The sequence below is a fragment of the Enterobacter cloacae complex sp. 302F9 genome, assembly GCF_050030335.1.
Taxonomy (GTDB): domain Bacteria; phylum Pseudomonadota; class Gammaproteobacteria; order Enterobacterales; family Enterobacteriaceae; genus Enterobacter; species Enterobacter hormaechei_C.
On sequence record NZ_JBLGUC010000001.1, the window covers coordinates 2221842 to 2278875 of the forward strand.

The following is a 57034-nucleotide window of genomic DNA, read 5'->3' on the forward strand; positions in this document are numbered from 1 at the left end:
ACGGCCAGCGTCTGGACGCAGAACATCAGTAAAGCGCTGGCGTATACCGACAGGTTACAGGCCGGAACCGTGTGGGTGAACAGCCACACGCTGATAGACGCCAACCTGCCGTTCGGCGGCATGAAGCAGTCCGGCACCGGGCGCGATTTCGGCCCCGACTGGCTGGACGGCTGGTGTGAAACCAAGTCGGTGTGTGTGCGGTATTAAAAAAACGCCGGGTGGCGGCTACGCCTTACCCGGCCTACGGGATCGAGGAAAAGGTTGGTTTTGTAGGCCGGGTAAGCGCAGTGTATGACCGGATACATAGGTGACAGATCAGACCGGGAACATAGGTAACACTTTTCAGTCTATCCGGAGCACACTCTGGGTTTTTCGGTCGTAGTACGCAAGCGTTATTCCGTTAAAGATGATGGCCTCAAGGCCATCATCCTGTTCTTCCAGCATGATGTACTCATCAGTCAGCGCTTCACTCAGGAACACCGTCCCCTTTTTCCCCATATAGAGTGTCCCCCTTGATTTCACCCTGTAGACCGTACCTCCTTCCGGATAAGCATATTCAGGAACCCTGCCATCCCAGTGTCGGCCTGAGGGCTGCCATACCGTTCCGGGCGTTGCACCCGCCAGGGCTTCATGCGGCCTTTCGTAGTTAAACTCTTCCCGGTAGTCACTGAACCACCGCTGTTGTTCTTCCATCGTCATAAAGGTGTTGCCCTGTTTTACTGCACTTTTCAGCGAACGGTGCATTCTCTCATGACGGCCGTTTTCTTCCGGATGCCCCTTTCTGATACGTTCCGGTCTGATGCCCAGCTTTATCAGCCAGACTGCAAGGCGACTTAACCCGGCGATACCTGTTCCTGCGAAAGGCTGTCCATTATCCGTTCTCAGGACTTCCGGCAGACCGTACTCCAGGAACGCATCCGTCAGGCACTGCCTGACGAAGGGCTCGCTCTCCCGGTCCGTTCCCCGGCAGCTCAGAAGATACCGGCTGTGATTGTCGGTCAGGGTGAAGGGATGACAGTATTTCCGGCTCAGCAGCCTGAACTTGCCTTTAAAATCAGCGCTCCAGACCTGATTGTTCTCACTGATGATGGTCAGGGGCTGGCGATTGCCCGGGGTTCTGCGTTTTCGCTTTTTATCCGGAACCAGGCCTTCACGCTTGAGGATATCGCCGATAGTGCTGGCAGCGGGGACGGTAAAATCGACGTGATGATTGAGCAGCCACATCCGCAGTTTTTTGGGGCCCCAGTCAGGGTGTTTCTGCCTCAGGGCCGTAAGCTGCCCGGCGATATCATCAGGAACTGTACGGGAGTGGGAGTGCGGAGCACGCGACCGGTCAGAGAGAGATGACAGGTCAGAGGGGTCAAAACGATGAAGCCATTTGTAACCGGTTTTTCGGCTGATGCCGAAGAGACGGCAGAGGGCTGAAAAAGAATCCGTACCTGCATGGCAGGCACGGATAAAATCAAGGCGTTGCATAGGTCGGGTCTCAGTCCAGGGCATAGCGAGTCTCCTCTTCTATGCCAGTTATAACTGTTACCCATGTATCCGGTCTAAAGTGTTACCCATGTTTCCGGTTCATACCGCAGCGCCACCCGGCGTAACTTACAGCGACCACCGATCCCGCCCGGCCTCCTTAGCCCTGTACAGCGCCGCATCGGCGCGGGCAATGATTTCGGCCCCGACTGGCTGGACGGCTGGTGTGAAACCAAGTCGGTGTGTGTGCGGTATTAAAAAAACGCCGGGTGGCGGCTACGCCTTACCCGGCCTACGGGATCGAGAAAAAGGTTGGTTTTGTAGGCCGGGTAAGCGCAGCGCCACCCGGCGTAACTTACAGCGACCACCGATTCCGCCAGGCCTCCTTCGCCCTGTACAGCGCCGCATCGGCGCGGGCAATGATTTCCGCCCCGACTGGCTGGACGGCTGGTGTGAAACCAAGTCGGTGTGTGTGCGGTATTAAAAAAACGCCGGGTGGCGGCTACGCCTTACCCGGCCTACGGGATCGAGGAAAAGGTTGGTTTTGTAGGCCGGGTAAGCGCAGCGCCACCCGGCGTAACTTACAGCGACCACCGATTCCGCCCGGCCTCCTTCGCCCTGTACAGCGCCGCATCGGCGCGGGCAATGATTTCGGCCCCGACTGGCTGGACGGCTGGTGTGAAACTAAGTCGGTGTGTGTGCGGTATTAAAAAAACGCCGGGTGGCGGCTACGCCTTACCCGGCCTACGGGATCGAGAAAAAGGTTGGTTTTGTAGGCCGGGTAAGCGCAGCGCCACCCGGCGTAACTTACAGCGACCACCGATTCCGCCCGGCCTCCTTCGCCCTGTACAGCGCCGCATCGGCGCGGGCAATGATTTCGGCCCCGACTGGCTGGACGGCTGGTGTGAAACCAAGTCGGTGTGTGTGCGGTATTAAAAAAACGCCGGGTGGCGGCTACGCCTTACCCGGCCTACGGGATCGAGGAAAAGGTTGGTTTTGTAGGCCGGGTAAGCGCAGCGCCACCCGGCGTAACTTACAGCGACCACCGATTCCGCCCGGCCTCCTTCGCCCTGTACAGCGCCGCATCGGCGCGGGCAATGATTTCGGCCCCGACTGGCTGGACGGCTGGTGTGAAACCAAGTCGGTGTGTGTGCGGTATTAAAAAAACGCCGGGTGGCGGCTACGCCTTACCCGGCCTACGGGATCGAGGAAAAGGTTGGTTTTGTAGGCCGGGTAAGCGCAGCGCCACCCGGCGTAACTTACAGCGACCATCGATCCCGCCCGGCCTCCTTCGCCCTGTACAGCGCCGCATCGGCGCGGGCGATGATTTCGGCCCCGACTGGCTGGACGGCTGGTGTGAAACCAAGTCGGTGTGTGTGCGGTATTAAAAAAACGCCGGGTGGCGCTGCGCCTTACCAGGCCTACGGGATCGAGGAAAAGGTTGGTTTTGTAGGCCGGGTAAGCGCAGCGCCACCCGGCGTAACTTACAGCGACCACCGATCCCGCCCGGCCTCCTTAGCCCTTTACAGCGCCGCATCTGCGCGGGCAATGATTTCCGCCCCGACTGGCTGGACGGCTGGTGTGAAACTAAGTCGGTGTGTGTGCGGTATTAAAAAAAACGCCGGGTGGCGGCTACGCCTTACCCGGCCTACGGGATCGAGGAAAAGGTTGGTTTTGTAGGCCGGGTAAGCGCAGCGCCACCCGGCGTAACTTACAGCGACCACCGATTCCGCCCGGCCTCCTTCGCCCTGTACAGCGCCGCATCGGCGCGGGCGATGATTTCCGGGCCGGCCAGCCCTGCGGTATAGCCTGCAATGCCCATACTCGCCGTCACACATTCACTCACCTTCGACGCGCCGTGCGGAATGGCTGCGTTGCGCAGGCCAGCCTGGATCCGCGCGGCGACTTTCTCAGCAATGCTTTCTTCGCAGTCAAAGAGGATCACCACAAACTCCTCGCCACCGTAGCGCGAAACCACATCCTCTGGCGTGCGCACCGAGGTGTTCAGCACCTCTGCCACCCGCGCGAGACACGCATCTCCCGCCTGGTGACCGTAGGTGTCGTTATACAGTTTGAAGTAATCGACATCCAGCATCAGCACCGCGAAGCGTTTGCCTTGCTCTACGGCATTTTCCAGCACCAGCTCCATCGCCCGGCGGTTGGCCGTTTTCGTCAGTGGATCCTGATGGGCCAGCGCATCCAGCCGCGAAATTAAACGCTGATTCTGCTGGTTGCGACGCCACGCCTCTTCAAACCAGCTCAACAGGATATAGCGCCCGCACACGAGAATGAACGTGAACACCACCCACAGCCCGGCAAAGCGATAATTAATTTCCTGATTCAGCAGCATGCTGGCAACGGGCAGGCTTACCCATAGCGGAACGGTGAAGCAGAGCAGTGCCACCGGGTGAAAATAGAGCGCGGTCATACCGGCCATCAGCAGGGTCACGAATATAGGCCAGGGATGAGGAAGCTGTAACACGTTGATAAACCAGTAACAACTTATCGACCACAGCAGGCTGCACATAAACAAAACGGCGCTGACGCCGCGGATGTGGCGCCAGGCCATGATCACCAGCGCCACGGAAAGGATCACCACGCCCAGCATGGAGGCGTCAATCATCTGCCGCAGAGGGGGGCTGATGTGCAGGAGGGCATCGATATGGCCGAACAGCGAATTGCGCAGCAGGACCATAAGGGCAAAGCTGGCATTCACAAAGGCGAGCCACGGCAGGTTCACGGCCAGCCCGTGAACAACCATTGATTTACGGGTAGGCCATATCGCGGGTTCGGGTGTGGCTGGATGTCTTTTTTCCATTGAAGAGAATTTTCCTTGAGCGGGCGGAACGTCCGCCCGCGAGTGCTGCCTTTACGGGGTCACAATGTTAAACCAGAATTCAAATTTATCCATGTAACCGAGCATGGCATCGAGTTTTGCGGCATCGCCGGTCACTTTGATATCGCCGTTATCCTGCGCCTGTTTAAGCGTCACTTCTTTCAGGATGATTTTATTCAGCGTATCGCGGTTGAGGGTCACGGTCGCGTCAGCGTCTTTCGCTTCGGCGTTCGCCGTGTGGTTCAGCACGCCATTTTCCAGTTCCAGCTTGTATTTACCGCCGTCGCTGCCGAGGTCGATGTTAAACACCGATTTTGCATCCGCCGCTTTTTCACCGTTAATGTGCACCGCCAGATAGTCAAAGAACATTTCTGGCGTCATCGCGCGCACGGTATCCGGGCTGGCGGTGTTCGGGGTCGGTCCTTTCACCACGCCGTTACGCAGCTCCTGGGCGCCGGTCAGGTAGAAGTTACGCCACGGGCCTGATTCAGCCTGATAACCCAGCTGCTCCAGCGCATCCGCTTCCAGGTTTCGCGCGGCCTGATTATTTGGATCGGCAAAGACCACTTTGCTGACCACCTGAGCCACCCAGCGGTAGTTCCCCTGGTCAAAGTCGGTTTTCGCTTTGCTCAGGATGGCATCCGCACCGCCCATATAGTCCACAAATTTCTTCGCGGCTTCTTCAGGCGGCAGTTCGTCCAGGGTCGCCGGGTTGCCGTCAAACCAGCCTAAATAGAGCACGTAGGTCGCTTTAACGTCATGGCTGACAGAACCGTAATAGCCACGGTTTGCCCAGGTATTGGCCAGGGAGTTTGGCAGTTTGAAGTTGGCGGCAATCTCGTCACGGGTCAGCCCTTCGTTCGCCATGCGCAGGGTCTGGTCGTTGATGTAGCGATACAGGTCGCGCTGGCTTTTCAGCAGGTTAACCACGTTGTCGTTGCCCCATGTCGGCCAGTGGTGCTGCGCCATAATGATTTCGGCTTTATCACCCCAGCGTACAATCGCCTGGTTGATGTATTTCGACCATGGCAACGGCTCACGAATTTTCGCGCCGCGCAGGGAGTAGGTGTTGTGCAGGGTATGGGTGACATCTTCCGCTGACTCGATCAGCTTTTTCTCTTCGATATACCAGAGCATCTCAGAAGGCGCTTCCGATCCCGGCGCGAGCATAAAATCATAGGTCAGGCCGTCGATCACCTCTTTCTGACCATCTTTCTCGATGATATTGGTCGGGGCGATCAGGGTCACCGTCCCGGCGGAGGTGGTGGTGCCGAGACCCGCGCCGACCTGGCCCTTCGCATCCGGCTTCAGCAGGTTGCCGTACATATAGCTGGCGCGGCGGCTCATGACGTTACCCGCCATGATATTCTCCGCGACGGCGGCCTCCATAAATCCGGCGGGCGCGTAGATTTTCACCTTACCGGACTTCACATCTGCTTCATCCACCACGCCGCGCACGCCGCCATAGTGGTCAACGTGGCTGTGGGTGTAAATTACGGCGACAACAGGCTTGTTACCGCGATTTTTATAGTAAAGATCCATCCCGACTTTGGCCGTTTCCGCCGACACCAGCGGGTCGACCACGGTAATGCCTTCTTTACCTTCAATAATGGTCATGTTTGACAGGTCGAGGTTACGTATCTGGTAGACGCCTTCGGTCACTTCAAACAGACCGCTGATGTTAATCAGCTGGGACTGACGCCATAAGCTCGGGTTAACCGAGTCGGGCGCCTTATCGCCTTCTTTGATAAAAGCGTACTGCTGCGGATCCCAGACGGTGTTGCCTTGCTCACCTTTGATAATGTCCTGAGGCAGCGGGGCAATAAACCCTTTGTGGGCGTTGGTAAAATCGGTGTTATCGGAGAAAGGAAGCTGGTTGAAGAGTGCGTTGTTGGCCTGTTGCGTTGCTGCGGTGGCATCCTTAGGTGCTTCTGCGGCCCAGGCGGAACTGGCAGAAATAAAACATCCCGCCAGCGCGAGACTCCTGACGATCTCATTGATTCTCATCCTAAAACCTCTCAGTAAACTGTGACGTTGTTTGTGGGGACTTCGAATCCTGGTGAAAGTGTGTCAAGAAATGCAAAAGGATTAAGCGAGGTAACAATAACTATAATCGGGGAGAGTAATTCAGCAAGTAAGCGGATGAAAAACCGGGCATTACGCCCGGTCGGTAGGTTATTTCTGCTCTTTTTTCTTGCCGAGCGTTGGCGTCTCGTCAAAGAAATTCCACGGCTTGAGTAACGTGTGCACCCATTCCGTCGGCATTATCGGCCACTCCTCGGCACGGGCGACATGGGTGGTGCCGGTGGTCATCCAGATGACGTTATCCTGGTCGTTCAGCGACTCGTTATCTTTGCTGTACTGGCCGAGGCCGGTATCGTGCGTGGAACGGTTCGGGTATTTTCCCTCCGGGTACATCTCGTCGGGATGGTAACGCGTCACCCACAGCTGTTTATCCATAAAGCTCAGGCGGTGATAAATCCACTCGTCCGGGGCAAACTTCGCGCCGGACGCTACCGGGTGTGTACCGCCCGCGTAAGGGATGATCTGATACGAGACCGGGTTGCCCATGCGGTTCTCTTTGCTGGTATTGCTCAGCAGGCGGATGGTGCCCGGGTCAAACTTCTGTGCCGCCTGCTTTTCGGTATCAATATCATACTGATTAACCTGCATGGTGCTGGTGCGCGGTCCGCCAGCGGTGTTCGGTTTGACGTCCGGATCCATGGCCACCAGCTTATTGTTGATGCCGTCCACGTCCATATCCAGACGGAAGTTGTAGATGTGCTGGTGGGTGGTACCGACAATATTATGGTCGATCAGCGTTCCGTATCGGGTGTCATCCTTCGCGGTGGCATCATGCATGGTTTTCGTTTGCACGCCTTTCACCGCTTCAATGCCCGTAGCCCCTGCATCAATGCCGATGGTGCCGTTTTCGTGGAATACCCAGTCGAAGATGTAATCGTAGTTACCCACGGTGCTGACCCAGCGCACCACCAGCTCGCGGCGTTCGGTGCTGACGTTGGGTTTACCTAACTCCTGATGCTTATATTCCGGCCCGGCGTAACGCTCGAAAATGGCGATCGCCCTGGGGATCTCCATTGGCGCGCCGGTGTAATCCGGGATGGTTTCGTTGAGCATCACGGCGTTAGACGGAACATCCTTGCCGCGCACCAGCGGGGAGGTCAGGGTACCCATGCCGTAATCGCCGGAGTCCAGGTAGGCTTTAAAGTACCAGCCGATATCCGGGTCGCCGTACGGCACAATCATGCCGCCGAGCGATCCCTGATACATCACCTGTCGCTTTTTGCCGTTGTCGTTATAGGTCACGGTGGAGATTATCGGGCCGACGCGTGAGTCCAGGCTCAGATGAAAATCCCAGTTCTGCCAGTGCACCCTATCCCCGGTGATGGTGTAGTTCTTGCCTTCCGGCTCGATAATTTCCAGCGGTTTTTTCACCGTTTCAACGCGGTCGCGGCCATCATAAGGACGCGGCGTGAGCGGAACCGGCACGACCGCGCCTTCCTCAATCTTCTGGATTTTCTTCTGCTCGAGATCCACCACCGCAACCAGGTTTTCGATCGGGTGCGCCCAGTAGTTACCGTCGCCCACGTCGAGATAGCTGATCACTTTCAGCAGGCGGTCTTCCTGTTTCAGCCCATCCTTGCCGTCAAAAAAGCCGACGGTAAGCGGAGTGGTGATCACTTTCTTCGGGTCGGTAATGCCGCGCTTTTTCAGCACGGCGGCAAACTCCGGGCTTTCATTGATGATCTGCTGCACGGTATTGAAGTCATCCAGCAGCACCATGCCGTGCGCGTCTTTGATCGGCTCCCAGCGGAGGATCTTTTTGTCCTTCAGATCCACCCGGCTTTCGATGATGTGTTTACCATCAAGCATGATGATATTGGCCTGGCGGGGCGCATCCACCGCCGTGCCGTTAAGCACAAAGTCCCAGACTTTGGCCTTTTCTGGCTCCGCCAGCGCAATCTGGGTAAAGCGGGTATTGGGTTTAAAATCCGCAGAGGCTTTCACAATGGCTACGGCCTGGTTGATTTCATCAGCCGTCAGCGCGTTTAACGGGTGGGGGCTTTTTTCAACCTGGAATGTCTGATCAAGACCGGACTGAAAAACATCGTTGATAAAGGTCTCCGGGATAAACGCCTTATTGTTCTTCATCACCACGGGCACCTGGAGCGTCAGCGGTTTGCCGTTAACGATGGCGGTGTTTGCGCCGGGTTTGACCTTCACAAAGGCACCGTCTTTGACGATGGTGAACATCTGAGCGTAATCATCCCACTGCACGTCCGCGCCAAACGCCTGAAGCGTTTTGTCCATCGGGACCATATGCGCCTCGCTGCCGTGAGCGTAAACAGGGGATTGCCAGGCGCAACAGAGCGCAACGGCCATGGCCAGTGCCGTTCTACGGGCAGAAAAAGAAGAATTGCTTCCCATCGCAGACCTCATCTTGTTGTGTTTATTGAGTTGTGTCAGCCTTATCCTGACAGGCGCGCACGAAAAGCGTTTGCCTGCATCTGCCAGGTTGTTTGTCAGTCTTGCCAGGTTAAAAAAAGACCGGGGGTAAATCACACCCCCGTGACAGATAAAGTGTGCTTCAGTAAGGCGAGCTATCGAGATGCATGCGGACATCGAAACCTGCCGTCGTGAACGAATAAACCGTACCGCGAACGCGAAGATAAATGTCTCCATTTTTAATTGCCACAGAAGCTTTATCGTCATCGGTGATCATGACGGGATTGATATCTTTAATGTTAGACATGAAGTCTTCCGGGCTTTTTTTCGCATCAACGAGATAAATATGATACCTGTTTTTAGATAGTGAGCCCGTCTCAACCTGGGTGATGTAAAGAGTTAAACGATCGTTAACCTTGATTTTTTCCTGCAAGTTTTCATACACGGTAAACAGATCGCGGAAAGGGTATGCAATGAATATAAGAAAAATAAAGATAATGACTCCAGCTCGCCAGTTAAAAACCCGAACGTCGCGCATAATCTATTCCTGCCCTTATCCATAACTGATCGACTGGGTCATCACCGTAATTATTATTGTTCTGGAATTTTGCAAATTCGGCAGGATCGCTTGTCCCGGCGAGAATCTGTGCAGTACCTGCCCCCCGGAGCAAAATTCCCTCAGGAATGCCTGCTGCCGCACCAACGGCACCGTAATGAAAATTGCCAAAATTAGCATACTCTGCACGGCCTTGTTTGTAATCCCAGGGACCATGGTTTCTGACCATTTGATAAAACCATATGTAGGTCATTAATGAGGGTCCACCATGAAATCGCGCTATTACCATGTGGCTAACCACGTCCACGCCAGGTGGTGCAAAGGATGCAATATTATAGGGTGTTGAATAGGAAGGAGTGCGCATATTTAACGCTCAGCCCAACAGTCTGCAAACTGTATATTACCATCGCAATATGTCCATGTTATTTTATCATAGCGTAGCTCCACGACTTCAAGATGATTATGTTTTTCTTTCATCGGGTCTTTAATGTCATGCATCAATGGCGTGACGGAAACGACGCGAATATTATCGAGACGCATATTGTAATATTCTACTTCCTGCCCGGCGTCATTAATGCGATACCACCTGAACTCAGCCGTTTTAAGGGTTTGGCCAGTCGCAACGGCTTTCATCAGGTAAGGGGAGGAGGAATCGATTTCTTTTTGAAATACGACTGGGGCATGGTTACGTTTGCTGGTAATTTTCCCGGTCAATGGATCGGTTGGGAGGCGAAGATTGTGTGTAAAGCCGGTGACTTCAATGCTTCCCTCACGGTAACGAACATCCACCGAGCCTGTAATTTTTGCGCCACCATCGTCAGTTAAGAAAAGGTAAACAGGAATTGCCATAGTCTGTTAATCATCCATGTAATTTAATGCGGGAATATTCCCGGTGCTAAATAATAACCATGCTAACTACATGGTCAATTTGCATAGTGTTTCCGGTTGTTACTTATCCAAACCAGGCAGACTGGATGGTTTGATTAATCAAAGCCAACCAGTCCCTGTTTTACCTTCCGCTGATTTTGATGCGCTCAAACACTTGAGGCAGCAAGGTTAATGCTATTGCTTTGATTCAAAGTCACCCTGCTGGCGCGCCACCAGCGTCAGGATGGAGTAGAGCGCCACGGCCTGCTGGTGCTGGTTGAAGATCTCCACCGCCCATTCCACCACGCCGGTGGGTTTTTCCTCGGCAGTGCGCTGTTTCTTCAGCGTTTTACGTTTACAGGTCAGGCGCACCTGAATGGTATCACCCGGCTTGACCGGCTCGATAAAGCGCAGGTTTTCCATGCCGTAGTTGGCAATAACCGGCCCAACCCCGGCATCGACAAACAGCCCCGCCGCGGCGGAAATCAGGAAATAACCGTGTACCACGCGCTCGCCAAAAATCGACTCCGCCGCGCCAATTTTGTCCATATGAGCGTAGAAATGATCCCCGCTCAGGCAGGCAAAATTCACGATATCCGCTTCCGTCAGGGTACGACGCGGGGTCAGCAGGCTGTCGCCCGGCTGTAACTCCTCGAAGTATTTACGGAACGGATGAACGCGATCTTCCTGCACCTCCGCGCCACGGACCCACTGTTTACCGATCGCGGCGAGCATGGACGGGCTGCCCTGAATGGCCGTGCGCTGAAGATAGTGCTTCACCGCGCGCAGGCCGCCCAGCTCTTCGCCGCCGCCCGCACGTCCCGGACCACCGTGCACCAGCTGCGGCAGCGGTGAACCGTGGCCGGTAGATTCTTTCGAGGATTCCTGGTTGAGGATCTGAATACGTCCGTGGGCGCGCGCGGCCCCGGCAATAAACTGCCGCGCCACGCGGGTATCTGCCGTAACCAGCGTTCCCGCCAGGCTGCCGCCGCCCGCCCGCGCCAGCTGCATGGCGTGTTCGGTGTTACGGCAGGGCATCAGGGTTGCGACGGGGCCAAAGGCTTCGGTGGCGTGGACGGCCGGGGTTTCGTCCGGCTGCGGGCAGAACAGCAGGGTGGGCGGGAAGAATGCGCCAGCCGCCTGCAAATCGGCTTTACCACCCAGACGGATCTGGCAGCCCGCGGCAAGGAGATGATCGACTTTTTCCTGCACGTCAGCACGTTGCTCACCGTTGACGAGGGCCCCCATCTTCACCCCTTCCTGGGCCGGATCGCCGACGACCACTTTCTCCAGCCGCGCAATCAGCGCCTGGCTGACGGCGTCAATCTGCGCTTCCGGCACGATGATGCGGCGGATGGCGGTACATTTTTGCCCGGCTTTGGCAGTCATCTCGCGCACCACTTCTCGGATAAACAGCGCAAACTCCGGGTGTTCCGGCGTCACGTCCTCACCCAGCACGCAGCAGTTGAGAGAATCTGCTTCCATGGTAAACGGAATGGAATGCGCGACGATATTCGGGTGGACGCGCAGACTCTGCCCGGTGCTGGCCGATCCGGTAAACGTCACCACGTCCTGGCTGTCGAGCTGGTTCAGCAGATCGCCCGCGCCACCGCAGATCAGGCTGATGGCGCCGTCGGGCACCAGTCCGCTCTCGACGATCGCTTTCACCATCGCCTGAGTCACCTGCGCGGTGGCGGTGGCGGGCTTGATGATGGCGGGCATCCCGGCAAGCCAGGTGGGCGCGAGCTTTTCCAGCATCCCCCAGCACGGGAAGTTGAACGCGTTGATATGCACCGCCACGCCGGATTTCGACGTTAACACGTGACGTGCCGCAAAGCCGCCTTCCTTCGACAGCGGGATCAGTTCATCCTCCGGCCACAGGGTATCGTCCGGCAGCTCACGGCTGCCGAGGCTTGCGTAGGTGAAGAGGGTGCCGATACCGCCTTCAATATCCACCCAGCTGTCGGCCTTCGTCGCGCCGGTCTGAGCTGACAGGGCATAAAAGCGATCCTTCTGGCTCAGCAGATGTTTGGCCACCGCCTTCAGCATGGCGGCGCGCTCGATAAAGCTCATTGCGTGGAGCGCTTCTCCGCCGTGTTCAATGGCGTAACGGCGCGCGGCCGCCATATCCAGCCCTTCGCTGGTGACTTCAAATAGCGTTTCCCCGCTGATGGCGTGGGTGATGGTGCGCTCGCGGCCCCGGCCTGATTGCCAGGTGCCGGACAAGAAGCTGGCTAACTGCTGCATTTCTTCTCTCCAGATGTTTCGTAATTTCACTATAAATAGTTTGATCGTGAATCATAAAAATCAAGCTGAGTTTTAATGAATTGTTAACGCTGTGATCTGTATTGCTTAACCTGACCACCCAGAAGCCTTGCGTTATCGGCCTTTCATGAAAAGGCTTGCGAGCGTCGTCACAAAATAAACAAACGCTTCTTGGGGTTATATTTAACCTTTGTGTAACTTTTAAGAAACCAAATGATTCACCATTTTGCTATTTATGGTGATTTAACGAATCACAAAGGTGGTTATGTGACGCAAGAACAACGCTTTGAGCAACGCATCGCACAGGAGACGGCCATCGAGCCGCAGGACTGGATGCCGGATGCCTACCGCAAGACGCTGATCCGCCAGATTGGACAGCACGCCCACTCTGAGATTGTCGGCATGCTGCCGGAAGGAAACTGGATCACCCGCGCGCCGACCCTGCGCCGGAAAGCCATTCTGCTGGCGAAGGTGCAGGATGAAGCCGGACACGGCCTGTACCTCTACAGCGCGGCGGAAACGCTGGGCTGCGCCCGGGAGGACATCTATCAAAAGATGCTCGACGGCAAGATGAAATACTCCTCCATCTTCAACTATCCGACCCTGAGCTGGGCCGATATCGGCGTCATTGGCTGGCTGGTGGACGGGGCGGCCATTGTGAACCAGGTGGCGCTGTGTCGTACGTCTTACGGTCCGTATGCCCGGGCGATGGTGAAAATCTGTAAAGAAGAGAGCTTCCACCAGCGTCAGGGTTTTGAGGCCTGCATGGCGCTGGCGCAGGGCAGCGAAGCCCAGCGGCAGATGTTGCAGGACGCCATCAACCGTTTCTGGTGGCCCGCGCTGATGATGTTTGGACCCAACGACGACAACTCCCCAAACAGCGCCCGCAGTCTGGCCTGGAAGATCAAACGCTTTGGCAACGATGAGCTTCGCCAGCGCTTCGTGGACAACACGGTGCCTCAGGTGGAGATGCTCGGTATGACCGTGCCGGACCCCGACCTGCGTTTCGATGAAGCGAGCGGCCACTACCGCTTCGGCGAAATCGACTGGCAGGAATTTGACGAGGTGATCACCGGGCGCGGGATCTGCAACCACGAACGTCTGGCCGCAAAACGTAAAGCCTGGGACGACGGCGCATGGGTGCGTGAAGCCGCTCTGGCCCACGCGGAAAAACAACGCGCCCACCAGGCCGCATAAGAGGAATCAACCATGAGCAATGTTTACTGGCCGTTATACGAAGTTTTTGTCCGTTCGAAGCAGGGGCTGTCGCACCGGCATGTGGGCAGCCTTCACGCTGCCGACGACCGCATGGCGCTGGAAAACGCGCGCGATGCCTATACCCGCCGCAGCGAAGGCTGTTCCATCTGGGTGGTGAAGGCGAGTGAAATCGTCGCTTCCCAGCCGGAAGAGAGCGGGGAGTTTTTCGATCCGGCGGAAAGTAAGGTCTACCGTCATCCGACGTTTTACACCATCCCTGATGGCATCGAGCATATGTGAGGTTGGGGATGAACAACGTATCTGCTTATGCCCTGCGTCTGGGCGACAACGGTCTGGTGCTCTCACAGCGTCTGGGCGCCTGGTGCGGCCACGCGCCGGAGCTGGAAATTGACCTGGCGCTCGCCAATATCGGCCTTGATCTGCTCGGGCAGGCGCGCAATTTCCTGACCTACGCCGCTGAACGGGAGGGTAAGGGCGATGAAGACATCCTGGCCTATGGCCGCGATGAGCGTCAGTTCCGCAATCTGCTGCTGGTGGAACAACCAAACGGCAGCTTCGCTGACACCATTGCCCGTCAGTATCTGATGGATGCGTGGAACGTGGCGCTCTACGAGCGGCTGATCCATAGCAGCGACAGTCAGCTTGCCGCCATCGCGGCAAAAGCCATTAAGGAGGCACGCTATCACCTGCGCTTTAGCCGCGGCTGGCTGGTGCGGCTGGGGGACGGAACAGAAACCTCCGCACAAAAAATGCAGCAGGCGGTGGATAGCCTGTGGCGCTTTACGGCTGAACTGTTCGACGCAGACGACGTCGAGCTGGCGCTGATGGATGACGGCGTGGCGGTTGATCCGCGCGACCTGCGGGACCCGTGGGAGCGCGAAGTGTTTGCTGGCCTGACGGAAGCCACCCTCCGCGTGCCCGAAGAGGTGGCGTATCGCACGGGCGGCAAGAAGGGGCTACATACCGAACACCTCGGACCGATGCTGGCAGAGATGCAGTATCTCCAGCGCGTTTACCCCGGCCAGCAGTGGTAAAGGAGGACGCCATGCAACGCCTCGTCGACATCGCGCCTGCACAAATCCCGCAGATTTGGGCGCTGTTAAGCCAGATCCCCGACCCGGAAGTGCCGGTGCTGACCATCACCGACTTAGGCATGGTGCGCAGCGTGAAGGCGCAGGGGGAAGGCTGGGTCATCGGCTTCACGCCAACCTATTCGGGCTGTCCGGCAACGGAGCATCTGCTGGGGGCGATCCGCGAAACCCTGACCGGAAACGGCTTTAGCCCGGTACATATTGTGCTGCAACTGGAGCCCGCCTGGACCACCGACTGGATGACCGACGATGCCCGCAGGCGCCTGCGTGAATATGGCATCAGCCCGCCTGTCGGCCATAGCTGCCATGCCCACGTTCCCGCTGAGGTGAGCTGCCCGCGCTGTGCGAGCACCGATACCTCGCTTATCAGTGAATTTGGTTCTACGGCCTGCAAAGCGCTCTATCGCTGCAATACCTGCCGTGAGCCCTTCGACTATTTCAAATGTATTTGAGGCTGCCATGACAACGTTTCATTCATTAACAGTGGCAAAAGTAGAACCCGAAACCCGCGACGCGGTGACCATTACCTTCGCGGTGCCGCAGGCGTTACAGGAGGCGTACCGCTTCCGTCCCGGTCAGCATCTGACCCTGAAAGCCAGTCCTGGCGGGGATGAATTGCGCCGCTGCTACTCCATCTGCCGGAGCACCGCGTGCGGTGAGATCAGCGTGGCGGTCAAAGCCATCGAGGGCGGACGTTTTTCCCGCTATGCCCGGGACGAGATCAAACCGGGCATGGCGCTGGAGGTGATGGTGCCCCAGGGGCAGTTTGGCTATCAGCCGCAGGCCGAACGCGAAGGCCACTATCTGGCGATTGCCGCCGGGTCCGGGATCACCCCAATGCTGGCGATTATGTCCGCTACGCTGGCCACTGAAGCCCACAGCCACTTCACCCTGATTTACGGCAACCGCAGCAGCCAGAGCATGATGTTCCGCCGGGCGCTGGCGGACCTGAAAGATAAATACCCGCAGCGTTTGCAGCTGATCGCCATCTTCAGCCAGGAGACGCTCGACAGCGATCTGCTCCATGGCCGCATTGACGGGGAAAAGCTCCAGGCGCTGGCAAAAACGCTGGTGAATTTCCGTCAGTACGATGAAGCCTTCATCTGCGGCCCGTCGGCGATGATGGACGAGGCTGAGGCGGCACTAAAAGCGCTGGGTATGCCGGAAAAAGCGATCCATCTTGAGCGCTTTAACACGCCGGGTACCGCCGTTAAACGGACAGCCAGCGTGCAGGCCGACGGGCAGAAGGTCACCGTCCGTCAGGACGGGCGCGACAGGGAGATCACCCTGACGGCGGACGACGAAAGCATTCTTGACGCGGCCCTGCGTCAGGGGGCGGATCTGCCTTACGCCTGCAAGGGCGGGGTATGCGCCACCTGCAAATGCAAAGTGCTGCGCGGAAAAGTCGATATGGCGACCAACTACAGCCTGGAGCCGGACGAGCTGGCCGCAGGTTATGTGCTGAGCTGTCAGGCGCTGCCCTTAACCGCCGACGTTATCGTCGATTTTGATGCGAAGGGGATGGCATGAGTGAACTGATTGTCACCCGTCATGGCCGCGTGTTGCAGCTGACGCTAAACCGTCCGGCGGCGCGCAACGCGCTCAACAATGCACTGCTCACGCAAATCGCGGAGCAGCTTGAGGCCGCCGCCGCGAATGCTGAGATCGCCGTCTGCGTGGTGTACGGCAACGAACGCTGCTTTGCCGCCGGGGCCGATCTCAACGAAATGGCGGAGAAAGACCTGCCCGCCACCCTGAACGATATCCGCCCGCAGCTGTGGGCGCGGATCAACGCCTTCACCAAACCGCTGATTGCCGCCGTGAACGGCTTCGCGCTGGGGGCAGGTTGTGAGCTGGCGCTGCTCTGCGATGTGGTGATTGCCGGTGATAACGCCCGTTTTGGCCTGCCGGAAATCACCCTCGGGATCATGCCGGGCGCAGGCGGCACCCAGCGGCTGATCCGCAGCGTGGGTAAATCGCTGGCCAGCAAAATGGTGCTGACGGGCGAAAGCATCACGGCGGTTCAGGCGCACAGCGCCGGGCTGGTCAGCGACGTCTACCCGGCCTCGCTGACGCTGGAGTACGCCCTGAAGCAGGCGGCGCTGATGGCGCGCCACTCGCCGCTGGCGCTACAGGCGGCGAAGCAGGCGCTTCGCCAGTCGCAGGAAGTCCCGCTTCAGGCCGGGCTGGCGCAGGAGCGTCAGCTGTTTGCGCTGCTCGCGGCCACCGACGATCGCCGGGAAGGCATCAACGCCTTTTTACAAAAACGCACCCCAGACTTTAAAGGACGCTAATTGTGGAATTTATTCTGAGCCATGTTGAGCAGGGCGTAATGACCATTACGCTGAACCGCCCGGAGCGCCTGAACAGCTTTAACGACGTCATGCACCAGCAGCTTTCCGAATGCCTGAAGCAGGCCGAGCGCGATGACGCTATCCGCTGCCTGCTGATCACCGGGGCAGGACGCGGTTTCTGCGCCGGGCAGGATCTTAACGACCGTAACGTGGATCCGAACGGCCCCGCGCCGGATCTGGGCATGTCCGTTGAGACTTTTTACAACCCGCTGGTGCGCCGCCTGGCAAAACTGCCGAAGCCGGTGATTTGCGCGGTTAACGGCGTGGCGGCGGGGGCGGGGGCCACGCTGGCCCTCGGCTGCGACATGGTGATTGCGGCGCGCTCCGCCAGTTTTGTGATGGCCTTCAGCAAGCTCGGCCTCGTCCCGGACTGCGGCGGCACCTGGCTGCTGCCGCGCGTGGCCGGACGCGCCCGCGCCATGGGGCTGGCATTGCTGGGCGATAAGCTCAGCGCCGGGCAGGCACAGGCCTGGGGAATGATCTGGCAGGTGGTGGACGACGAGCAGCTCTCCGCCACCGCACAGCAGATGGCGCTGCATTTTGCCTCGCAGCCGACATTTGGCCTGGGCTTGATCAAGCAGGCGATCAACGCCGCCGAAACCAACACCCTCGACGCCCAGCTTGATCTGGAGCGCGACTATCAACGTCTTGCCGGACGCAGCGACGACTATCGGGAAGGCGTCAGCGCGTTCCTGGCAAAACGCGCGCCGAACTTTACGGGGAAATAAGATGGTGAATATCCATACGGTCGCCGTCATTGGCAGCGGCACCATGGGCGCCGGGATTGCCGAAGTGGCAGCCAGCCACGGTCATCCGGTTCTGGTGTACGACATTGACGCAGCGGCAATTTCCCGCGCCATCGACGGCATTCGCCAGCGGCTCTCCTCACGGGTTGCGCGCGGAAAACTCTCTGCCGACGCCGGGGAACAGATCCTCGCCCGCCTGACGCCGGTGACGACTATCAGTGCTCTGGCGAAAGCCGATCTGGTGATCGAGGCGGCCTCCGAGCGGCTTGAGGTAAAAAAAGCGCTGTTTACCCAGCTGGCAGAGATCTGCCCGCCGCAGACGCTGCTTGCCAGCAATACCTCGTCCATTTCCGTTACCGCGATTGCGGCGGAGATAAATCACCCTGAACGCGTCGCCGGGCTGCACTTCTTCAATCCTGCCCCGGTGATGAAGCTGGTGGAAGTGGTCAGCGGGCTGGCGACCTCTCCGGAAGTGGCCGATGCGTTGTGCGAGCTGGCGCTGAGCTGGGGAAAGCAGCCGGTACGCTGCCAGTCCACGCCGGGGTTTATCGTCAACCGCGTGGCGCGCCCGTTCTACTCGGAAGCCTGGCGCGCGCTGGAAGAGCAGGTGGCAACGCCCGAGGTGATCGACGCCGCTCTGCGAGACGGCGGAGGCTTCCCGATGGGGCCGCTTGAGCTGACGGACATGATTGGTCAGGACGTCAACTTTGCCGTGACCTGCTCCGTGTTTAACGCCTTCTGGCAGGAGCGTCGTTTTCTGCCGTCGCTGGTGCAGCAGGAGCTGGTGCTGGCCGGGCGTCTGGGCAAGAAAAGCGGGCAGGGGGTTTACCGCTGGCAGGAGGAGAAACCCGCCGTCAGCTGGCTCGCCCCGGTCAGCGACAGCTTCAGCCCGATGCGCGTACAGCGAAGAAGTGACGGTGTCACGGAAATTGACGATCTGTTGCTAATCGAAACGCAGGGTGAAACCGCGCAATCGCTGGCGCTGCGCCACGGCTGCCCGGTGGTGGTGGTCGACCGCATCGAGCGGGATGTGGCCGTGATAGCCGCCGCACCCGGCAACCCGCACGCCGCCACGCAGAAAGCCATTTACTGGTTGCAGCACCAGGAGAAACGGGTGGTACAGATTGCCGATTACCCCGGCCTGCTGGTCTGGCGCACGGTAGCGATGATTGCCAACGAAGCGCTGGACACTTTGCAAAAAGGGGTCGCCAGCGAGCAAGACATCGATACCGCCATGCGCTTAGGGGTCAACTATCCCTGCGGGCCCATCGCCTGGGGCGAGCGCCTTGGCTGGCAGCGTCTGTTAACGCTGCTGGAGAACCTGCAACGTCACTACGGCGAGGAACGCTATCGCCCCTGTTCACTGCTGCGCCAGCGTGCGCTTCTGGAGAGTAGCTATGAGTCATAACGCCTGGCATAACGCCCGCGCGATGTACGAACGGGACGCCTGCGCGCAGGCGATGGGGATGGACATTATCGACATGGGCGAGGGCTACGCGGTGGTGACCATGACCATCACCCCGCAGATGCTCAACGGGCATAAAACCTGTCACGGCGGACAGCTGTTCTCGCTGGCCGATACCGCCTTTGCCTACGCCTGCAACAGTCAGGGGCTGGCGGCGGTGGCCTCAGGCTGCGCCATCGATTTTCTGCGTCCGGGCTTTGCCGGAGATAAGCTCACCGCCACCGCGCGGGTGAAGCATCAGGGCAAACTGACCGGCGTCTACGACATTGAAATTCAGAACCAACACCAGAAAACCGTCGCGCTTTTTCGCGGGAAATCGCACCGCACCGGCGGCAGTGTGACAGGAGAAGCCTGATGCGTGACGCATTTATTTGTGAGGGGGTGCGTACCCCGGTTGGTCGCTACGGCGGAGGATTATCCAGTGTGCGCGCCGATGACTTAGGTGCCGTGCCGCTGCGTGCGCTGCTGGCGCGTTACCCGCAGCTCGATCTGGAGCGCATAGATGACGTGATCTTCGGCTGCGCGAATCAGGCCGGGGAGGATAACCGCAACGTGGCGCGCATGTCGGCGCTGCTGGCCGGGCTGCCGCAGATGGTATCCGGCACCACCATTAACCGCCTGTGCGGCTCCGGTCTGGATGCCATTGGCTTTGCGGCGCGCGCCATCAGGGCCGGGGATGGCGATCTGCTGATCGCCGGTGGCGTCGAATCCATGTCCCGTGCGCCGTTCGTGATGGGCAAAGCCACGGCGGCGTTTCAGCGTCAGGCGGAGATCTTCGACACCACCATCGGCTGGCGATTTGTGAATCCGCTCATGCATCAGCAATACGGAACTGACAGCATGCCGGAAACGGCAGAGAATGTAGCGGAATTGTTAAATATAAGCCGTGCCGATCAGGACGCATTTGCCCTGCGCAGCCAGCAGCGCACCGCGCGGGCGCAGCAGAATGGCGTTCTGGCGCAGGAGATTATCCCGGTACAGGTGGCCGGGAAAAAAGGTGCGGTAACGGAAGTGAGCGTGGACGAGCATCCGCGCGCCGAAACCACCCTGGAACAGCTTGCCGCGCTGAAAGCCCCGTTTCGTAAGAACGGTGTGGTGACGGCGGGGAACGCCTCTGGCGTCAACGACGGGGCGGCGGCGCTGATTATCGCCAGCGAGCCGATGGCGCTTTCCCAGGGGCTAACCCCGCGCACCCGCATTGTGGCCATGGCGACAGCGGGCGTCGAGCCGCGCCTGATGGGATTAGGCCCGGTGCCCGCCACCCGCAAGGTGCTGGAGCGTGCCGGACTCAGTATCACCGATATGGACGTCATTGAGCTTAATGAAGCCTTCGCCGCACAGGCGCTGGGCGTGCTGCGTCAGCTGGGCTTGCCGGATGACGCGGAGCATGTCAACCCGAACGGCGGGGCGATCGCGCTAGGTCATCCGCTGGGAATGAGCGGTGCCAGACTGGCGCTGGCCGCAAGCAATGAATTGCACCGACGCGGCGGGCGCTACGCGCTGTGTACGATGTGCATCGGTGTGGGTCAGGGCATTGGCATGATCCTTGAGCGTGTTTGAGCGAACAATAATGTGAGTACCCTGCGATGATAAATACAACAAAGCTTGATCCGATCGAAACCGCGTCCATTGATGAATTGCAGGCGTTGCAGACCGCGCGCCTGAAGTGGACGCTGCACCACGCCTACAACAATGTTCCGATGTACAAACGCAAGTTTGATGCCGCGGGCGTTCACCCTGACGACTTCACCGAGCTGGCGGACCTGCAAAAATTCCCGTGCACCACCAAGCAGGATCTGCGCGACAACTACCCGTTTGATACCTTTGCGGTGCCAATGGAACAGGTGGTACGCATCCACGCTTCGTCGGGCACCACCGGAAAGCCGACCGTGGTGGGGTATACCCAGAATGATATCGACAACTGGGCCAATATCGTCGCCCGTTCCCTGCGCGCCGCCGGGGGCAGCGCGAAGGATAAAATTCACGTCGCTTACGGTTACGGGCTCTTCACCGGCGGGCTGGGGGCGCACTACGGTGCCGAGCGTCTGGGAGCGACGGTGATCCCGATGTCCGGCGGCCAGACGGAGAAGCAGGCGCAGCTGATCCGCGATTTCCAGCCGGATATGATCATGGTGACGCCGTCTTACTGCCTGAACCTGATTGAAGAGCTGGAGCGTCAGATGGGCGGCGATGCCAGCGCCTGTTCCCTGCGCGTCGGCGTGTTTGGCGCCGAGCCGTGGACGCAGGCGATGCGCCGCGAAATTGAAAAACGGCTGGGCATTACCGCGCTGGATATCTATGGTCTCTCCGAGGTGATGGGGCCGGGCGTGGCGATGGAGTGTCTTGAAACCGCCGACGGCCCGACCATCTGGGAAGATCACTTCTTCCCGGAGATCGTCAACCCGAATGACGGCACGCCGCTGGCCGACGGCGAGCAGGGCGAACTGCTGTTCACCACGCTGACCAAAGAGGCGCTGCCGGTGATCCGCTACCGCACCCGCGACCTGACGCGCCTGCTGCCGGGCACCGCACGCACCATGCGTCGGATGGATCGCATCAGCGGGCGCAGCGACGACATGCTCATCATTCGCGGGGTTAACGTCTTCCCGTCACAGCTGGAAGAGGAGATCGTTAAGTTCGAACACCTTTCGCCGCACTATCAGCTGGAGGTGAACCGCCGCGGGCATCTTGATTCACTTTCGGTGAAGGTCGAGCTGAAACAGAGCAGCTTAACGCTGACCCATGAACAGCGCTGTCAGGTCTGCCATCAGCTGCGTCATAGGATTAAATCGATGGTGGGGATCTCGACCGACGTGATGATCGTGAACTGCGGCAGTATACCGCGCTCCGAGGGTAAAGCCTGCCGGGTGTTTGATTTGCGTAAAGTGGCAGCCAACGGTTAAAACACCTAACCCCTCATCCTAACCTTCTCCCCAGAGGGGAGAAGGGACAGCTCGGTGCGGTCTTTTTCCCTCTCCCCATTGGGGAGAGGGTCAGGGTGAGGGGGAAAACCCACATCCCTGTGCTATGATTCATCCAGGAAAAAAATAACAACAGAATGAATCACATGAATAAACTTGATGCCTTTATCCAGCACGCAGTCAGCTCTGTTCCCGTCAGCGGAACGTCGCTTATCTCCTCGCTGTATGGCGATGCGCTTTCCCATCGCGGCGGAGAGATCTGGCTCGGCAGCCTGGCGGCCCTGCTGGAAGGGATGGGTTTCGGGGAGCGCTTTGTGCGCACCGCGCTGTTTCGCCTAAATAAGGAGGGCTGGCTGGACGTGTCCCGCATTGGCCGCCGCAGCTTTTACCGTCTCAGCGACAAGGGGCTGCGTTTGACCCGCCGCGCGGAAAATAAAATCTACCGTGCGGAACTGCCGGCGTGGGATGGTAAATGGCTGCTGCTGCTTTCCGAGGGGCTGGATAAAACCACGCTCGCGGACGTGAAAAAACAGCTCATCTGGCAAGGGTTCGGCACGCTGGCGCCGAGCCTGATGGCCTCGCCGTCGCAGAACCTGGCGGACGTGCAGTCTCTGCTGCATGACGCGGGCGTGGCGGAAAACGTCATTTTCTTTGAAGCCCATTCGCCGCTGGCCTTGTCACGCGCGGCGCTACGATCCCGCGTGGAAGAGTGCTGGCAGCTGACCGAACAAAACGCGATGTACGAAACGTTTATCAACTCGTTCCGTCCGCTGCTGCCACTGCTGAAAGAGGCGCCGCCTGAGGATTTGACCCCGGAACGCTGCTTCCAGATCCAGCTGTTACTCATTCATTTTTATCGTCGCGTGGTGCTGAAAGATCCGCTGTTGCCGGAGGAGTTACTTCCTGCGCACTGGGCGGGACAGAGCGCGCGACAGCTGTGTATTAACATCTACCAGCGCGTGGCGGCGGGAGCCCTGGCGTTTGTCAGTGAGAAGGGGGAAACATCCGTGGGCGAGCTGCCCGCTCCCGGCACGCTTTATCACCAGCGTTTTGGTGGTCTGAATATCACATAAGGAGAGGGTATGCCTGTTTATCAAATTGATGGTCTGACGCCGGTCGTGCCTGAAGAGAGCTATGTTCACCCGACCGCGGTGCTGATTGGCGACGTGATCCTCGGAAAAGGTGTTTACGTGGGCCCTAACGCCAGCCTGCGTGGTGATTTTGGCCGGATCGTGGTGAAAGACGGCGCGAACATCCAGGATAACTGCGTGATGCACGGTTTTCCGGAGCAGGACACGGTGGTGGAAGAGGACGGGCATATCGGCCACAGCGCGATCCTGCACGGCTGCATTATCCGCCGTAATGCGCTGGTGGGGATGAATGCGGTCGTGATGGACGGGGCGACGATCGGCGAAAACAGCATCGTCGGGGCGGCGGCGTTTGTGAAGGCCAAAGCGGAGATGCCTGCGAATCACTTAATTCTTGGCAGTCCGGCGAAAGCGATTCGTGAGTTAAGCGCGCAGGAAATAGAGTGGAAAAAGCAGGGCACGCGGGAGTATCAGGTACTGGTGGATCGCTGTAAGCAGACGCTGCATCAGGTGGAGCCGCTGCGGGAAGAAGAGCCCGGACGCAAACGGCTGGTCTTCGATGAGAATTTACGGCCCAAGTCGGCTGGCCGGGATAAATAAGGCCGTTCGTTCCCGCATGTTGCTCAAGGCGTTAAGATGAGCTTAATACGCTTCCGGCAGGGGCCGGTCAATCGACACCAGCTTTCCGCGCTTCATGGTGATATAGCCCCCGGCTTTGAGATCTGCCAGCACGCGAAAGACATGCGTGCGTGACAGGTTAGTGCGCTTAATGATAAACAGCGCCAGGCCCTCATTCTCTCCCGTGTGGGTCTCCTGCCGATAGAGATAGCGGTACAGCATCGGTTTGATGGTCTGGTAGCTGGTGACCTGCCTGCGTTCATTGTGCAGGTCGATGGTGAAAATGGACATGTAGGTCAGTATGGTGGCCAGCGCCTGCATGCGCTCAGACCCGCCCTCGAAAAATAGCTGGTCGAAGTCGGCCCAGGCTATTCTCACCAGCTTCACCTTCGCACTGCTGCGATATTCATACTTCGCCAGTGGACAATACCTTTCCATTAACCCTATCGGCATATACTCGATAGTATTGCCAATATTTAGGCCATCATCAGGCATTAATATTGTCAGCGACCCTTCAGTGCAAAAATAGATATAGCCAGGCTCGACGGTGAATTTTTTATTTGCGGCAACGGTTAAGGCCTCGCCTTTACAAAGCATGTGCGGAAAGAATTGCCCAATATTGAGTTGCTGATAATAGGTATGGATATCCTGGAAATTCACGCTAAGCCTCTCCCCGCAACGTCTGCCGTGGTAACGAGTATAGCAGCAATAGCACCCGGATTACGAACCGATAAATAACCAGTCCCATATGGGACTATGATGAGAAAGTATTCTGATTAGAATGGTCGTCAATGAGTTCGCATTAAAATTATCCGCCAACAGTAAATATCCAGGCGGCGCAATTAATCTATGAGGCCATTCAATGAAATTAACCCTAATTGCTAAACATCTGGCGCTTGCCGGTGTGTTGACGTCGCTGTCGCTTTCCGCGTTTGCGGAAGTGCAGCCGCAGGATGCCACTGCCACAACCCGGCAGGCAAATAACGCCCTGTATAACAAATTACCGTTTGCCGATAAAACCGACTTTGAGAACGCCCATAAAGGCTTTATCGCCCCGCTGCCGCAAAACATGATTAAAGGCGAGCAGGGAAACGTTATCTGGAACCCGGCGAAATATGATTTCGTGAAAGAGGGTGAAAAAGCCCCGGATACGGTAAACCCGAGCCTGTGGCGTCAGTCACAGCTGATCAACATTGGCGGGCTATTTAAGGTCACCGACGGCGTGTATCAGATCCGTAATCTTGATCTCTCCAATATGACCATCATTGAAGGTGATAAAGGCATCACCGTTATCGACCCGCTGTTAAGCGCTGAACCGGCGAAAGAAGCGCTGGATCTCTACTATGCAAACCGCGGCAAGAAACCGGTCGTCGCTGTGGTGATCACCCACAGTCACGTCGACCACTACGGCGGCCTGCGCGGTGTGGTTGACGAAGCCGACGTGAAGTCCGGCAAAGTGAAGATCTACGCCCCGGAAGGCTTTATGAAAGAAGCGGTTTCCGAAAACATTATGGCCGGGAATGCGATGAGCCGCCGTGCGAGCTATATGTACGGCAACCTGCTGAAGCCGGATGCAAAAGGCCAGGTGGGGGCGGGTCTTGGCACCACCACCTCTGCGGGTACGGTGACCCTGATCCCGCCGACCAACTACATTACCCATACCGGCCAGCAGGAAGTGATTGACGGGCTGACCTACGACTTTATGATGGCGCCGGGCTCAGAAGCCCCGTCCGAAATGCTGTGGTATGTCAAAGAGAAGAAAATGATCGAAGCCGCAGAGGACGTGACTCATACCCTGCACAACACCTACTCCCTGCGCGGCGCGAAAATCCGCGATCCGCTGGCCTGGTCTAAGTACATCAACGCCGCCATTGAGCGCTGGGGCGCGGACGCGGAAGTGATTATTGCGCAGCACCACTGGCCGACCTGGGGCAACGAGAATATCGTCAAGCTAATGAAAGGCCAGCGCGATATGTACCGCTACATCAACGACCAGACCCTGCGTATGGCAAACAAGGGGCTGACCCGCGACGAGATCGCCGCTGAATTTACACTGCCGGAATCGCTGGAAAAACAGTGGGCGAGCCGCGGCTATTACGGTTCCGTCAGCCACGACGTAAAAGCCACCTACGTGTTTTATCTCGGATGGTTCGACGGCAACCCGGCTACCCTCGACGAACTGCCGCCTGAACAGGCTGCTAAGAAGTTTGTGGAATACATGGGAGGGGCCGATGCCATCATGCAGAAAGCCAAAGCTGACTATCAGCAGGGCAACTACCGCTGGGTGGCGCAGGTGACCAGCAAAATTGTCTTCGCCGATCCGCAGAACGCTACGGCACGTAATCTGGAAGCCGACGCGCTGGAGCAGTTAGGTTACCAGGCGGAAGCGGGCACCTGGCGTAACTTCTACCTGACCGGCGCGCAGGAACTGCGTAATGGCGTGAAGAAGCTGCCGACGCCGAACACCGCCAGCCCGGATACCGTGCGGGCGATGACTCCGGAAATGTTCTTCGACTACCTGGGCGTGCACATCAACGGGGTGCGGGCCGGTAACGCGAAAGCGGTCTTTAACATCGATCTCGGTAAGGATGGCGGCAAATACAAGCTGGAGCTGGAAAACGGCGTGCTGAACCATACCGCCAACGCGCAGGCGAAGGATGCCGACGCAACCATCACCCTGGACCGCACCACGCTGAATGACATCATCCTTAAGAAAGAGACGCTCAAGCAGGCGATGGACAAGGGTGACGTCAAGATGAGCGGAGACAGAGCGAAGCTGGAAGAGATGCTGAGCTACATGGACACATTTGACTTCTGGTTCAATATTGTCACGCCATAAGTTTAGCGTTCATCCTGGTTAATCCTGGCGCCTTATTACGATAAGGCGCCATTTTTTTCATTCACGCATCGCCAGCGCGCTGGCGCTTGCCGGATCGAACAGCGAAATACTCTCGATCTGATCCAGCATGATCACTTTGCGAAAATCCATGGCGCTTTTGGGCTCCGAATCGAGCGTAATGTCATGCTCGGCATACCATTTGCTGTAGTTATGTTCGATACAGAGCTGCATGTTCTTCCCGTCACGGTAGCCGCTCAGCATCGGAATAAGCACGATATTGGCCGTTTTTTCATACTCCAGCGTGGCGGTATGGATCATGCCAATATAGATCCGCCGCGATTTCAGCGTGACGTGCGCCAGTTCACCTTCCTCCATGCACTGATAGAGCAGCTGTTCAATCCCGCTCGACTGCGCCAGCCGCTTGTACAATTTTTTCCGGCCCTCACCGTCCAGCCGCGCGCTTCCGGCCCAGTTCGAGCGGTAGAGACAAAACAGGATCGCGAAGGTCAGCATCACCACCACCGGGGCCTGAATCCCCAGGAAGCTCCAGTTCATAAAATCAATTTGCCAGTCGGCATATTTTGCTGACGTGAAATGGAACGTGTTATCGGCGGCGGAGAGGGCGAACAACAGCAGCCACAGCAGGCCGGTGGCGATCACCCCCTGAAGAACAAAAATACAGCCATACAGTGCAACAAGAAAATAGACGTCCCAGCCAAAGGATCGCTTGATTTTAAACCGTGTTGAGAGGTCGCGGCTGGTGTACCAGTACCCGCATACCATCAATACCATGAATATTGCCGTTCCCATTTCAGGCCCTCTTCAGCGCGTTGACATGGCGCAGAAAGTCCTGCCGTACTTCGTGGCTTTTGTAGTTAACCGAGGCGTTTCCATCCTGATCGATGATGATGCGGTCGCCATCCTCTACGGCTTCGATAATTTCCTGGTGACTCATGACCTGCAACAAGGATTCCGGGCTGGAAAAGAGCGTCATCAGTAAATGTTTCATCGCGTGACATCCTTATGAATTAAAAGGATAAGTCTGGAAGATAAATGGCACCTTTGCCTTAAGGTTATCCCTAAAAAAACGGCAGCCTGGCGGCGAAATTCATATTTTTCACAAAATGGTTGTGCGTGGTGATATTCCATGTAACTGAAAAATAATAAGAATAAAAAATATACCTGCGCAAACTTGGACAAATAAAGTTAATTGTGTAAGTTTAAATTATGCGATTCCGCTACGTTGTTTACACCCAGGATGTGACCCATGAGCACGTTGCCGTCCGTCATCAGTCGGTTCGTTGATTACTACGCCACGCTGGATACCCAGCCACCTTCGGCGCTGGCGGGGATTTATCGCGCCGATGCCACGCTTATCGATCCCTTTGGCGAACACAGCGGGGTGTTCGCGATTCAGCGCTATTTCACCCATCTGCTGGCTAACGTTCAACACTGTCGCTTTACCGTCGATGCACCGTTGCAGCAGAGCGATCGCTTTGTTGTCACCTGGATGATGCACTGGTCGCACCCGCGTATCGCCGGGGGGGCAATGCGCCAACTGCCGGGCTGCTCCGTGGTAGACATGCGCGACGATCGCATTGTTCGCCAGCGGGATTACTACGATGCCGGAGAGATGATTTACGAACATCTCCCGATACTCGGTTGGGCCGTGCGCGGCGTGAAGCGAAGAGTGAAATCATGAAAACGGTTCTGATCACCGGCGCAAGCTCGGGCATCGGGGCGGGGCTGGCGAAATCTTTTGCCGACGATGGTTACCGGGTGATTGCCTGCGGGCGCGATGCGCAACGTCTGGCAGCCGTGCATCAGTACAGCCCCAACATTACGGTGCGCCTGTTCGATATGACAGACAGGGACGCCTGTCGCCAGGCGCTGGCGGACTGTACTGCCGACACGGTGATTCTCTGCGCCGGAACCTGCGAGTATCTCGACCGCGGCGAGGTGGATGCCGAGCTGGTGGCGCGGGTCATGACCACCAATTTCATCGGGCCGGTAAACTGCCTTGCGGCGTTGCAGCCGCAGCTGGTATCCGGCAACCGCGTGGTGCTGGTCAGTTCGATGGCGCACTGGCTTCACTTCCCGCGAGCCGAAGCGTATGGTGCCTCCAAGGCGGCGTTAACCTGGTTCGCCGATACGCTGCGCCTCGACTGGGAACCGAAAGGGATTGCCGTCACGGTCGTTTCACCCGGTTTTGTCGACACGCCGCTGACCCGCAAAAACGATTTCCCGATGCCGGGCCGGGTCAGCGTGGGGGACGCCGTCCACGCCATTCGTCGCGGTCTGGCAAAAGGGAAGGATCACATCGCGTTTCCCGCCGGGTTCAGCCTGGCGCTGCGCCTGCTTTCCGGCCTGCCCGATGTACTTCAGCGCGCACTGCTGCGCAGGATGGTGCGACCATGAAAATCGCAATTATCGGCAGCGGCATCGCCGGGTTAACCTGTGCCTGGCGGCTCGCCGGACATCATCAGGTCACGCTGTTTGAGGCGCAGGCCACGCCGGGCGGCCATACCGCAACGGTGGATGTCGATACGCCGCAGGGCAGCTTTGCCATCGATACCGGTTTTATCGTCTACAACGACCGCACCTATCCGCGCTTCATGGGGTTGCTCAGCGAACTGGGCATCTGCGGGCAAAAAACGCAGATGAGCTTTTCGGTGCACAACCCGCAGAGCGGGCTGGAGTACAACGGGCACACGCTGACGTCGCTGTTCGCCCAGCGACGTAATCTGCTCAACCCGGCTTTCTGGACGCTGCTGAAGGAGATCGTGCGCTTTAACCGGCTGGCGAAACAGACGCTCCGGGGCGAAGTCGATGGTTCCGCCACGCTGGAAACGTTCCTGCGCCAGCACCGTTTTACGCCCTTTTTTGCGCGCCACTACATCCTGCCCATGGGGGCGGCTATCTGGTCGTCGTCGCTACAGGAGATGAAACGCTTTCCGCTGCCGCTCTTTTTACGCTTTTTTGAAAACCACGGTCTGCTGGACATTACCCATCGTCCGCAGTGGTACGTGGTGCCAGGCGGCTCCAGGGAGTATATCCGCGCGATGCTGGATACGCTCGGCGATCGCCTGACGCTGCACCTTAACGCGCCGGTGCAGCAGGTTATTCGCCACGATCGTGGGGTTGATATTGCGCGTGAGGGCGTAACAGACACTTTTGATCAGGTGATCTTCGCCTGCCACTCCGCTCAGGCGCTGGCGATGCTCGCCAGCCCAACGCAGGCTGAACGCGAGGTGCTGGGGGATATCGGCTGGCAGCGTAACGAGGTGGTGCTTCACCGCGATCCGCGCTGGCTGCCGGTGCGCGAACGCGCGTGGGCGAGCTGGAACTACCGCCTCAGCGAGCAGGATCAGGCCAGCGCCTGCGTCACCTACAACATGAATATCTTGCAGGGACTGCCGCCGGGTAGCCCGCTGTTTTGCGTCACCCTCAACCCGGAAACGCCGGTGGAGGAACGGTTTGTGCTGCGCCGCTTTGTCTATGAGCATCCGCTTTTTAACCCGCAAAGCTGGCAAGCTCAGGCCCGGCGCGGCGAAATAAACGGTCGCCAGCGGAGCTGGTTCTGCGGTGCGTACTGGTACAACGGCTTCCACGAAGATGGCGTACGCAGTGCGTTGGACGTGGTCAACGCTATCGCGACCGGGGAGGGCAACTAAGATGAACAGCTGCCTTTACCACGGTACATTGCGCCATCGTCGGCTTGCGCCGAAAGCGCACCACTTTACCTACAGCGTATTTATGGCCTGGCTCGATCTGGATGAGCTGGACGCGCTGCCCTCTGTCGGCGTGCGTCGTAACCGCGTTGCGCCCGCGGCATTTTATGATGCGGATTACCCGCTGGGCACGCCGCTCAAAGCGCGTGTCCTTGAGCGTCTGGAAAATCTGACCGGCGAACGTCCGGCGGGGCGGGTCATGCTACTGACTCAGCTGCGCTATTTCGGTTTTCATTTCAACCCGGTCAATTTTTACTACTGCTATGACGGGGAAGACACCCTGCGCTGGGTTCTCGCCGAAGTCCGTAACACGCCGTGGAATGAACGACATTACTACGCGGTAGCGGGGCGGGACGCCCCGCCGACGGAGAAAGCGTTTCACGTCTCGCCCTTTAATCCGATGGATATGATCTACCACTGGCGCTTCAACAGCCCGGACAGCACGCTGCGCATGCATATCGAAAACCATCAGGAGACGAAGGTGTTTGATGCCACCCTGACGCTGCGCCGGGTCCCGCTGACGCGCACGGCGCTGCGTTCGCTGCTGGCGCGGATCCCGTTGATGACCCTCAAAACCGTTTTCGCCATTTACTGGCAGGCGCTCAGGCTGTGGCTGAAGCGCGTACCGCTGCATAACCATCCCCTCAGCAGGAGTGAACGCTCATGACCAATCCCGTCTTTGCGCTTGAACCCGATATCCCGCGCAACGTCCGCGTCGCGCGATGGTTGCTCTTCCGCCTGCTGAATGGCCTGCACGGTGGCTCGCTGACGCTGCGTGAAGGCGCGCAGACGTTCCAGTTCGGCGACGCTTCCGCCGCGCTTCACGCTGAGGTGCAAGTACTTGCTCCGGGCGTCTACTGGCGCATTTTAACCGGGGGCAGCCTCGCCGCGGCACAGGCGTGGATGGATGGCGACTGGGAGACGCCCCACCTGACGCCGCTGCTGGAGCTGATTGCGCGCAATAGCCAAATCCTCGGAAAGCTGGAAAAAGGGTTTCGCCTGCTCGGGAAACCGGTGGAGCGGCTGCGGCACTGGATGCGGCGCAACTCCCGCGCGCAGGCGCGGGAAAATATTGCCGCCCATTACGATCTGGGCAACGCCTTTTACGCCCATTTCCTTGATGAACATCTCCTGTACTCCAGCGCGCTGTTTAGCGGGGACGAGCAGGATCTGACCGCGGCTCAGCAGGCGAAAATGGCGAGGCTGTGCGACCAGCTGGCGCTCACGGCAAACGATCATCTGCTGGAGATTGGCACCGGCTGGGGGGCGATGGCGGAATATGCCGCCCGTCATTACGGCTGCCGGGTGACCACCACCACGCTGTCGCAGGAGCAGTACCACTGGGCCACCGCGCGCATCGCCCGGGCAGGGTTGCAGGATCGTGTTGAGGTGCTGCTCTGCGACTACCGCGATCTGACCGGGGTCTACGACAAGCTGGTGTCGGTTGAGATGATTGAGGCCGTCGGTCAACGCTACCTGCCAACATTTTTCCGCACCTGCCAGGCGCGTCTGCGTCCAGGCGGGCGGATGGCGATTCAGGCCATCACCATTCAGGATCAACGCTATCGCGACTACAGCAAAAGCGTCGATTTTATTCAGCGCTACATCTTCCCCGGCGGCTTTTTGCCCAGCATCACCGCCATGAATGAACTCATGACCCGCCATACCGATTTTGTGGTGCGTAACCTCTTCGATATGGGGCCGGACTACGCCCGCACGCTGGCGCACTGGCGTCAGCGGTTCGTTCACGCCTGGCAGGAGATTGAAAAGCTCGGGTTTGATGACCGTTTCCGCCGGATGTGGCTGTACTACCTCGGCTACTGTGAAGCCGGGTTTAATGCCCGCACCATCAGCGTGGTGCAGCTGACTGCGGAACGCGTGTGAAGCGCTACGGGCAGGTATTTCTGCTGGCCATCGGGTTTGATCTCTACTGGACGCGCTCTGGGCGCTGACGGGGCTGATTGCGTTCACGGGCGCGTCCCTGATGCCGCTATGGATGGTGGCGCTGTGGCTAATGTTTGCCACCGTCTGGACGCAACTGACCCGCACGACCACCTTGCCGGGCTGGTTGCTGACGGTACTGGCGACCCTGGGCGGGCCGGTGGCCTACCTGATCGGCGAGCGTCTGGGGGCCGTTTACCGTTTATACCTCTCAGCTTCTGACGCCCGACGGCAGCTATACAGGGTTAGACGGCGATAATGCGCTGATTATCACCTATGCCCGGGACATCGATGGTGACGACCTGGTTGAGGCGACCCGCGACCAGTGGCAGGCGCAGGGCATTTTGCAGCAGGAGCCGCAGAGTGAAGCGTGGCTGAGCGAGTATCCTGAACTGCGTCAGCAGTTAATCGGAGGACCACAATGAAACGTTTCCTGTTAATGGCGCTTGCCCTGACGATGCTGGTGGCCGGATGTAGCACCGAGGTGACAGAGTATCGTCAGCAGCAGCCACGGCTTGATATTTTTACTTACTTCCAGGGGAAAACCGAGGCGTGGGGGATGGTGCAGGATCGCAGCGGTAAGCAGATCCGTCGTTTTCACGTCGAGATCGCCGGGGATGTTATCGGCGATACGCTGACCCTGAATGAACATTTTGTCTACGATGACGGCGAGAAGCAGCAGCGCGTCTGGCATATCCGCCGCGTTGGGCAGAATCGCTATGAAGGCACGGCGGGTGACATAGAAGGTGGCGCGACAGGCCAGGCGGCGGGCAATGCCCTTAACTGGCGCTACAGCATGAACGTGAAGGCGGACGGCAAAACCTGGCTGCTGCACTTTGATGACTGGATGTATTTGCAGGACAGCACCCGTCTGTTTAATAAAACCGAGATGAAGAAATTTGGCGTCACCGTCGCCACGGTGACGCTGTTCTTTACCCGCAAAGAGGGCGGTCAATCCTCTTCGGGCTGAGGTTTACTGCTTGAGTAGATGAAGAAGAGCGCAATACTCAGGCAGACGACGGCCCCGAAACGGCTCACTGAAAACGGAATGGCTTCATTGTTCAGCCAGCCAAAGTTATCAATCAGCATGCTCATGGCCAGCTGGCCCAGGATAACCGCTACCGTGGCAACGGCGGTCCCGATGCGCTGCACTGCGAGCACCATAATCACGATATAGGGCACGCCGCACAGGGCCCCCAGAAGCTGCCATTTGGGTACATCCATCAGGCTGACCGCCTGTTTCGGCTCAAAAAAGAAGATCAGCAGGGCGGTCACCAGCGCGCCGACGGAAAACGTCAGAAACGCGCTTTTAAATACCCCCACGCTGCTGCCTAATTGCCCGTTAATGGCAGCCTGAATGCTCAGCGTTGCGCCGCCAATCACCGCCAGAATAATCATAATTACTGTCATAACGTTACCCCTGCGCCACGAGAATGAGCGCGGCGATGATAAATCCCAGCGCAATAATGCGTTTTGTATCGATCCTGCGGTGCGGAGTACCCAGCAGGCCATAGTGGTCAATAATCAGGCTTTTAAAAACCTGGCCTGCCAGAATGCCGATCATCGTCATGGCAATGCCGATCGCAGGCGTGGCAATGGTGAGAATGATGACGTAAACCGGGCCGAGCACGCCGCCCAACAGGTGCCATGAAGGCTGCGCAAAAAATGAGGGACTGTTGCGCGGGCTGAAAAACAGCATCAGCAGAAACGTCAGCCCCGTTCCCACGCTGAATATGCTGAACGCCGCCCACAGGTCGCCCACCTCTGCGCCCAGCGGCCCCAGCAGCCCGGCTTCCACGGACAGCCCCATGCCACCAGCAATCACCAGTAAAATTAAAATAATGTGCATAACGCTTTTTCTCCTTTTTCCAGGCGGAGAAGATTACGTCTGAACATCATTGAGAAAAATGCCATAATGCAGGAAACACCTTTGCAGGAAATGCATTAATGATGGATGCCGGACATATCAGCATTCGCGCGCTGCTGATCTTCATCGACGTTTATGAAACGCAGAATTTTTCCGTGGTGGCGAGGCGGGAAGGGATTTCTGCGTCGCAGGTCTCACGCGTGATCCACCAGCTTGAGGACGCCCTCGGGCAACAGCTTTTCTACCGCAACACGCGGGCGATTATGCCCACAGAGAGCGGGCATCTTTTTGTGCGCTATGCCCGTGCGATGGCCGGGAATATGGAGGACGCGCGACGCGAGCTGGATGAACGCGCCCGCGAGCCGTCGGGCACGCTGCGTATCAATGGCCCGGTCTTTTTCGGACAAAGGCACATCGCGCCGGGCCTGCCGGGGCTTCTGGCGCGTTACCCTCGTCTCTCCATTGAACTGACCCTCACCGACGATTTTATCGATCCGCACCGTGACGCCGCGGACGTTATCTTCCGCATCGGCGCGCTGACGGACTCCTCGTTTCACGCCCGGGTGTTCGGGCAGCAGTTCTACCATCTGGCGGCCTCGCCGGACTATCTGCAAAAACATGGCGCGCCCGAGGGGCCGGACGATCTCAGCCGTCACCACTGTCTGGTTTACCGCGGTTCGTCCGGGCCTAACCGCTGGCTGATCCGGCAGCCGGGCGAGGCGTGGGTTCACTATCCCATTGTACCGCTGATGACTTCCAATAACGCGGAAACGCTCCTGATTGCGGCGCTGGGCGGCATGGGCGTTGTGCTTTTCCCGGACTGGATGGTGAGCGAACGGCTCAAAAGCGGTGAGCTGGTGGCGCTGCTGCCGGAAATGGAGTGTTCAATTAATACGGAGCCACTGACGATTGCGGCGATTTACCCGAACGCGCGTCATCCGCCCCTGAACGTCAGGGCGGTGATTGATTACTATATTGAGCGATTCGGTACGCCACTGTACTGGCAAACCTGAAGGTTAGCGGGCAAGCTCGCGACGGATAATGTCAGCCCCGGCGCTTAACGCCTTCAGCTTACCGTTGGCGACCTGGCGGGAAAGGGGGGCCATACCGCAGTTGGTGGACGGATAGAGCTTGTCTGCATCAACAAACTGCAACGCCTTGCGCAGCGTATCGGCCACCTCTTCCGGCGTTTCGATGGTCTGGGTGGCGACGTCAATTGCCCCGACCATCACTTTTTTACCGCGGATAAGCTCCAGCAGATCCATCGGCACGCGCGAGTTGTGGCACTCCAGCGAGATGATACCGATCTTCGAGGTCTGTAACTTTGGAAATGCCTCTTCATACTGGCGCCACTCGGAGCCGAGCGTCTTTTTCCAGTCCGTATTGGCTTTGATGCCGTACCCGTAACAGATATGTACCGCGGTTTCGCATTTCAGCCCTTCAATGGCGCGCTCCAGCGCGGCGATACCCCAGTCATTCACCTCGTCGAAAAAGACGTTAAAGGCAGGTTCGTCGAACTGAATAATGTCGACGCCGGCCGCTTCCAGCTCGCGGGCCTCCTGATTGAGAATTTTAGCGAACTCCCAGGCCAGCTTTTCGCGGCTTTTATAGTGGGCATCGTATAGCGTGTCGATCATGGTCATCGGGCCGGGCAGCGCCCACTTGATCGGCTTGTCAGTCAGCTGGCGCAGGTATTTAGCGTCGTCAACAAACACCGGCTTCTGTCGCGCCACCGCGTCTACCACGGTCGGCACGCTCGCATCGTAGCGGTTACGGATGCGCACCGTCTGACGGTTCTCAAAATCCACGCCGCTGAGATGTTCAATAAAGGTGGTGACAAAATGCTGGCGGGTTTGTTCCCCGTCGCTGACGATATCAATCCCGGCGCGAATCTGTTCATCCAGAGACAAACGCAGCGCATCCTGTTTCCCTGCCAGTAATTCCTCGTCCTGGAGTTTCCACGGCGACCAGAGCGTTTCCGGCTGCGCAAGCCAGGTGGGTTTCGGCAGGCTGCCAGCCGTTGATGTCGGGAGCAATGTTTTCATAAAAGAACCTTTTATCCGTATTAAATTAAAGCGTGAAGTGTTGAGACCACTGCTCAAGAAGGGTTTTATAGGGTTTGATAAACCGCTCTTCGGTATATTTACCCTGTTCAATGGCCAGCCGGCTGCGCTCTTCACGGTCATAGACGATTTTGGTTAATGAGTGATCCTGCTGATTCAGGTCGGGCTGATAGCACTGTCCCGCAGCGGAATTGGCATTGTAAATTTCTGGTCGATAGATCTTCTGGAACGTCTCCATGGTGCTGATGGTGCCGATCAGTTCCAGATTGGTGTAATCACGCAGTAAATCGCCGGTGAAGAAGAAGGCAAAAGGCGCGACGCTGTTTTCCGGCATGAAATAGCGAACCTTCAGGCCCATCTTCGCGAAGTACTGTTCCGTTAGCGACTCGCCGTCCGGCTGGTACTCATAGCCCAGCACCGGGTGGAGGTTACCGGTACGACGATAGGTGTCTTTGCTGGAGACGCTCAGGCAGATCACCGGCGCTTTTTTAAAGTTCGCCTGATATTCCGCAGAATGAACGAAGCTTTTAAAGATATTGCCGTGCAGCTCGCCAAAATTCTCGGGGAGAGAGAAACGGGCCCGGTTTTTATTATGCTCCAGCAGCAGGACGCTGAAATCATAGTCACGAACATACGATGAGAAGTTATTTCCGACGATGCCTTCGATGCGCTCGTGGGTTTTTTTATCCACGATCGTCGTTTGCAGAATTTCGATGGCCGGGAAAGTAAAATCGCCGCCGATATTCATATCGACAGAAATAATCTCCAGCTCGACGGCATAGCGGTCAGCTTTCGGGTTATCCCAGCTCGCCAGCGCGTTAAAGCGGTTGTTGATCATCACCAGCGTATTGCGCAGGTTCTCCTGACGCTTCTCGCCACGCGCCAGGTTGGCGAAGTTGGTGGTGGTACGCGTGTTTTCTGACGGGTTATAATTTTCATCAAAGCAACTGCGCTTAAGGGTAAATGTGAAAGCCTGACTCATTTGGTTATGCATCCTAAGTTCATGTTGCCGGAACGTTATCAATGCATAATTTATGCCTGAGCCACTGGCGCAGGGGAAGTGACTTAATTTCACTGCAACATGAGGGTTCTTCATGAACTGCGCGATTCAGGTATAATCCCCCGACATTTCCAACCGGTTTAAACGAACATGACAAAACTCACCCTACAAGAGCAGATGCTGAAAGCGGGCTTAGTCAGCAGTAAAAAGATGGCGAAGGTCCAGCGCACGGCGAAAAAATCCCGCGTCCAGGCTCGCGAGGCGAGAGAGGCTGTTGAAGAGAACAAGAAAGCCCAGCTGGAGCGTGATAAACAGCTGAGCGAACAGCAAAAACAGGCGGTGCTGGCAAAAGAGTTCAGGGCGCAGGTGAAGCAGCTGATTGAGATGAACCGCATCACCGTGGCGAAGGGCAGCATTACCTTTAACTTTACCGACGGCAACCTGATCAAAAAAATCGAGGTCGATAAGCAGACGCAAACCCAGCTGATCAACGGCCGTCTGGCGATTGCCCGACTGGTGATTAACGCGAATGGCGACTGTGATTACGCGATTATCCCGGCGGTAGTGGCGGATAAAATTGCCCAGCGCGATGCGGACAGCATTGTGCTAAACAGCGCCCTGAGTCAGGAAGAGCAGGACGAAGACGATCCGTACGCAGACTTCAAAATCCCTGACGATTTAATGTGGTAATCCCCGCTCAGAACGGCGCGGCGTGACGGGCGTTCATCGTCTCGCCGCTCAGCGGATGAATAAAATTCAGAGCGCTTGCATGCAGCATCAGCCGGGGCGTTTCTTCCGCCCCCGGCCATTCCAGACCACCATACAGATCGCACCCCAGAATAGGGTGGCCTAACTGCTGGCAGTGAATGCGCAGCTGGTGGGTGCGCCCGGTCTCCGGGGTAAGCTCAACCCGCGTCAGCGGCATTGTCGTATCCTGGTAAATACGTTCCACCACCCGATAGCGGGAGCGAGCGGGCTTACCGGTGCGGGCACAGATCGTCATCAGCGGAAACAGCGCCGGATCTTTGGCAATCGGCGCATCCACGGTCCCTTCGTCCTGTTCCACATGTCCGCACAGCAGGGCGGTGTAAACCTTGTTCACGGCGCGCTGACTGAACTGGTGGCAAAGCGCGGCGTTGATCGCTTTGTTACGCGCAATGACCATCAGACCCGAAGTGCCAAAATCAAGACGATGCACCAGCGTGCAGCCGGGAAAGGTTTGAACAAGACGGTGGTGGACGGAATCGAGGTTTTGCGGATTTTTCCCCGACAGGCTGAGCAGACCGGAAGGTTTATTGATCAGCAGCAGATGCTCGTCCTGCCAGAGGATCTCAATGTCGTCGTGACAGGGTGGTGCAATAAACGTATCGATAATGACAGACATCAGGCCGCCGGGCTGGAGAGTGGGTGCGGATGATAACGAAATACGGGGGAAAAGAAAAACCCTCCCACCGGGCGGTGAGAGGGGGAAAACTTAGGCAGCGACCAGGCTGTCGATAGCGGCTTTCGCGTCGGTCTGCGCTTTGGTGGCCACTTCCGGGCCGTAAGCGATACCTTCAGCGAACACGAAGTTCACGTCGGTAATGCCGATGAAGCCCAGGAACAGCGTCAGGTACGGTGCGACCAGGTCGGTAGGGGTATCTTTGTGAATACCGCCGCGGCTGGTCAGTACAACCGCACGCTTGCCTTTCACCAGACCTTCCGGGCCGTTCTCGGTGTAACGGAAGGTTACGCCAGCGCGCGCCACCAGGTCGAAGTAGTTCTTCAGCTGGGTAGGAATGTTGAAGTTGTACATTGGGGCGTTGATCACGATAACGTCGTGAGCCTGCAACTCAGCAATCAGCTCGTCGGAGAGCGCCAGGGCTTCCTGCTGACGCGGGGTAAGAGGCGCATCGCTCGGACGCAGCGCGCCAACCAGCTCGCCGTCCAGCACAGGAATTGGGTTTGCCGCCAGGTCACGCACGGTGATTTCATCCGCGCTGTGCTGTTCACGCCACTGTTCAACGAAATAGTCAGACAGCTGACCAGACTGTGAATACCCTGCCAGAATACTGGATTTCAACACTAATACTTTGCTCATGGGAAATTCCTGTTTTGTATTTGATTGAGGGGGTTGCCCCGTTGCTTGTTGACACTTTATTCACAATCCTGCCACAGGGATAGCGCAATATATCGAAGCCTATGTTCGAATTTTTTGAATAAGGCGCGAAAAGCGCTGATGTGGTACTCTATACCAATCATTAAAAAGAGATTTTATCCGGCAGTGCACTGCCCGTTAACGCTATGACAGAACACCAAAAATTGACCTTCCCGATGCTGATGCAAAAGCTTGATTCGCTGATGCTGCGCGATAAACAGCGGTTTGCGCGCCGTCTGCACGGCGTTAAGAAGGTTAAAAATCCTGATGCGCAACAGGCCATTTACCAGGAGATGGCCAACGAGATTGAACAGGCGGCAGGGAAAGTTGTGCTGCGTGAAGCCGCACGTCCGGAGATTACCTATCCGGAAAATCTGCCCGTCAGCCAGAAGAAACAGGACATTCTTGAGGCCGTACGCGACCACCAGGTGGTGATCGTCGCGGGGGAAACCGGTTCAGGTAAAACCACTCAGCTGCCGAAAATCTGCATGGAGCTGGGCCGCGGGGTGAAAGGGCTGATCGGTCACACCCAGCCGCGTCGTCTGGCGGCGCGCACCGTGGCGAACCGTATTGCGGAAGAGCTGCAAACGGAGCCGGGCGGCTGCATCGGCTACAAGGTGCGATTCAGCGACCACGTCAGCGATAACACCATGGTTAAGCTGATGACCGACGGTATCCTGCTGGCGGAAATCCAGCAGGATCGTCTGCTGATGCAGTACGACACCATCATCATCGATGAAGCGCACGAGCGCAGCCTGAACATCGACTTCCTGCTCGGCTACCTGAAAGAGCTGCTGCCCCGGCGTCCCGATCTGAAAATCATCATCACCTCCGCGACCATCGACCCGGAGCGCTTCTCAAAACATTTCAACAATGCGCCGATTATCGAGGTGTCAGGACGCACATATCCGGTGGAAGTGCGCTATCGCCCGATTGTGGAAGAGGCGGACGATACCGAGCGCGACCAGCTTCAGGCCATCTTTGATGCCGTCGACGAGCTGGGCAACGAGAGTTCTGGCGACATTCTGATCTTCATGAGCGGCGAGCGCGAGATCCGCGATACCGCCGATGCGCTCAGCAAGCGCGATCTGCGCCATACCGAGATCCTGCCGCTGTACGCGCGCCTGTCGAACAGCGAGCAGAACCGCGTGTTCCAGCCGCACAGCGGGCGCCGCATCGTGCTGGCGACCAACGTGGCCGAAACTTCGCTGACCGTACCGGGCATTAAATACGTGATCGACCCGGGTACGGCGCGCATCAGCCGCTACAGCTACCGCACCAAAGTTCAGCGCCTGCCGATTGAGCCGGTTTCGCAGGCGTCGGCTAATCAGCGTAAGGGCCGCTGCGGCCGCGTGTCGGAAGGGATCTGTATTCGTCTCTATTCGGAAGACGATTTCCTGTCGCGCCCGGAGTTTACCGATCCGGAGATCCTGCGGACCAACCTGGCATCCGTTATCCTGCAAATGACCGCGCTGGGGCTGGGCGATATCGCCGCCTTCCCGTTTGTGGAAGCGCCGGATAAGCGCAATATTCAGGACGGGGTGCGGCTGCTGGAAGAGCTGGGGGCCATCACCACCGACGAACAGGCGACGGCCTACAAGCTAACGCCATTGGGCCGCCAGCTTAGCCAGTTGCCGGTCGACCCGCGTCTGGCGCGCATGGTGCTGGAGGCGCAAAAACACGGCTGCGTGCGCGAGGCGATGATCATCACCTCGGCGCTCTCCATTCAGGATCCGCGCGAGCGTCCGATGGACAAGCAGCAGGCGTCGGATGAAAAACACCGTCGCTTCCACGATAAAGAGTCCGATTTCCTCGCCTTTGTGAACCTGTGGAACTACCTTGGCGAGCAGCAAAAAGCGCTCTCCTCGAACCAGTTCCGCCGTCAGTGCCGGGTGGATTTCCTCAATTATCTGCGCGTACGCGAGTGGCAGGATATCTACACCCAGCTGCGCCAGGTGGTGAAAGAGCTGGGTATCCCGGTGAACAGTGAACCGGCGGAGTACCGCGAAATTCATATCGCCCTGTTGACTGGCCTGCTGTCTCATATCGGGATGAAGGATGCGGATAAGCAGGAATATACCGGCGCACGCAACGCGCGTTTCTCCATCTTCCCGGGCTCCGGTTTGTTTAAGAAGCCGCCGAAGTGGACCATGGTCGCCGAGCTGGTGGAAACCAGCCGTCTGTGGGGGCGTATCGCCGCGCGTATCGATCCGGAGTGGGTTGAACCAGTGGCGCAGCACCTGCTGAAACGCTCATACAGCGAGCCGCACTGGGAGCGCGGGCAGGGCGCGGTGATGGCGACGGAAAAAGTCACCGTCTACGGCCTGCCGGTGGTGGCCGCGCGTAAGGTTAACTACAGCCAGATCGATCCGGCGTTGAGTCGCGAGCTGTTTATCCGCCACGCGCTGGTGGAAGGCGACTGGCAGACGCGTCATGCGTTCTTCCGCGAAAACCTGAAGCTGCGCGCCGAGGTGGAAGAGCTTGAGCACAAGTCCCGCCGTCGCGACATTCTGGTGGACGACGAGACGCTGTTTGAGTTTTACGATCAGCGCATCAGTCACGATGTGATCTCGGCGCGCCATTTCGACAGCTGGTGGAAGAAAGCCAGCAAAGAGGCCCCGGACCTGCTCAACTTTGAAAAGAGCATGCTGATCAAAGAGGGCGCGGAGTCGGTCAGCAAACTCGATTACCCGAACTTCTGGCATCAGGGCAACCTCAAGCTGCGTCTGACCTATCAGTTTGAGCCGGGCGCGGATGCCGATGGTGTGACGGTGCACATTCCGCTGCCGCTGTTAAACCAGGTGGAAGAGAGCGGGTTTGAGTGGCAGATCCCCGGCCTGCGCCGCGAGCTGGTCATTGCGTTAATCAAATCCCTGCCTAAACCGGTGCGGCGTAACTTTGTGCCGGCGCCGAACTACGCCGAAGCGTTTTTAGGCCGCGTCACGCCGCTGGAGCTGCCGCTGCTGGACGCCCTGGAGCGTGAGTTCCGCCGCATGACCGGAACCACCATCGACCGCGACGACTGGAACTGGGATCAGGTGCCCGATCACCTGAAAATCACATTCCGCGTGGTGGACGATAAAAACAAAAAGCTGCTCGAAGGCCGTTCTCTGACGGAGCTGAAAGAGGCGCTGAAAGGTAAAGTCCAGGAGACGCTCTCTGCGGTGGCCGATGACGGCATTGAGCAGAGCGGGCTGCACATCTGGAGCTTTGGTCAGCTCCCGGAAAGCTACGAGCAGAAGCGCGGGAACTACAGGGTGAAAGCCTGGCCCGCGCTGGTGGATGAGCGCGACAGCGTGGCGATTAAGCTCTTTGACAATCCGCAGGAGCAACAGCAGATGATGTGGCGCGGGCTGCGTCGACTGCTTCTGCTCAACATCCCGTCGCCGATTAAGTATCTGCACGAGAAGCTGCCGAACAAAGCCAAGCTGGGGCTCTACTTTAACCCGTACGGTAAGGTGCTGGACCTGATCGACGACTGCATCTCCTGCGGTGTGGATAAGCTGATCCACGAGGCCGGCGGTCCGGTCTGGACGGAAGAGGGCTTTGCTCAGCTTCATGAAAAGGTGCGCGCGGAGCTGAACGACACCGTGGTCGAGATTGCCAAACAGGTCGAGCAGATCCTTACCGCCGTGTTCAATATCAACAAGCGCCTGAAGGGGCGGGTGGATATGACCATGGCCCTGGGGCTGTCGGACGTCAAGGCGCAGATGGCGGGGCTGGTGTATCGCGGCTTTGTCACCGGCAATGGCTTTAAGCGTCTGGGCGATACGCTGCGTTATTTGCAGGCGATAGAGAAGCGTCTGGAGAAAATGGCGGTCGATCCGCATCGCGATCGTGCGCAGATGCTGAAAGTCGAAAACGTGCAGCAGGCGTGGCAGCAGTGGCTCAACAAACTGCCGCCGGCGCGTCGCGATGACGACGACGTGCGGGAGATCCGCTGGATGATCGAGGAGCTGCGCGTCAGCTTCTTCGCTCAGCAGCTGGGAACGCCGTATCCCATTTCGGATAAGCGTATCTTGCAGGCGATGGAGCAGATTTCCGGCTAAAACCGTTGCCCGGTGGCGCTGCGCTTACCGGGCCTACGGGAGAATATGTAGAGCATGTAGGCCGGGTAAGGCGTAGCCGCCACCCGGCTTTTTATCATTTCTCCGGGTATAACCCTTGCCCGGTGGCGCTGCGCTTACCGGGCCTACGGGAGAATATGTAGAGTATGTAGGCCGGGTAAGGCGTAGCCGCCACCCGGCTTTTTATCGTTTCTCCGGGTATAACCCTTGCCCGGTAAGGCGTAGCCGCCACCCGGCATGTCTTCAGGCACTGCTCCAGCCGCCGCCCAGCGCTTTATACAAATCAATTTGCGCCAGCAGCAGGTTGTTTTTCACCTGTACCACGCTGGTCTGCACCGAGAACAGCGTGCGCTGCGCATCGAGCTCATCCAGATAAGAAGAGTATCCGTTGCGGTAGCGGTTTTGCGCAATCCGCAGCGTCTCCTGCGCGACCGTCTGCTGTGCCAGCAGCTCGGTAAGCTGTTCCTGATAGCGGGTGATGGCATCAAGGCTGTCATTCACCTCAGCAAACGCGTTACGCACGGTTTTTTCGTAGCTATACAGCGCCTGATTCCGCTGGGACTGGGAGATATCTACCTGCGCATTCAGCGCCTGACGGTTCAGCAGCGGCGCAAGAATACTGCCGCCCACGCTCCAGAGCTGTAGCGGGTTATCCAGCAATCCCGACAGCGTGCGATCCTGCACCGAACCCGTGGCCGTGAGGTTGATCGACGGCAGCAGGCTGGCGCGCGATGCCGCCAGCGTCGCGTCCGCCGCAATCAGCTGACGTTCAGCCTGGACGATATCCGGGCGCCGGTTCAGTAGCGTCGACGGCAGCTGGAAGGGCAGTTTCAGCGGCGTCAGGGCATCAAAGCTTTCACCGCGCGCAACGTCACCCGGGTTGCTGCCCAGCAGCAGGCTAAGCGCATTTTCCTGCTGCGCAATCTGGTGCTGAAGCAGTGGAACCTGGGCGCGGGTGGCGCGCAGCTCAGAATCCGATTGCATCAGCTCAAGGCGAGAGCTGTATCCCGTCTCAAACTGTCGCTTGGCGAGGTTGAACGCCTCTTCACGCGACTTCAGCGTGGACCGGGTAACGCGAAGCTGTTCGTCCAGCGACAGCAGGGTGACGTACCCGGAGGCCACCGATGATGCGACGGTAAGATCAGCCGCCGCAGCCGCCGCCTTTTGTGCCTCCAGCGACGCTCCAGCGGCACGGGAGGTGCTGCGGTTTACGCCCCAGATATCCACGTCGTAGCTGGCGGTCAGGCTGCCTTTGTACAACGTACCGTATACCGGAAGCCCCGTGGCGGCGGACTGCGAGCGCGCGCGCGTCCCGGTCACGCCCGCGTCAAGCGACGGGAACAGGCTGCCGTCAGCGGCGTACACCCGGGCCTGGTACTCGTTAATCCGCTCGCGGGCAATCAGCACGTCGCTGTTATTCTTCAGCGCCTGATCCACATAGCGATTCAGATTGCTGTCGTGAAAATTTCGCCACCAGAGCTGCTCTGTCGGGCTGGCTGGCCCCGACGTCGCGCGCCACTGGGCCGGTATGTGCAGGGACGATTTGGCGGGCTCAACGTCTACCGACTGGCATCCCGCCAGGATAGTCATTATCAGCAGGCCGGCTATCGGGCGAAGCGTCATTGTTTCGCCTCCCGCGTGTCGATGGTCACCTGCACCGACATGCCAGGACGCAGCAGCCGGTACGCCTCCGGCTCACCGAGCACCTCAATGCGTACCGGGATGCGCTGGGCGATTTTAACAAAGTTGCCCGTGGCGTTGTCCGGGGTGATAGCGCTGAACTCGACCCCTGTGGCCGGGGATATGCTCTCCACGCGGCCCTGATAGGCTTTATCGTTTAAGGCATCGACGGTAAATTTCACCGGCTGTCCGACGCGTAAATTCGCCAGCTGCGTCTCTTTGATATTGGCGATCACCCAGTGCTGCGGCGGGACCAGCGTGGTAAGGTGCGTCCCGGCGGTGACGTACGCCCCCAGACGCACTGCAATCTGCCCGAGCTGACCGTCACGCGGCGCGACAATGCGGGTGTTTTGCAGATCGATCTGCGCCAGCTCCAGCGCGGCTTTCGCGTTCTCAACGTCCGCTTCCAGCGAACCGCGATTGACGATGACCGTTTGTAAATCCTGACGCGACATCTCAAGCGTTGCTTTCGCCTGGTCGATATCGGCGCTCCCCTGGGCGGCACTGGCCAGCGCCGAATCGCGCTCGCGAATGGAGAGGGAGCCGTCCGCGGTCAGCTCTTTCACGCGTTTCAAATCCGCCTGGGTTTTCAGACTTTGGGCACGGGCGTTTTTCAGCGCCGCCTCGTTTTTGGCAATCACCGCTTCCGCGCTTTTGCGCTGTTGCAGGTTGTTATTCAGGGCTGCAATTTTCATTGCCAGCTGCGCCTCGGCCTGATGGACGCGCTGGCGATAGATGCGGTCATCTATCTGCAACAGCAGCTCGCCTTTTTTAACCTGCGCGAAATCCTGAACATGGACCTCGGTAATGTAGCCGTTTACCTGGGGACTGATGAACGTTGTCTGGCCGCGCACGTAGGCGTTATCGGTAAACTGGGCATGACGCGTGAACGGGGGCAGCTGCCAGGCATAAAGGATCACCAGTACCCCGACAATGCCGATAGCCGCGGCGGTGAAGATGGAAACGACGCGCACATTTTTGCGGGTGTTGGCCTGCTCTTTGGCGGCATCCTGCTGACTCATAACTTCTCCTGATAAATAGTCATTACTTGTTGCCAGTGGCGTTCTTAAGGGCCATACGGGCGGTGATGCGCAGGCGTAGCAAGCGCCATAAAATCCAGACCAGCGTGGCAGTGGCAATGCTCGCCGTCAGGAGATAAGTATCGTTGTAAGCCAGAATGTTTGCCTCAAGCGCCGTCACCGTCTGGAGCTGGGTAATGGCCTGGGTTCCCAGCAGGGAACTGTCGCCAATCAGGCTTTTGTACATCTGGGTGTAAAGCTGAATCCGTTCGTTCACCAGCGGGTTAAGGGTAGTGAGCTGGTCAGCCAGCAGGCTGGAATGGTACTTCTCGCGCCAGGTCTGGAAGGTGCCGAGGATCGCGGACCCCAGCAGCCCCCCAAGGTTCTGACTCATACCAAACATCACGGAAAAGCTGACCAGATTGCGCGGATCGGCGATCACCCCGCCAATGGCGGCCAGCATCGCAGGCGCGAGGAAGAACGCGCTGCCGAAGCCCAGCAGGAACTGGCTGAAAATAAGCTGATCCGGCCGGGTCAGGTTGTTGGACTGGCTGTCCAGCAGCGAGGCAACGATCATCAGCGCCAGCGAGGTGATAATCGGCCAGGCCAGTTTAGTGGGCTTGATCGTCAGACAGCTGGTGACGATACCGCAGACGATCCCGGCAAAAATTGCCCACGCCAGATTGGTCATCTGTTCATTCTGTAGGCCTACATATTGCAGCCAGCCGATGACGCCCGTGTTCTGCTCCGCCAGTACGATGCGGATCAGCAGCATGATCAGCCCCAGGCGTACGATGCTGCCGCTGGAGAGCCAACGGGTATTAAGCAGCGGGTTGTTGCGGTTATGTTCAAACACGATCGCGGAGACAATCAGCACCAGCGAGAGAGCCAGCGCCCAGCCGATCCACGGCGCTTCAAACCACCAGTCCAGACGCCCTAACGACAGAACCGCGCACAGCAGCGCCATGCCGGGCGCAAGCAAAAAGAAGGTGATGAAATCTTTCTTCTCGAAGACTTTGCGCCGATCGCCCGGCGGTAGCTTGAGCGCCATCACGCAGGCCAGGGAGATCAGGGCCAGACCCAGCTCGAAGAAGTACAGCCCGCGCCACTCATCAAGCTGTAACAGCTCGGTGGAGAACAGCCGCGCCAGCGGGATCGCCAGCGACGACCCGGTTATGCCGATGGTCAGCGCCTTCAGTCGGTGCTTCGCGGGCCAGGCCTGGATCTGGTAATAAATGCCGAGCGAGCTGAGCGCGGCGGCGACCATCCCGTGTGCCGCACGTACCATCAGCGCCGAGCTGAGATCGTTCACAAACAGGTGGAAAAAGGTGACCAGCACATACAGCACCAGGAAGCCTTCCGTAAAGGCGCGCAAACCGTACTGCTGGCGAAACTTTACCAGCAGCAGGTTGATGGAGACGTTGGTCATGACATAGACGGCAGGCAACCAGGCGATTTCAGTCGACCAGGCGCCAAAGGTGCCTTGCAGATTTTGCAGATTGGCGGTGACGACCGCGTTACCCAGCGCCCCGGTCAGACACACCAGCAGGCCGACCACGCCATAGGCGATTCGTTTCGACGTTGGATGTTCCGGGGTGGAAGGGGAACCCAGCAGGGCGGGTTTCTCGTGTGGCTGCCACTCGCGAGGAGCATAAGGGTCGCGTTGGGGCAGGCGCATAACGGGGTTTACCTTTCAAAAAGTTGAATTGTGAGCGGGCTAATGATTCTAAGGCTGACGCAAATCATAATTCAAGTGAATACGATTTTCTCATGTTAATCAAATGTGAGTGCTTTTTGAGCACATCCCGGCCCGTTTTTTCAGCATTCATGCCATAGCATGACGCGAAGAAAGGGGGATAATCGAAGGCTCTGTATGCTGTAAGGAGGTAACGATGACAATGGCACTTTTTCCCTGTCTGCCTGGCACAACCCTCGACGCCGTGAATACCGTTGGGGCGTGGCTTGCTCAGGACGACTATCAGGACAACCAGCCCGTTGATCTGGTGATTCTGGCGGGTAATGCGGTGATCCCCGCGATTGATGCTGCCTGTAAAATCGCGGCTGAACAGGGTGTTCCTCTGATCATCAGCGGCGGGATCGGTCACTCGACGACCTTCCTCTACGCCGCGATTGCGAAACACCCCCGCTATAACAGGATACCCACCACCGGACGTGCTGAGGCGGCTATTCTGGCCGACATCGCCCGTGAATTCTGGAACATTCCGGCCGAGCATCTTCACGTTGAGGCTCAGTCGACCAACTGTGGCGAAAACGCCCGCTTCAGCCGGGCGTTGATGAAACAATCCGGACTGAACGCCGCCCGGGTGCTGGTGGTGCAGGACCCGACAATGCAGCGTCGCACAATGGCTACGTTTGCCCGCGTTTGCCGCGACGAGGCCGCATCGCCCGCATGGGTGAGTCATCCCGGCCTGACGCCCGTGCTGCAAAACAGCGACGACGGTCTGGTGTTTAGCGGCCCGGTCGAGGGGTTATGGCCGGTAGAGCGCTACTTGTCGCTGGTGCTGGGTGAATTTCCGCGACTCAGGGATGACATCAACGGCTACGGTCCGGCGGGACGTGATTTCATTGCCCATGTCGATATCCCTGCCGACGTGGACGCCGCGTGGCAGATCTTGCGAAACGACGTCATTCTCACCGACGCGCTGGTGAGCCGTTCCCTGCTGTGATGCTCTGCCCGTTTGCGCCATCTTTTACGCAAACGGGCATCCTGTGTTGCCGATTTGTGATTTTGGAAACGGGCTGACCCGTTTCTTTTATGAGATATCTCACAAAAACAGACTCATAGAGTAGGCAATTGCCCCGGTAATTATAGTTTTTAACATTAAGTTTACTTGTTAAAAACAGTGTGATTACAGGAGCAGGTTATGACAGTACCCGTACAACATCCTATGTATATTGATGGACAGTTTGTTGCCTGGCAGGGTGATGCATGGATTGACGTGATCAATCCGGCCACGGAAGAGGTCATTTCCCGTATTCCCGATGGCAGCGCCGAGGACGCCCGCAAGGCCATTGACGCGGCAGATCGCGCGCAGGCTGGCTGGGAGGCGCTGCCTGCTATTGAACGCGCCAGCTGGCTACGCAAAATTTCCGCCGGGATCCGCGAGCGCGTCAGTGAAATCAGCGCGCTGATTGTGGCCGAAGGCGGCAAGATCCAGCAGCTGGCGGAAGTGGAAGTGAACTTTACCGCTGACTATATCGACTATATGGCCGAGTGGGCGCGCCGTTATGAAGGGGAAATCATTCAGAGCGACCGTCCGGGCGAAAATATTCTGGTGTTTAAGCGTGCCCTGGGCGTCACCACCGGCATTCTGCCGTGGAACTTCCCCTTCTTCCTGATTGCCCGTAAGCTCGCTCCCGCGCTGCTCACCGGTAACACCATCGTTATCAAGCCGAGCGAATTTACCCCAAACAACGCCATTGCGTTTGCCAAAATCGTCGATGAGATTGGCCTGCCGAAAGGCGTCTTTAACCTTGTGCTGGGCCGGGGTGAAACCGTCGGACAGGAGCTGGCCGGGAACCCGAAAGTGGCGATGGTCAGCATGACCGGCAGCGTCGGGGCAGGTGAAAAGATCATGGCTGCGGCGGCGAAAAACATCACCAAAGTGGGGCTGGAGCTGGGCGGTAAAGCCCCGGCCATCGTGATGGACGATGCCGACCTCGAGCTGGCCGTGAAGGCCATTGTGGATTCACGCGTCATCAATACCGGACAGGTGTGTAACTGCGCGGAACGTGTCTATGTCCAGAAGGGGATCTACGACCGCTTTGTGAATCGTCTGGGCGAGGCAATGAAAGCCGTCCAGTTTGGCAATCCGGCTGAGCGAACGGATATTGCCATGGGGCCGCTGATCAACGCCGCCGCGCTGGAGCGCGTGGAGCAGAAGGTGGCGCGCGCGGTGCAGGAGGGGGCTAAAGTGGTCCTTGGCGGTAAAGCGGCAGAAGGCAAAGGGTATTTTTATCCCCCAACGCTGCTGCTGGACGTACGTCAGGATATGGCCATCATGCACGAAGAGACCTTTGGCCCGGTGCTGCCAGTGGTGGCATTCGACACCCTGGAAGAGGCGCTGAACATGGCCAACGACAGCGACTACGGTTTAACCTCGTCTGTTTATACGCAGGACCTGAACGTCGCGATGAAAGCCATTAAGGGGCTTAAGTTCGGCGAGACCTACATTAACCGCGAAAACTTTGAAGCGATGCAGGGCTTCCATGCAGGCTGGCGTAAATCCGGTATCGGCGGGGCGGATGGCAAACACGGTCTGAATGAGTATTTGCAGACGCAGGTGGTCTATTTGCAGTCGTAATCAGGAGCCCCCTCCATGCGAGGGGGTTCACATTTTCAGGAAAGGTGGTTATGTTGGCGCGATAATGATTCTTTATCGGGAAACAACATGCGCACAAAATATACGGGTCTGCAAATCAGCATTCACTGGCTGGTTTTTCTGTTAGTCATTATGGCCTATTGCGCCATGGAGTTCAGAGGGTGGTTCCCAAGAACCGATCGTCCGCTTATTAATATGATCCACGTTTCCTGCGGGATCAGCATCCTGGTGCTGATGGTGGCGCGCCTGCTTATCCGCCTCAAATTCCCGGCTCCGCCTATTCAACCGAAACCAAAAGCGATGATCACCGGGCTGTCCCATCTCGGGCATCTGGTAATCTACCTGCTGTTCATTGCGCTGCCGCTGATCGGCATGGTGATGATGTATAACCGGGGAAATGACTGGTTTGCGTTTGGCCTGACTATGCCGCATGCCGCGGAGGGGAATTTTGACCTGGTGGATACCCTAAAGGAGTGGCACGTAACGCTGGCGAATCTGGGGTACTTCGTGATTGGTTTGCACGCCTTTGCCGCGCTGATGCATCACTACTTCTGGAAGGACAACACGCTGCTGCGCATGATGCCGAAAAAGCGTCAGTAACCGATAATGCCCTGCTAATCCGCAGGGCATTTTTTTGCGGCTTATTGCAGTTGCGCGCGCTCCTGCGCCGTTAAGTCCAGTTCCTGAGTTGAACCCGTTTCCGAAGATTTTACCGCCGCTTCCAGCACCGCCATCACCGCCAGGGCTTCCACCGGATGGACCGGGTTGTCAATCTTGCCGTTCAGGGCATCGCGCACGTTTATATAGTACTGCCGCTGGTCGCCTTTTGGCGCAGGGATAGCGCTGGCTTCACCCTGGGCATTAAACAGCACCATAGCGTCGCTGTCTTCACCCCAGCTTTCGCTACCCGGAACGACGCCTGCCAGCAGCTGGGCTTCCTGCTGATCGATGTGCGCTTTCACCACGCTGGCCTTATCGCCGTGGACGGTAAAGCGGGCAACGCCACCCGCCACCAGCATGCTGCAATGGAGGACCACTTTGTGTTCCGGATAATTCAGCACCACGTGCGCCCAGTCGTTAATCTCCGCGCCGTCACGCAGGGTGGCGATGTTGCCCTGTACCGACTGCGGCAGACCAAAAAGCTGTAGCGTCTGGTCAATCATATGCGGGCCTAAGTCGAACCACAGGCCGCTGCCGGGCACGTTTTGCTCTCTCCAGCGCACGCGAACCTCCGGACGGAAACGATCGATATGCGACTCAAAATGTTTCACCTTACCGATACGGCCTTGCTCAATCACCTGCTTAATGCCGAGAAAATCGCTATCCCAGCGGCGGTTATGGAAGACCGAGAGCAGGCGCTGTTTTTCTTGCGCAAGCGCAATCAGATCTCGCGCTTCCTGCATATCAAGCGTAAACGGCTTATCCACTACCACATGCTTGCCGGCATTGAGCGCCAGGGTGGCCAGCGGCGCATGGGTCGCGTTAGGGGAGGCGATAACCACCAGGTCGATATCCGGGTGCTGAATGGCCTCTTCCGGCGTGGCAACAACGAGGACGTCCGGCAGATCGCGTTTCACTTTCTCTTCATCCCGGGATGAGACCACCGCCAGCTTCAGGCCTTCGACGGACTGGATCAGCGGGGCATGGAACGTCTTACCTACAAAACCATACCCGATCAGCGCAATATTCATTGTCTTCACTTTATTCATGACCTTCTCCACGTTAATGCGCGCCAACGATAACCTGCAAGGCGCTATGGTCCCCGAGCTCTGCCCAGGGACGATCTAAAAACAGTTGATGAATCTCGGATAACCCTGACACCAGATACGGTTCGCACTGGTTGAGTTTTAGATGGTCGGCGACTACCCAGTGCGCCTGGCTTGCGGCCAGCATGGCACGCTTCACTTCGGCATCCGCCTCCTGACTGGCGCTCAATCCGAGTTCGGCATGGATGGCACATGCGCCAAGGATGGCAATATCCGCCCGGTAGCGAGAGAGCAGGGAAAGGGTGGCGCTTCCGGCAAACAGGCGTTGTTTCTGATCCCACTTTCCACCGAGCAGAATCAGGTCAATATCTTCCCGATCGCTAACCTGCTGGGCGATATCAAGAGAAGGGGTGATGATGGTCAGCGGCCCCTGAAGGAAAGAGGCAACGGCCAGCAGTGTGCTTCCGGCGTCCAGAAAAAGCGTCGAGCCCGCAGGCACGCATTGCGCAACCTGTTTACCCAGCCGCTGCTTAATTTCAGGGAGCAAGCTATTCCTGCTTACACGGGTCATCGTCGAGAGATTCAGCGCGATGGCGCCGCCATGGTTTTTTTGTGCCAGTCCCTGTTTTTCCAGGTCGGTCAGATCGCGACGGATGGTGTCCGCCGAAACCTGCAATCGCTCTGCCAGCTCGGTAATGCTGGCCTGGCCTTGCTCAGTAATGATATCAAGCACATATTTCTGTCTGGCGGTTTTATGCATGGGGCAGTATCCTGCAAAATGTCGCAATAAATTGCAGTTTACAGCATTTTGTAGGAAAGGGAATCGCGACAGGTGCGGGATGTTATCCAAAAACAGTTTAATGATGTGATTATTGATATCGCATTAATCAGTCATCAAAAACATGTATGTATCTTTTAGGTATGTTGTTATCGCTATGTTTTACTTGAAAATTTGGCTTAAGCTGCCGGATTATTGGCTCTAACCAGAATGTTTAACTAATTTGTAATTATAAATTAGTGCATATATCTATGAGTTTTTATTTTTAAAGTAAAATAATTCAATTTTATTCGGTGTATTACTTAAGTTGACATTTCTTTGAAAATCTTTGTGTCTGATTCGGGGTGAAATTAACGCAAAAATGTACACCAGGACATTTTAGAATTTTCTTTATATTACAGGGGGTTTATTTGTTTCATCTGAAAGGCCTTTTATAACGCTTTGTCCAGAAACCCCATCTTTTTTCTTATTTGTAACACCGCATTAACATTACGGGTGTGGTTGCTCATATCACATTTTGTTATGCTGCGAATCAATAAATATTTAAGTAAATTCTTAAAAGAAAAAAAGAGAATGAACGGCTCTCATCTCAATTGAAATGGGTATGGGGAACTATTACCCAAATTAATCGAGAAGGAGTAAGGGATTTCTGAAGGATTATTTGTACCTCTTCCTGGGTATTTATTTGGCTATCACCTGGAGTCGGGGGATATTATGAAGATGAAATGCAATAACAGGTTGCTCAGATTATCTGTCTCCCTGACCTTAATTTCGCTGGTGGTGACTGCGGCTAATGCAAATAACGGCCAGGCGGGGATATCTCCCGTTGCGGCAATGACGATGAAAGAAAGTATTCTTTTCGCTCTCGATCGCGACCCCTCGGTGAGCCAGCAGGCTGCGCAACTGGGGATCGGCCAGGCACAAATAGACGAAGCGCGCAGTGGCTGGATGCCACAAATAGCCCTGAACGGGAGTACGGGACACAGCCAGACCACCGATTCAAGCGGCTCGTTGCGAAATTCCGCAGCCTGGGGCCTGAGCCTGACGCAGCTGGTGTACGATTTTGGCAAGACCAATAACAGCATCAGCCAGTCTTCAGCTCAGCGTGACAGCTATCGCTACCAGCTGATGAGCACGATGTCTGCCGTCGCGGAAAAAACGGCCCTCAGCTATGTGGAAGTAAAACGCTACAGCGATCTGTTGCAGGCGGCAAAAGAGAACGTGCAGGCGCTTAAAAACGTTGAGCAACTGGCAAAACTCCGCGCCGATGCTGGCGTAAGCTCCACCTCTGATGAGCTTCAGACCCGCACCCGTATCGCCGGGATGCAGGCGACGGTAGAGCAGTATAATGCGTCTCTGAACAGCGCCCGCGCGCGGCTGGCGGTATTAACTGGCATACAGGCTGAACGCTATTCACCGGTTCCGGGAGGTCTGGCCGTGGAGCCGGATTCTCTCAATCGGATTGATTATTCACTGATCCCAACGGTGATGGCCGCGCAGAACATGGAGCGTTCAGCCCAGTACGGCGTAGAAACCGCCAGGTCTCAGCACTGGCCGACCTTAAGCCTGAAAGGGGGCCGCACCCGCTATGAGTCTGATAATCGCGCGTACTGGGATGATCAGATCCAGCTCAATATTGACGCACCGCTTTATCAGGGCGGCGCGGTCTCGGCGCGCGTCCGTCAGGCCGAGGGCGCAAGGGCAATGGCATCGTCCCAGGTCGATCAGGCCCGTTTTGATGTCCTGCAAAAAGCCTCCGTCGCACAGGCCGACTGGACCGGGGCGCGTGGACGAATGGAAGCCGGGAAGCGTCAGCTGGAAAATGCGTTGCGCGCCCGCGATGTCTACAAAAATGAATATACCCTGAGCAAGCGCAGCATTAACGATCTGCTCAGCGTGGAGCAGGATGTCTGGTCTGCCACCTCAGCGAAAATAATGGCTGAATACGATGGCTGGAGTGCGGCGATTAATTACGCCTCCGCGGTGGATAATCTCTTGCCGCTTATCGGAATAGAGAAAAACGCTGCCGCGAAATTACCTGATTTAAGTTAAAAAAAGGCGCGCCTTTCTGCGCGAAATAAGTCAGACAATAATGGGTGATTTTTCCCAAGGATAGCTACATCCCTCTGGTGGACATATCCACAGGAATACGCGCACCTGCAAGGAGAAGAATATGAGTACCGCAAAAGTTGTTGATGTCATCATTCGCAAAACGGCAGAGAAGACGAAATTAACCGGAGAGGGGAATCTCTCGGTCTCTATTTCCTCACCGAGCGTGATTGAAATTCAGGGTTCTGCTCAGGACGTGGTGCGTTATGTCCGCCAGGGGAATGACCTCCTCATTTATATGAAAGATGGCAGCGTGATCCGCTGCAATAATTATTTTGTCGAAGACACGGAAACCCATAATCATTCCGAGCTGGTATTTAACGATAACCAGGCGTTGACGCATATTTCATTTGCCGATGCCGGGGAAGCATCAGGCGTTGCCGCCATCGAATTAACCGCCCAGGCTGCACCCATTAGCAGCATTGAACCTTTCCTGGAGCAGGGAAGCGTCTTAAGCGATGCGCCGTGGGGTTGGATTGCCGGTGCGGCGTTAGGGGGCGGTGCGATCGGCGCACTGCTGGCACACGGCGGCGATGGCGAAACCAAAACCAGGCTTATTGATAATACAAAAGAAGTCGAAAGCGCCACGCCGACATTTTTGCTGACGGACAACGCGGGTGACAAGCAGGGCGTGCTGAGTGCAAAAGCGGTCACGGATGACAACACCCCCACCTTCAGCGGTACCGGGCAGCCGGGCGCGACCATTCAGGTTAAAGACGGCAACGGCAGCACCATCGCCAGCACCATGGTTGCGAAGGACGGCACCTGGACGGTAACACTCCCGACCCAGGCGGACGGGGAACATACCTGGTCCGTCGTACAGATCGACGGCAGTAAAACGACCTCTGCGGGCAGTATTACCGTAACCGTTTCTACAGCGGATACCAGCGTGACGCTCGCCACCACGGCGGGCGATAACGTGATCAACGCCAGCGAGCAGGCCGCTGGCTTTACACTGTCCGGCACCAGCAAAAACCTGGCCCAGGGAACGGCGCTTACCGTCACGCTCAACGGTAAAACCTATACCGCAGAAGTGGGGGCAAACGGCGCATGGAGCGTGAAGGTCCCTGCTGCCGACGCACAGGCGCTGGGCGATGGTACCTGGACGGTCAACGTCAGCGGAAAAGACGCGGCGGGCAACACCGTGTCCGGCAGCCAGACGATTGGCGTGGATACCGCCTCGCCAGTGATCTCTGTCGACACGATCGCCCAGGACAACATCATCAACGCGGCTGAACATAATCAGCCGCTGACGCTGACCGGGAAAACCGATGCGGAAGCGGGCCAGATTGTGACGGTCACGCTGAACGGCAAAAATCACACGGCGACCGTGGGCAGCGACGGCAGCTGGTCCGTTACGCTTCCGGCCAGTGAAGTACAGGCGCTGGCTAACGGCGAGCACACCCTGACGGTAAACGTCAGCGACAAAGCGGGTAACGGGTCATCCACCACCGCCGATTTCACGGTCGATACCGCAGCGCCAGTGGTCACTATCAACACCGTCGCGGGCGACGACATTCTGAACACCAGCGAGCAGGGGCAGGCGCAGATTATTTCCGGCCAGGCGAACGGCGCGGCGGAGGGCGACGTAGTCACCGTGACCGTTGGCGGACAGACCTTCACCGGTGTGGTGCTTGCCGACGGCAGCTGGAGCGTCGGCGTGCCTGCCTCCGTCATCGGTGCGCTCGGTGAGGGCAGCCACACGATTTCTGTCTCCGTCACTGATGCCGCGGGCAACACCGGCAGCGCGACGCACGGCGTGACGCTGAGCGGCAACCCGCCGGAATTC

General features: G+C 57.5%; 51 protein-coding genes and 8 pseudogenes (2 of these 59 only partly in view). 37 read left to right on the top strand and 22 right to left on the bottom strand.

What is annotated here, in order from left to right; genetic code table 11:
• A protein-coding gene (locus ACQG0T_RS10870) for an aldehyde dehydrogenase family protein (RefSeq protein ID WP_271040793.1) crosses the window boundary here: on the top strand, positions 1-207 show its 3' portion. The gene continues 1293 nt to the left of window position 1, outside the view; the window shows 207 of its 1500 coding nt (coding positions 1294-1500); its start codon lies off the left edge, out of view; its stop codon occupies positions 205-207.
• Positions 208-342: 135 nt separating this feature from the next.
• On the opposite strand, the gene ACQG0T_RS10875 is transcribed toward ACQG0T_RS10870, so the two are convergent.
• The gene (locus ACQG0T_RS10875; protein WP_271040396.1) at positions 343-1500 is read right to left on the bottom strand and encodes a DDE-type integrase/transposase/recombinase; all 1158 of its coding nucleotides are present in this window, start codon (positions 1498-1500) and stop codon (positions 343-345) included.
• Positions 1501-1656: 156 nt separating this feature from the next.
• On the opposite strand from ACQG0T_RS10875, the pseudogene ACQG0T_RS10880 reads away from it, so the two are divergent.
• From ACQG0T_RS10880 to ACQG0T_RS10905, 6 pseudogenes are all read left to right on the top strand, one after another.
• Positions 1657-1731, top strand: a pseudogene (locus tag ACQG0T_RS10880) (hypothetical protein); the annotation flags it as partial.
• A gap of 377 nt (positions 1732-2108) precedes the next feature.
• Positions 2109-2183, top strand: a pseudogene (locus ACQG0T_RS10885) (hypothetical protein); the annotation flags it as partial.
• Positions 2184-2334: 151 nt separating this feature from the next.
• A pseudogene (locus ACQG0T_RS10890) lies at positions 2335-2409 on the top strand (hypothetical protein); the annotation flags it as partial.
• A 151-nt stretch (positions 2410-2560) separates the two neighbouring features.
• Positions 2561-2635, top strand: a pseudogene (locus tag ACQG0T_RS10895) (hypothetical protein); the annotation flags it as partial.
• Positions 2636-2786: 151 nt separating this feature from the next.
• Positions 2787-2861: pseudogene (locus ACQG0T_RS10900) on the top strand (hypothetical protein); the annotation flags it as partial.
• Between the two features lie 156 nt (positions 2862-3017).
• Positions 3018-3086 (top strand): annotated as a pseudogene (locus ACQG0T_RS10905) (hypothetical protein); the annotation flags it as partial.
• A gap of 98 nt (positions 3087-3184) precedes the next feature.
• Here ACQG0T_RS10905 and ACQG0T_RS10910 read toward each other — a convergent pair.
• From ACQG0T_RS10910 to paaZ, 7 genes are all read right to left on the bottom strand, one after another.
• Positions 3185-4291 (bottom strand): GGDEF domain-containing protein, encoded by a 1107-nt coding sequence (locus ACQG0T_RS10910; RefSeq protein ID WP_047727106.1) that lies wholly within the window; start codon positions 4289-4291, stop codon positions 3185-3187.
• A 51-nt stretch (positions 4292-4342) separates the two neighbouring features.
• Positions 4343-6316, bottom strand: coding sequence for an alkyl/aryl-sulfatase (locus tag ACQG0T_RS10915; RefSeq protein WP_023296555.1), 1974 nt, complete (start codon positions 6314-6316; stop codon positions 4343-4345).
• A 168-nt stretch (positions 6317-6484) separates the two neighbouring features.
• Positions 6485-8758, bottom strand: a complete 2274-nt coding sequence (tynA, locus tag ACQG0T_RS10920; protein WP_271040794.1) for a primary-amine oxidase — start codon at positions 8756-8758, stop codon at positions 6485-6487.
• 160 nt (positions 8759-8918) lie between these two features.
• Positions 8919-9314 carry a hypothetical protein gene (locus tag ACQG0T_RS10925; RefSeq protein ID WP_045348312.1) on the bottom strand — a complete coding sequence of 132 codons (396 nt, stop codon included), beginning with the start codon at positions 9312-9314 and terminating at the stop codon, positions 8919-8921.
• Complete coding sequence (locus tag ACQG0T_RS10930) at positions 9292-9585, bottom strand: polymorphic toxin type 44 domain-containing protein (protein ID WP_223825170.1); 294 nt, start codon at positions 9583-9585, stop codon at positions 9292-9294. The genes ACQG0T_RS10925 and ACQG0T_RS10930 overlap by 23 nt, the downstream gene beginning before the upstream one ends.
• A gap of 113 nt (positions 9586-9698) precedes the next feature.
• Entirely contained in the window at positions 9699-10181 is a 483-nt protein-coding gene (locus ACQG0T_RS10935) for an Hcp family type VI secretion system effector (protein WP_045334814.1), read from the bottom strand.
• A gap of 213 nt (positions 10182-10394) precedes the next feature.
• Entirely contained in the window at positions 10395-12446 is a 2052-nt protein-coding gene (gene paaZ, locus ACQG0T_RS10940) for a phenylacetic acid degradation bifunctional protein PaaZ (protein WP_058686413.1), read from the bottom strand.
• 285 nt (positions 12447-12731) lie between these two features.
• Here paaZ and paaA point away from each other — a divergent pair, with 285 nt between their 5' ends.
• From paaA to paaY, 13 genes are all read left to right on the top strand, one after another.
• Positions 12732-13661: a 1,2-phenylacetyl-CoA epoxidase subunit PaaA gene (gene paaA / locus ACQG0T_RS10945; protein WP_271040795.1), complete on the top strand. Its 930-nt coding sequence runs from the start codon at positions 12732-12734 to the stop codon at positions 13659-13661.
• Positions 13662-13673: 12 nt separating this feature from the next.
• Entirely contained in the window at positions 13674-13961 is a 288-nt protein-coding gene (gene paaB, locus ACQG0T_RS10950; RefSeq protein ID WP_003857353.1) for a 1,2-phenylacetyl-CoA epoxidase subunit PaaB, read from the top strand.
• 8 nt (positions 13962-13969) lie between these two features.
• On the top strand, positions 13970-14716 hold the full coding sequence (gene paaC, locus ACQG0T_RS10955) for a 1,2-phenylacetyl-CoA epoxidase subunit PaaC (protein WP_064489557.1): 747 nt from the start codon (positions 13970-13972) through the stop codon (positions 14714-14716).
• An 11-nt stretch (positions 14717-14727) separates the two neighbouring features.
• On the top strand, positions 14728-15225 hold the full coding sequence (gene paaD / locus ACQG0T_RS10960) for a 1,2-phenylacetyl-CoA epoxidase subunit PaaD (RefSeq protein ID WP_003857347.1): 498 nt from the start codon (positions 14728-14730) through the stop codon (positions 15223-15225).
• 7 nt (positions 15226-15232) lie between these two features.
• Entirely contained in the window at positions 15233-16303 is a 1071-nt protein-coding gene (gene paaE / locus ACQG0T_RS10965) for a 1,2-phenylacetyl-CoA epoxidase subunit PaaE (RefSeq protein ID WP_045342859.1), read from the top strand.
• Entirely contained in the window at positions 16300-17067 is a 768-nt protein-coding gene (gene paaF, locus ACQG0T_RS10970) for a 2,3-dehydroadipyl-CoA hydratase PaaF (RefSeq protein WP_271040796.1), read from the top strand. Before paaE ends, paaF begins: the two co-directional genes overlap by 4 nt.
• Positions 17067-17855 (top strand): 2-(1,2-epoxy-1,2-dihydrophenyl)acetyl-CoA isomerase PaaG, encoded by a 789-nt coding sequence (paaG, locus tag ACQG0T_RS10975; protein ID WP_271040817.1) that lies wholly within the window; start codon positions 17067-17069, stop codon positions 17853-17855. The genes paaF and paaG overlap by 1 nt, the downstream gene beginning before the upstream one ends.
• Position 17856: 1 nt before the next feature.
• Positions 17857-19281 (top strand): 3-hydroxyacyl-CoA dehydrogenase PaaH, encoded by a 1425-nt coding sequence (gene paaH / locus ACQG0T_RS10980; protein WP_271040797.1) that lies wholly within the window; start codon positions 17857-17859, stop codon positions 19279-19281.
• Complete coding sequence (gene paaI, locus ACQG0T_RS10985) at positions 19271-19693, top strand: hydroxyphenylacetyl-CoA thioesterase PaaI (RefSeq protein WP_017693477.1); 423 nt, start codon at positions 19271-19273, stop codon at positions 19691-19693. The genes paaH and paaI overlap by 11 nt, the downstream gene beginning before the upstream one ends.
• Positions 19693-20898 (top strand): 3-oxoadipyl-CoA thiolase, encoded by a 1206-nt coding sequence (gene pcaF / locus ACQG0T_RS10990; protein ID WP_271040798.1) that lies wholly within the window; start codon positions 19693-19695, stop codon positions 20896-20898. Before paaI ends, pcaF begins: the two co-directional genes overlap by 1 nt.
• A 26-nt stretch (positions 20899-20924) precedes the next feature.
• On the top strand, positions 20925-22241 hold the full coding sequence (paaK, locus tag ACQG0T_RS10995) for a phenylacetate--CoA ligase PaaK (protein WP_017693475.1): 1317 nt from the start codon (positions 20925-20927) through the stop codon (positions 22239-22241).
• A 155-nt stretch (positions 22242-22396) separates the two neighbouring features.
• Positions 22397-23332 (top strand): phenylacetic acid degradation operon negative regulatory protein PaaX, encoded by a 936-nt coding sequence (gene paaX, locus ACQG0T_RS11000; RefSeq protein ID WP_032103751.1) that lies wholly within the window; start codon positions 22397-22399, stop codon positions 23330-23332.
• A gap of 9 nt (positions 23333-23341) precedes the next feature.
• Positions 23342-23947, top strand: coding sequence for a phenylacetic acid degradation protein PaaY (gene paaY, locus ACQG0T_RS11005; RefSeq protein ID WP_006810541.1), 606 nt, complete (start codon positions 23342-23344; stop codon positions 23945-23947).
• 42 nt (positions 23948-23989) lie between these two features.
• Here paaY and ACQG0T_RS11010 read toward each other — a convergent pair whose 3' ends face one another.
• Positions 23990-24625 (bottom strand): helix-turn-helix domain-containing protein, encoded by a 636-nt coding sequence (locus ACQG0T_RS11010; protein ID WP_023296565.1) that lies wholly within the window; start codon positions 24623-24625, stop codon positions 23990-23992.
• 202 nt (positions 24626-24827) lie between these two features.
• Between ACQG0T_RS11010 and ACQG0T_RS11015 the strand changes: the two genes are divergently transcribed.
• Positions 24828-26804, top strand: coding sequence for an alkyl/aryl-sulfatase (locus ACQG0T_RS11015; protein ID WP_271040800.1), 1977 nt, complete (start codon positions 24828-24830; stop codon positions 26802-26804).
• 57 nt (positions 26805-26861) lie between these two features.
• On the opposite strand, the gene ACQG0T_RS11020 is transcribed toward ACQG0T_RS11015, so the two are convergent.
• On the bottom strand, positions 26862-27614 hold the full coding sequence (locus tag ACQG0T_RS11020; protein ID WP_022651152.1) for a hypothetical protein: 753 nt from the start codon (positions 27612-27614) through the stop codon (positions 26862-26864).
• 1 nt (position 27615) lies between these two features.
• Complete coding sequence (locus ACQG0T_RS11025) at positions 27616-27813, bottom strand: hypothetical protein (protein ID WP_003857318.1); 198 nt, start codon at positions 27811-27813, stop codon at positions 27616-27618.
• 258 nt (positions 27814-28071) lie between these two features.
• Here ACQG0T_RS11025 and ACQG0T_RS11030 point away from each other — a divergent pair, with 258 nt between their 5' ends.
• The 8 genes and pseudogenes from ACQG0T_RS11030 to ACQG0T_RS11065 all read left to right on the top strand — a co-directional run bounded on the left by ACQG0T_RS11030 (position 28072) and on the right by ACQG0T_RS11065 (position 33446).
• On the top strand, positions 28072-28506 hold the full coding sequence (locus ACQG0T_RS11030) for a nuclear transport factor 2 family protein (protein WP_023303688.1): 435 nt from the start codon (positions 28072-28074) through the stop codon (positions 28504-28506).
• Positions 28503-29222 carry an SDR family NAD(P)-dependent oxidoreductase gene (locus ACQG0T_RS11035; RefSeq protein ID WP_017384506.1) on the top strand — a complete coding sequence of 240 codons (720 nt, stop codon included), beginning with the start codon at positions 28503-28505 and terminating at the stop codon, positions 29220-29222. The genes ACQG0T_RS11030 and ACQG0T_RS11035 overlap by 4 nt, the downstream gene beginning before the upstream one ends.
• On the top strand, positions 29219-30478 hold the full coding sequence (locus ACQG0T_RS11040; RefSeq protein ID WP_023303690.1) for an NAD(P)/FAD-dependent oxidoreductase: 1260 nt from the start codon (positions 29219-29221) through the stop codon (positions 30476-30478). The genes ACQG0T_RS11035 and ACQG0T_RS11040 overlap by 4 nt, the downstream gene beginning before the upstream one ends.
• Before the next feature lies 1 nt (position 30479).
• Positions 30480-31202, top strand: a complete 723-nt coding sequence (locus ACQG0T_RS11045; RefSeq protein WP_023296566.1) for a DUF1365 domain-containing protein — start codon at positions 30480-30482, stop codon at positions 31200-31202.
• Complete coding sequence (locus ACQG0T_RS11050) at positions 31199-32419, top strand: SAM-dependent methyltransferase (RefSeq protein ID WP_045141532.1); 1221 nt, start codon at positions 31199-31201, stop codon at positions 32417-32419. The genes ACQG0T_RS11045 and ACQG0T_RS11050 overlap by 4 nt, the downstream gene beginning before the upstream one ends.
• A 46-nt stretch (positions 32420-32465) precedes the next feature.
• Positions 32466-32672, top strand: a pseudogene (locus tag ACQG0T_RS11055) (DUF2878 family protein); the annotation flags it as partial.
• A pseudogene (locus tag ACQG0T_RS11060) lies at positions 32662-32874 on the top strand (hypothetical protein); the annotation flags it as partial. The pseudogenes ACQG0T_RS11055 and ACQG0T_RS11060, both read left to right, overlap by 11 nt.
• A 23-nt stretch (positions 32875-32897) precedes the next feature.
• A complete protein-coding gene (locus tag ACQG0T_RS11065) occupies positions 32898-33446 on the top strand; it encodes a DUF3833 domain-containing protein (RefSeq protein WP_017384502.1) in 549 nt (182 codons plus the stop codon).
• Here ACQG0T_RS11065 and ACQG0T_RS11070 read toward each other — a convergent pair.
• Together ACQG0T_RS11070 and ACQG0T_RS11075 are read right to left on the bottom strand one after the other, a co-directional pair.
• On the bottom strand, positions 33428-33886 hold the full coding sequence (locus ACQG0T_RS11070) for a DMT family transporter (RefSeq protein ID WP_003857305.1): 459 nt from the start codon (positions 33884-33886) through the stop codon (positions 33428-33430). The genes ACQG0T_RS11065 and ACQG0T_RS11070 overlap by 19 nt on opposite strands.
• A gap of 4 nt (positions 33887-33890) precedes the next feature.
• Positions 33891-34325, bottom strand: coding sequence for a DMT family transporter (locus ACQG0T_RS11075; protein WP_003857304.1), 435 nt, complete (start codon positions 34323-34325; stop codon positions 33891-33893).
• A 98-nt stretch (positions 34326-34423) separates the two neighbouring features.
• Between ACQG0T_RS11075 and ACQG0T_RS11080 the strand changes: the two genes are divergently transcribed.
• Positions 34424-35356, top strand: a complete 933-nt coding sequence (locus ACQG0T_RS11080; protein ID WP_023303693.1) for a LysR family transcriptional regulator — start codon at positions 34424-34426, stop codon at positions 35354-35356.
• A gap of 3 nt (positions 35357-35359) precedes the next feature.
• Here ACQG0T_RS11080 and ACQG0T_RS11085 read toward each other — a convergent pair whose 3' ends face one another.
• Positions 35360-36388 (bottom strand): methionine synthase, encoded by a 1029-nt coding sequence (locus ACQG0T_RS11085; RefSeq protein WP_252051023.1) that lies wholly within the window; start codon positions 36386-36388, stop codon positions 35360-35362.
• 25 nt (positions 36389-36413) lie between these two features.
• Complete coding sequence (locus tag ACQG0T_RS11090; RefSeq protein WP_271040801.1) at positions 36414-37388, bottom strand: DUF1852 domain-containing protein; 975 nt, start codon at positions 37386-37388, stop codon at positions 36414-36416.
• A 168-nt stretch (positions 37389-37556) separates the two neighbouring features.
• On the opposite strand from ACQG0T_RS11090, the gene ACQG0T_RS11095 reads away from it, so the two are divergent.
• Positions 37557-38096: a DUF2058 domain-containing protein gene (locus ACQG0T_RS11095; protein WP_252051024.1), complete on the top strand. Its 540-nt coding sequence runs from the start codon at positions 37557-37559 to the stop codon at positions 38094-38096.
• 7 nt (positions 38097-38103) lie between these two features.
• Here ACQG0T_RS11095 and ACQG0T_RS11100 read toward each other — a convergent pair whose 3' ends face one another.
• Positions 38104-38790 (bottom strand): RluA family pseudouridine synthase, encoded by a 687-nt coding sequence (locus tag ACQG0T_RS11100; protein WP_015570578.1) that lies wholly within the window; start codon positions 38788-38790, stop codon positions 38104-38106.
• A gap of 90 nt (positions 38791-38880) precedes the next feature.
• Positions 38881-39486 carry an FMN-dependent NADH-azoreductase gene (gene azoR / locus ACQG0T_RS11105; RefSeq protein WP_015570577.1) on the bottom strand — a complete coding sequence of 202 codons (606 nt, stop codon included), beginning with the start codon at positions 39484-39486 and terminating at the stop codon, positions 38881-38883.
• A 203-nt stretch (positions 39487-39689) separates the two neighbouring features.
• Here azoR and hrpA point away from each other — a divergent pair, with 203 nt between their 5' ends.
• A complete protein-coding gene (gene hrpA, locus ACQG0T_RS11110) occupies positions 39690-43592 on the top strand; it encodes an ATP-dependent RNA helicase HrpA (protein WP_047056711.1) in 3903 nt (1300 codons plus the stop codon).
• 261 nt (positions 43593-43853) lie between these two features.
• Here hrpA and ACQG0T_RS11115 read toward each other — a convergent pair whose 3' ends face one another.
• Genes ACQG0T_RS11115 through ACQG0T_RS11125 form a run of 3 tightly spaced genes read right to left on the bottom strand, consistent with a single transcriptional unit; the run spans position 43854 to position 47987 of the window.
• A complete protein-coding gene (locus ACQG0T_RS11115) occupies positions 43854-45233 on the bottom strand; it encodes an efflux transporter outer membrane subunit (protein WP_252051025.1) in 1380 nt (459 codons plus the stop codon).
• Entirely contained in the window at positions 45230-46312 is a 1083-nt protein-coding gene (locus ACQG0T_RS11120; RefSeq protein ID WP_017693458.1) for an HlyD family secretion protein, read from the bottom strand. Before ACQG0T_RS11120 ends, ACQG0T_RS11115 begins: the two co-directional genes overlap by 4 nt.
• Positions 46313-46334: 22 nt before the next feature.
• Positions 46335-47987, bottom strand: a complete 1653-nt coding sequence (locus tag ACQG0T_RS11125; protein WP_416347463.1) for an MFS transporter — start codon at positions 47985-47987, stop codon at positions 46335-46337.
• A gap of 214 nt (positions 47988-48201) precedes the next feature.
• Here ACQG0T_RS11125 and ACQG0T_RS11130 point away from each other — a divergent pair, with 214 nt between their 5' ends.
• The 3 genes from ACQG0T_RS11130 (at position 48202) to cybB (ending at position 51252) form a co-directional block, all read left to right on the top strand.
• Positions 48202-48996, top strand: a complete 795-nt coding sequence (locus ACQG0T_RS11130) for a YdcF family protein (RefSeq protein WP_271040802.1) — start codon at positions 48202-48204, stop codon at positions 48994-48996.
• Positions 48997-49194: 198 nt separating this feature from the next.
• The gene (aldA, locus tag ACQG0T_RS11135) at positions 49195-50634 is read left to right on the top strand and encodes an aldehyde dehydrogenase (RefSeq protein ID WP_023296575.1); all 1440 of its coding nucleotides are present in this window, start codon (positions 49195-49197) and stop codon (positions 50632-50634) included.
• 87 nt (positions 50635-50721) lie between these two features.
• Positions 50722-51252 carry a cytochrome b561 gene (cybB, locus tag ACQG0T_RS11140; protein WP_015570570.1) on the top strand — a complete coding sequence of 177 codons (531 nt, stop codon included), beginning with the start codon at positions 50722-50724 and terminating at the stop codon, positions 51250-51252.
• A 41-nt stretch (positions 51253-51293) separates the two neighbouring features.
• Here the strand turns inward: cybB and ACQG0T_RS11145 are convergent, their stop codons facing one another.
• Both ACQG0T_RS11145 and ACQG0T_RS11150 read right to left on the bottom strand, forming a co-directional pair.
• The gene (locus tag ACQG0T_RS11145; RefSeq protein ID WP_032669925.1) at positions 51294-52361 is read right to left on the bottom strand and encodes an oxidoreductase; all 1068 of its coding nucleotides are present in this window, start codon (positions 52359-52361) and stop codon (positions 51294-51296) included.
• A 13-nt stretch (positions 52362-52374) separates the two neighbouring features.
• A complete protein-coding gene (locus tag ACQG0T_RS11150; RefSeq protein WP_045906716.1) occupies positions 52375-53118 on the bottom strand; it encodes a DeoR/GlpR family DNA-binding transcription regulator in 744 nt (247 codons plus the stop codon).
• 732 nt (positions 53119-53850) lie between these two features.
• Here ACQG0T_RS11150 and ACQG0T_RS11155 point away from each other — a divergent pair.
• Positions 53851-55188, top strand: coding sequence for a TolC family outer membrane protein (locus tag ACQG0T_RS11155; RefSeq protein WP_023303703.1), 1338 nt, complete (start codon positions 53851-53853; stop codon positions 55186-55188).
• A gap of 121 nt (positions 55189-55309) precedes the next feature.
• Positions 55310-57034 carry the beginning of an Ig-like domain-containing protein gene (locus ACQG0T_RS11160; RefSeq protein ID WP_426723792.1) on the top strand. It continues 16281 nt past the right edge of the window, so only the first 1725 of its 18006 coding nucleotides appear in the window; it begins with the start codon at positions 55310-55312; its stop codon lies off the right edge, out of view.

Excerpts from the sequence above, each read along its gene's own strand:
- paaI (WP_017693477.1), top strand. The coding sequence starts at position 19,271 with ATGAGTCATAACGCCTGGCATAACGCCCGCGCGATGTACGAACGGGAC.
- paaF (WP_271040796.1), top strand. The coding sequence starts at position 16,300 with ATGAGTGAACTGATTGTCACCCGTCATGGCCGCGTGTTGCAGCTGACG.
- ACQG0T_RS11120 (WP_017693458.1), bottom strand. The coding sequence starts at position 46,312 with ATGAGTCAGCAGGATGCCGCCAAAGAGCAGGCCAACACCCGCAAAAAT.
- paaC (WP_064489557.1), top strand. The coding sequence starts at position 13,970 with ATGAACAACGTATCTGCTTATGCCCTGCGTCTGGGCGACAACGGTCTG.
- ACQG0T_RS11115 (WP_252051025.1), bottom strand. The coding sequence starts at position 45,233 with ATGACGCTTCGCCCGATAGCCGGCCTGCTGATAATGACTATCCTGGCG.
- paaK (WP_017693475.1), top strand. The coding sequence starts at position 20,925 with ATGATAAATACAACAAAGCTTGATCCGATCGAAACCGCGTCCATTGAT.
- ACQG0T_RS11130 (WP_271040802.1), top strand. The coding sequence starts at position 48,202 with ATGACAATGGCACTTTTTCCCTGTCTGCCTGGCACAACCCTCGACGCC.
- ACQG0T_RS11085 (WP_252051023.1), bottom strand. The coding sequence starts at position 36,388 with ATGAAAACATTGCTCCCGACATCAACGGCTGGCAGCCTGCCGAAACCC.
- aldA (WP_023296575.1), top strand. The coding sequence starts at position 49,195 with ATGACAGTACCCGTACAACATCCTATGTATATTGATGGACAGTTTGTT.
- ACQG0T_RS10910 (WP_047727106.1), bottom strand. The coding sequence starts at position 4,291 with ATGGAAAAAAGACATCCAGCCACACCCGAACCCGCGATATGGCCTACC.
- tynA (WP_271040794.1), bottom strand. The coding sequence starts at position 8,758 with ATGGGAAGCAATTCTTCTTTTTCTGCCCGTAGAACGGCACTGGCCATG.
- ACQG0T_RS11065 (WP_017384502.1), top strand. The coding sequence starts at position 32,898 with ATGAAACGTTTCCTGTTAATGGCGCTTGCCCTGACGATGCTGGTGGCC.
- ACQG0T_RS11070 (WP_003857305.1), bottom strand. The coding sequence starts at position 33,886 with ATGACAGTAATTATGATTATTCTGGCGGTGATTGGCGGCGCAACGCTG.
- cybB (WP_015570570.1), top strand. The coding sequence starts at position 50,722 with ATGCGCACAAAATATACGGGTCTGCAAATCAGCATTCACTGGCTGGTT.
- azoR (WP_015570577.1), bottom strand. The coding sequence starts at position 39,486 with ATGAGCAAAGTATTAGTGTTGAAATCCAGTATTCTGGCAGGGTATTCA.
- ACQG0T_RS11050 (WP_045141532.1), top strand. The coding sequence starts at position 31,199 with ATGACCAATCCCGTCTTTGCGCTTGAACCCGATATCCCGCGCAACGTC.
- paaE (WP_045342859.1), top strand. The coding sequence starts at position 15,233 with ATGACAACGTTTCATTCATTAACAGTGGCAAAAGTAGAACCCGAAACC.
- pcaF (WP_271040798.1), top strand. The coding sequence starts at position 19,693 with ATGCGTGACGCATTTATTTGTGAGGGGGTGCGTACCCCGGTTGGTCGC.
- ACQG0T_RS11100 (WP_015570578.1), bottom strand. The coding sequence starts at position 38,790 with ATGTCTGTCATTATCGATACGTTTATTGCACCACCCTGTCACGACGAC.
- ACQG0T_RS11095 (WP_252051024.1), top strand. The coding sequence starts at position 37,557 with ATGACAAAACTCACCCTACAAGAGCAGATGCTGAAAGCGGGCTTAGTC.
- ACQG0T_RS11030 (WP_023303688.1), top strand. The coding sequence starts at position 28,072 with ATGAGCACGTTGCCGTCCGTCATCAGTCGGTTCGTTGATTACTACGCC.
- paaX (WP_032103751.1), top strand. The coding sequence starts at position 22,397 with ATGAATCACATGAATAAACTTGATGCCTTTATCCAGCACGCAGTCAGC.
- ACQG0T_RS11015 (WP_271040800.1), top strand. The coding sequence starts at position 24,828 with ATGAAATTAACCCTAATTGCTAAACATCTGGCGCTTGCCGGTGTGTTG.
- ACQG0T_RS11045 (WP_023296566.1), top strand. The coding sequence starts at position 30,480 with ATGAACAGCTGCCTTTACCACGGTACATTGCGCCATCGTCGGCTTGCG.
- ACQG0T_RS11145 (WP_032669925.1), bottom strand. The coding sequence starts at position 52,361 with ATGAATAAAGTGAAGACAATGAATATTGCGCTGATCGGGTATGGTTTT.
- hrpA (WP_047056711.1), top strand. The coding sequence starts at position 39,690 with ATGACAGAACACCAAAAATTGACCTTCCCGATGCTGATGCAAAAGCTT.
- paaY (WP_006810541.1), top strand. The coding sequence starts at position 23,342 with ATGCCTGTTTATCAAATTGATGGTCTGACGCCGGTCGTGCCTGAAGAG.
- ACQG0T_RS10875 (WP_271040396.1), bottom strand. The coding sequence starts at position 1,500 with ATGCCCTGGACTGAGACCCGACCTATGCAACGCCTTGATTTTATCCGT.
- paaD (WP_003857347.1), top strand. The coding sequence starts at position 14,728 with ATGCAACGCCTCGTCGACATCGCGCCTGCACAAATCCCGCAGATTTGG.
- ACQG0T_RS11020 (WP_022651152.1), bottom strand. The coding sequence starts at position 27,614 with ATGGGAACGGCAATATTCATGGTATTGATGGTATGCGGGTACTGGTAC.
- ACQG0T_RS11040 (WP_023303690.1), top strand. The coding sequence starts at position 29,219 with ATGAAAATCGCAATTATCGGCAGCGGCATCGCCGGGTTAACCTGTGCC.
- paaB (WP_003857353.1), top strand. The coding sequence starts at position 13,674 with ATGAGCAATGTTTACTGGCCGTTATACGAAGTTTTTGTCCGTTCGAAG.
- ACQG0T_RS11155 (WP_023303703.1), top strand. The coding sequence starts at position 53,851 with ATGAAGATGAAATGCAATAACAGGTTGCTCAGATTATCTGTCTCCCTG.
- ACQG0T_RS10915 (WP_023296555.1), bottom strand. The coding sequence starts at position 6,316 with ATGAGAATCAATGAGATCGTCAGGAGTCTCGCGCTGGCGGGATGTTTT.
- ACQG0T_RS11025 (WP_003857318.1), bottom strand. The coding sequence starts at position 27,813 with ATGAAACATTTACTGATGACGCTCTTTTCCAGCCCGGAATCCTTGTTG.
- ACQG0T_RS11075 (WP_003857304.1), bottom strand. The coding sequence starts at position 34,325 with ATGCACATTATTTTAATTTTACTGGTGATTGCTGGTGGCATGGGGCTG.
- ACQG0T_RS10925 (WP_045348312.1), bottom strand. The coding sequence starts at position 9,314 with ATGCGCGACGTTCGGGTTTTTAACTGGCGAGCTGGAGTCATTATCTTT.
- ACQG0T_RS11080 (WP_023303693.1), top strand. The coding sequence starts at position 34,424 with ATGATGGATGCCGGACATATCAGCATTCGCGCGCTGCTGATCTTCATC.
- paaZ (WP_058686413.1), bottom strand. The coding sequence starts at position 12,446 with ATGCAGCAGTTAGCCAGCTTCTTGTCCGGCACCTGGCAATCAGGCCGG.
- ACQG0T_RS11125 (WP_416347463.1), bottom strand. The coding sequence starts at position 47,987 with ATGCGCCTGCCCCAACGCGACCCTTATGCTCCTCGCGAGTGGCAGCCA.
- ACQG0T_RS10930 (WP_223825170.1), bottom strand. The coding sequence starts at position 9,585 with ATGACCTACATATGGTTTTATCAAATGGTCAGAAACCATGGTCCCTGG.
- ACQG0T_RS11090 (WP_271040801.1), bottom strand. The coding sequence starts at position 37,388 with ATGAGTCAGGCTTTCACATTTACCCTTAAGCGCAGTTGCTTTGATGAA.
- ACQG0T_RS10935 (WP_045334814.1), bottom strand. The coding sequence starts at position 10,181 with ATGGCAATTCCTGTTTACCTTTTCTTAACTGACGATGGTGGCGCAAAA.
- ACQG0T_RS11150 (WP_045906716.1), bottom strand. The coding sequence starts at position 53,118 with ATGCATAAAACCGCCAGACAGAAATATGTGCTTGATATCATTACTGAG.
- ACQG0T_RS11035 (WP_017384506.1), top strand. The coding sequence starts at position 28,503 with ATGAAAACGGTTCTGATCACCGGCGCAAGCTCGGGCATCGGGGCGGGG.
- paaH (WP_271040797.1), top strand. The coding sequence starts at position 17,857 with ATGGTGAATATCCATACGGTCGCCGTCATTGGCAGCGGCACCATGGGC.